The 57,671-nt window shown below is 61.3% G+C and carries 45 protein-coding genes (2 of these 45 running past the window's edge); 10 read left to right on the top strand and 35 right to left on the bottom strand.

All coding sequences use genetic code 11. From position 1 onward, the window contains the following. Positions 1 to 1,248, top strand: partial view of an IS3 family transposase gene (locus FJE54_RS15285; protein WP_139653644.1) — the 3' portion only. It extends 198 nt beyond the left edge of the window; 1,248 of the gene's 1,446 nt are visible here — the last part of the coding sequence; its start codon lies beyond the left edge, outside the window; its stop codon occupies positions 1,246 to 1,248. 208 nt (positions 1,249 to 1,456) lie between these two features. Here the strand turns inward: FJE54_RS15285 and FJE54_RS15290 are convergent, their stop codons facing one another. The 6 genes from FJE54_RS15290 to ligA form a co-directional block, all read right to left on the bottom strand. Then, entirely contained in the window at positions 1,457 to 2,053 is a 597-nt protein-coding gene (locus FJE54_RS15290) for an ABC transporter ATP-binding protein (RefSeq protein ID WP_255467460.1), read from the bottom strand. Then, entirely contained in the window at positions 2,050 to 3,126 is a 1,077-nt protein-coding gene (locus FJE54_RS15295; protein ID WP_139653645.1) for an ATP-binding cassette domain-containing protein, read from the bottom strand. Before FJE54_RS15295 ends, FJE54_RS15290 begins: the two co-directional genes overlap by 4 nt. A 26-nt stretch (positions 3,127 to 3,152) precedes the next feature. Further along, on the bottom strand, positions 3,153 to 4,070 hold the full coding sequence (locus FJE54_RS15300) for an ABC transporter permease (protein ID WP_180326771.1): 918 nt from the start codon (positions 4,068 to 4,070) through the stop codon (positions 3,153 to 3,155). After that, complete coding sequence (locus FJE54_RS15305; RefSeq protein WP_139653646.1) at positions 4,063 to 5,046, bottom strand: ABC transporter permease; 984 nt, start codon at positions 5,044 to 5,046, stop codon at positions 4,063 to 4,065. The genes FJE54_RS15300 and FJE54_RS15305 overlap by 8 nt, the downstream gene beginning before the upstream one ends. 25 nt (positions 5,047 to 5,071) lie before the next feature. Then, entirely contained in the window at positions 5,072 to 6,724 is a 1,653-nt protein-coding gene (locus tag FJE54_RS15310; protein ID WP_139653647.1) for an ABC transporter substrate-binding protein, read from the bottom strand. 661 nt (positions 6,725 to 7,385) lie between these two features. Next, positions 7,386 to 9,518, bottom strand: coding sequence for an NAD-dependent DNA ligase LigA (gene ligA, locus FJE54_RS15315; protein ID WP_139653648.1), 2,133 nt, complete (start codon positions 9,516 to 9,518; stop codon positions 7,386 to 7,388). A gap of 387 nt (positions 9,519 to 9,905) precedes the next feature. On the opposite strand from ligA, the gene FJE54_RS15320 reads away from it, so the two are divergent. From FJE54_RS15320 to FJE54_RS15330, 3 genes are read left to right on the top strand one after another with little or no spacing between them, the layout of a single operon-like run. After that, a complete protein-coding gene (locus FJE54_RS15320) occupies positions 9,906 to 12,662 on the top strand; it encodes a pectate lyase-like adhesive domain-containing protein (RefSeq protein WP_139653649.1) in 2,757 nt (918 codons plus the stop codon). Positions 12,663 to 12,672: 10 nt separating this feature from the next. Continuing rightward, positions 12,673 to 13,272, top strand: coding sequence for a hypothetical protein (locus tag FJE54_RS15325; RefSeq protein WP_139653650.1), 600 nt, complete (start codon positions 12,673 to 12,675; stop codon positions 13,270 to 13,272). A 39-nt stretch (positions 13,273 to 13,311) separates the two neighbouring features. Beyond that, complete coding sequence (locus tag FJE54_RS15330; RefSeq protein ID WP_139653651.1) at positions 13,312 to 13,974, top strand: hypothetical protein; 663 nt, start codon at positions 13,312 to 13,314, stop codon at positions 13,972 to 13,974. Positions 13,975 to 14,143: 169 nt separating this feature from the next. On the opposite strand, the gene FJE54_RS15335 is transcribed toward FJE54_RS15330, so the two are convergent. From FJE54_RS15335 to FJE54_RS15380, 10 genes are all read right to left on the bottom strand, one after another. After that, entirely contained in the window at positions 14,144 to 15,673 is a 1,530-nt protein-coding gene (locus FJE54_RS15335) for an FAD-dependent oxidoreductase (protein WP_139653652.1), read from the bottom strand. A gap of 127 nt (positions 15,674 to 15,800) precedes the next feature. Continuing rightward, positions 15,801 to 17,168 (bottom strand): response regulator transcription factor, encoded by a 1,368-nt coding sequence (locus FJE54_RS15340; RefSeq protein ID WP_139653653.1) that lies wholly within the window; start codon positions 17,166 to 17,168, stop codon positions 15,801 to 15,803. Between the two features lie 88 nt (positions 17,169 to 17,256). Continuing rightward, complete coding sequence (locus FJE54_RS15345; RefSeq protein WP_139653654.1) at positions 17,257 to 17,778, bottom strand: HdeD family acid-resistance protein; 522 nt, start codon at positions 17,776 to 17,778, stop codon at positions 17,257 to 17,259. 707 nt (positions 17,779 to 18,485) lie between these two features. Continuing rightward, positions 18,486 to 19,379 carry an NAD(P)H-hydrate dehydratase gene (locus FJE54_RS15350; RefSeq protein WP_139653655.1) on the bottom strand — a complete coding sequence of 298 codons (894 nt, stop codon included), beginning with the start codon at positions 19,377 to 19,379 and terminating at the stop codon, positions 18,486 to 18,488. Then, positions 19,360 to 19,974 carry a holo-ACP synthase gene (acpS, locus tag FJE54_RS15355; protein WP_255467462.1) on the bottom strand — a complete coding sequence of 205 codons (615 nt, stop codon included), beginning with the start codon at positions 19,972 to 19,974 and terminating at the stop codon, positions 19,360 to 19,362. The genes FJE54_RS15350 and acpS overlap by 20 nt, the downstream gene beginning before the upstream one ends. Positions 19,975 to 19,982: 8 nt before the next feature. Beyond that, a complete protein-coding gene (glmS, locus tag FJE54_RS15360; protein WP_139653656.1) occupies positions 19,983 to 21,806 on the bottom strand; it encodes a glutamine--fructose-6-phosphate transaminase (isomerizing) in 1,824 nt (607 codons plus the stop codon). 213 nt (positions 21,807 to 22,019) lie between these two features. Further along, a complete protein-coding gene (locus FJE54_RS15365; RefSeq protein WP_139653657.1) occupies positions 22,020 to 22,787 on the bottom strand; it encodes a transposase in 768 nt (255 codons plus the stop codon). 137 nt (positions 22,788 to 22,924) lie between these two features. Beyond that, a complete protein-coding gene (locus tag FJE54_RS15370) occupies positions 22,925 to 23,554 on the bottom strand; it encodes a TetR/AcrR family transcriptional regulator (RefSeq protein ID WP_139653658.1) in 630 nt (209 codons plus the stop codon). 26 nt (positions 23,555 to 23,580) lie between these two features. Then, positions 23,581 to 26,082, bottom strand: a complete 2,502-nt coding sequence (locus FJE54_RS15375) for a YhgE/Pip domain-containing protein (protein WP_139653659.1) — start codon at positions 26,080 to 26,082, stop codon at positions 23,581 to 23,583. 2 nt (positions 26,083 to 26,084) lie between these two features. After that, positions 26,085 to 26,732 carry an ATP-binding cassette domain-containing protein gene (locus tag FJE54_RS15380; protein WP_139653660.1) on the bottom strand — a complete coding sequence of 216 codons (648 nt, stop codon included), beginning with the start codon at positions 26,730 to 26,732 and terminating at the stop codon, positions 26,085 to 26,087. Between the two features lie 198 nt (positions 26,733 to 26,930). Here FJE54_RS15380 and FJE54_RS15385 point away from each other — a divergent pair, with 198 nt between their 5' ends. Continuing rightward, positions 26,931 to 28,727 (top strand): putative bifunctional diguanylate cyclase/phosphodiesterase, encoded by a 1,797-nt coding sequence (locus tag FJE54_RS15385; RefSeq protein WP_139653661.1) that lies wholly within the window; start codon positions 26,931 to 26,933, stop codon positions 28,725 to 28,727. Between the two features lie 115 nt (positions 28,728 to 28,842). Here the strand turns inward: FJE54_RS15385 and FJE54_RS15390 are convergent, their stop codons facing one another. From FJE54_RS15390 to FJE54_RS15430, 9 genes are all read right to left on the bottom strand, one after another. After that, positions 28,843 to 29,136, bottom strand: a complete 294-nt coding sequence (locus FJE54_RS15390; protein WP_139653662.1) for a ferredoxin family protein — start codon at positions 29,134 to 29,136, stop codon at positions 28,843 to 28,845. After that, entirely contained in the window at positions 29,133 to 30,419 is a 1,287-nt protein-coding gene (locus FJE54_RS15395; protein WP_139653663.1) for an FAD-dependent oxidoreductase, read from the bottom strand. The genes FJE54_RS15390 and FJE54_RS15395 overlap by 4 nt, the downstream gene beginning before the upstream one ends. Before the next feature lie 13 nt (positions 30,420 to 30,432). Further along, the gene (locus FJE54_RS15400; RefSeq protein ID WP_139653664.1) at positions 30,433 to 31,971 is read right to left on the bottom strand and encodes a class I adenylate-forming enzyme family protein; all 1,539 of its coding nucleotides are present in this window, start codon (positions 31,969 to 31,971) and stop codon (positions 30,433 to 30,435) included. Continuing rightward, entirely contained in the window at positions 31,971 to 33,212 is a 1,242-nt protein-coding gene (locus tag FJE54_RS15405) for a CoA transferase (protein WP_139653665.1), read from the bottom strand. The genes FJE54_RS15400 and FJE54_RS15405 overlap by 1 nt, the downstream gene beginning before the upstream one ends. A 33-nt stretch (positions 33,213 to 33,245) precedes the next feature. Next, positions 33,246 to 34,613, bottom strand: coding sequence for a phytoene desaturase family protein (locus FJE54_RS15410; protein ID WP_180326773.1), 1,368 nt, complete (start codon positions 34,611 to 34,613; stop codon positions 33,246 to 33,248). A gap of 54 nt (positions 34,614 to 34,667) precedes the next feature. Continuing rightward, positions 34,668 to 35,126 carry a PaaI family thioesterase gene (locus FJE54_RS15415; RefSeq protein WP_139653667.1) on the bottom strand — a complete coding sequence of 153 codons (459 nt, stop codon included), beginning with the start codon at positions 35,124 to 35,126 and terminating at the stop codon, positions 34,668 to 34,670. Positions 35,127 to 35,209: 83 nt separating this feature from the next. Continuing rightward, positions 35,210 to 36,157, bottom strand: a complete 948-nt coding sequence (locus FJE54_RS15420) for an FAD-binding protein (protein WP_139653668.1) — start codon at positions 36,155 to 36,157, stop codon at positions 35,210 to 35,212. A 17-nt stretch (positions 36,158 to 36,174) separates the two neighbouring features. Continuing rightward, positions 36,175 to 36,936, bottom strand: coding sequence for a putative electron transfer flavoprotein FixA (gene fixA / locus FJE54_RS15425; protein ID WP_139653669.1), 762 nt, complete (start codon positions 36,934 to 36,936; stop codon positions 36,175 to 36,177). Between the two features lie 70 nt (positions 36,937 to 37,006). Then, on the bottom strand, positions 37,007 to 38,152 hold the full coding sequence (locus FJE54_RS15430; protein WP_139653670.1) for an acyl-CoA dehydrogenase: 1,146 nt from the start codon (positions 38,150 to 38,152) through the stop codon (positions 37,007 to 37,009). 258 nt (positions 38,153 to 38,410) lie between these two features. Here FJE54_RS15430 and FJE54_RS15435 point away from each other — a divergent pair, with 258 nt between their 5' ends. Further along, positions 38,411 to 39,379 (top strand): LysR family transcriptional regulator, encoded by a 969-nt coding sequence (locus FJE54_RS15435; protein WP_139653671.1) that lies wholly within the window; start codon positions 38,411 to 38,413, stop codon positions 39,377 to 39,379. An 82-nt stretch (positions 39,380 to 39,461) separates the two neighbouring features. On the opposite strand, the gene FJE54_RS15440 is transcribed toward FJE54_RS15435, so the two are convergent. The 5 genes from FJE54_RS15440 to FJE54_RS16105 form a co-directional block, all read right to left on the bottom strand. Then, the gene (locus FJE54_RS15440) at positions 39,462 to 40,874 is read right to left on the bottom strand and encodes an SLC13 family permease (protein ID WP_255467463.1); all 1,413 of its coding nucleotides are present in this window, start codon (positions 40,872 to 40,874) and stop codon (positions 39,462 to 39,464) included. Positions 40,875 to 40,953: 79 nt separating this feature from the next. After that, positions 40,954 to 42,291: an MFS transporter gene (locus tag FJE54_RS15445; RefSeq protein WP_139653672.1), complete on the bottom strand. Its 1,338-nt coding sequence runs from the start codon at positions 42,289 to 42,291 to the stop codon at positions 40,954 to 40,956. Positions 42,292 to 42,406: 115 nt separating this feature from the next. Further along, positions 42,407 to 43,276 carry a 4Fe-4S dicluster domain-containing protein gene (locus FJE54_RS15450; RefSeq protein WP_255467464.1) on the bottom strand — a complete coding sequence of 290 codons (870 nt, stop codon included), beginning with the start codon at positions 43,274 to 43,276 and terminating at the stop codon, positions 42,407 to 42,409. Beyond that, positions 43,234 to 45,846 (bottom strand): molybdopterin-dependent oxidoreductase, encoded by a 2,613-nt coding sequence (locus tag FJE54_RS15455; RefSeq protein WP_139653673.1) that lies wholly within the window; start codon positions 45,844 to 45,846, stop codon positions 43,234 to 43,236. The genes FJE54_RS15450 and FJE54_RS15455 overlap by 43 nt, the downstream gene beginning before the upstream one ends. A 97-nt stretch (positions 45,847 to 45,943) precedes the next feature. After that, positions 45,944 to 46,186 (bottom strand): hypothetical protein, encoded by a 243-nt coding sequence (locus tag FJE54_RS16105; RefSeq protein WP_180326775.1) that lies wholly within the window; start codon positions 46,184 to 46,186, stop codon positions 45,944 to 45,946. Positions 46,187 to 46,413: 227 nt separating this feature from the next. Between FJE54_RS16105 and FJE54_RS15465 the strand changes: the two genes are divergently transcribed. From FJE54_RS15465 to FJE54_RS15480, 4 genes are all read left to right on the top strand, one after another. Next, on the top strand, positions 46,414 to 47,931 hold the full coding sequence (locus tag FJE54_RS15465; protein WP_180326777.1) for a helix-turn-helix transcriptional regulator: 1,518 nt from the start codon (positions 46,414 to 46,416) through the stop codon (positions 47,929 to 47,931). 738 nt (positions 47,932 to 48,669) lie between these two features. Beyond that, positions 48,670 to 50,082, top strand: coding sequence for an SLC13 family permease (locus FJE54_RS15470; RefSeq protein ID WP_255467463.1), 1,413 nt, complete (start codon positions 48,670 to 48,672; stop codon positions 50,080 to 50,082). A gap of 149 nt (positions 50,083 to 50,231) precedes the next feature. Beyond that, entirely contained in the window at positions 50,232 to 50,663 is a 432-nt protein-coding gene (locus FJE54_RS15475) for a PadR family transcriptional regulator (protein ID WP_139653675.1), read from the top strand. Positions 50,664 to 50,901: 238 nt separating this feature from the next. Then, entirely contained in the window at positions 50,902 to 52,218 is a 1,317-nt protein-coding gene (locus tag FJE54_RS15480) for a (Fe-S)-binding protein (protein ID WP_139653676.1), read from the top strand. Between the two features lie 61 nt (positions 52,219 to 52,279). On the opposite strand, the gene FJE54_RS15485 is transcribed toward FJE54_RS15480, so the two are convergent. The 5 genes from FJE54_RS15485 to FJE54_RS15505 all read right to left on the bottom strand — a co-directional run. Beyond that, complete coding sequence (locus FJE54_RS15485; protein ID WP_139653677.1) at positions 52,280 to 52,717, bottom strand: GNAT family N-acetyltransferase; 438 nt, start codon at positions 52,715 to 52,717, stop codon at positions 52,280 to 52,282. Positions 52,718 to 52,726: 9 nt separating this feature from the next. Then, entirely contained in the window at positions 52,727 to 53,710 is a 984-nt protein-coding gene (locus tag FJE54_RS15490) for a DUF169 domain-containing protein (RefSeq protein ID WP_139653678.1), read from the bottom strand. 164 nt (positions 53,711 to 53,874) lie between these two features. Then, positions 53,875 to 55,197: a radical SAM protein gene (locus FJE54_RS15495; RefSeq protein ID WP_139653679.1), complete on the bottom strand. Its 1,323-nt coding sequence runs from the start codon at positions 55,195 to 55,197 to the stop codon at positions 53,875 to 53,877. Between the two features lie 7 nt (positions 55,198 to 55,204). After that, a complete protein-coding gene (locus tag FJE54_RS15500; protein ID WP_139653680.1) occupies positions 55,205 to 56,062 on the bottom strand; it encodes a TIGR04282 family arsenosugar biosynthesis glycosyltransferase in 858 nt (285 codons plus the stop codon). A 163-nt stretch (positions 56,063 to 56,225) separates the two neighbouring features. Beyond that, a protein-coding gene (locus FJE54_RS15505; RefSeq protein ID WP_180326778.1) for a molybdopterin-containing oxidoreductase family protein crosses the window boundary here: on the bottom strand, positions 56,226 to 57,671 show its 3' portion. Its footprint extends 861 nt past the window's final position; only the last 1,446 of its 2,307 coding nucleotides appear in the window; its start codon lies off the right edge, out of view; the stop codon is at positions 56,226 to 56,228.

Here is a 57,671-nt window from a genome sequence, read left to right on the forward strand (position 1 = left end):
TACCCCGAGGCCACCAAGGCGGAGGCCGTCCGCCTCTACGGCCTCGGGGAGAAGCCCGCGCACATCGCCCGCCGCCTCGGCATCGCCGAAGCGAGCATAATATCGGTCTGGAGCAGGAAGGCCCGCAAAAGCGCTATCATGTCCGAGACCGGCGCGGAGGGCGCGCCGCGCGAGGACGAGGGGGCGAAGCCGGGCATGGGGCAGGCGGCGGGATCGGACGACAGGCGGATCGAGGCCCTCCGGGCCGAGCTCGAGGAGGCGCTCTTCGAGGTGAGCGTCTACAAGGAGCTGATGCGCGACCCAAAAGCCGCAAGCCCGGCGAGCCTGTCGAAGAGGCGGCTCGTCGGGTTAGGCGAGAGGCTGAGGCGGGACTGCGGGTGCTCCCTGGCCCGGATCTCGACGTTCTTGGGAATCTCGAAGAGCACCTACCTCTACCACCGGGCGAGGCTCGATAGCCCGTCCGGCATGACGGACGGGGGCTTCGACGGGGCCGTGGCCGCGGCCTTCGCGGAGAACGACGGGATCTACGGCTACCGCCGCCTCAAGGCGGCGCTGGAGGCCGGCGGCGTCCGCGCGCCCGAGCGCAGGGTGCGCGAGTCGATGGCGCGCCAGGGGCTCGTCGCCCGGTGCTCCAGGTCGGAGAAGAGATGGAGCTCGTACGCGGGCGAGGTGTCGGACGCGCCCGGGAACCTGCTGCTCGGCGAGCACGGGAGGCACGACTTCTCGGCGGACGCGCCCAACGAGCTGTGGCTCACCGACATCACCGAGATGCGGGGGCGCGACGGCAAGTGCTACCTGTCCGCCGTCGTCGACTGCTTCGACGGCAAGGTCGTCGCCTGGCGCGCCTCGGAGAGCCCCAACGCCGAGCTCGCGAACTCCACGCTCGCCGACGCGATAGCGACGCTTCGGGAGGGCCAGCGTCCCGTCATCCACTCCGACCGCGGCGGGCACTACCGCTGGAAGGGGTGGATCGCGCTGTGCGAGGGGGCCGGCCTCGTGCGCTCGATGTCGCGCAAGGGGCACAGCCCCGACAACGCGGCGTGCGAGGGCTTCTTCGGCCGGGCGAAGGTCGAGGCGTTCCATTCGCTCGTGCGCGCGGGGGCGCCCGTCGCCGAGATATTCGAGGCCGTCGCGCGCTACATCACGTGGTACAATGACGGCCGCCTCAAGACGTTCAGGGAGAACGGGAAGAAGGCCACCTGCGAGACCATCGAGGGCCGCCGCAGGAGGCTCGGGCTGGCGGCCTGAGCAGTCCAAGAATCCTGCCGCACCCCCAACCTCCAATTTTGTGCCAGGATTCGACTTTCCGGGAACATAAGAGGCCGTTTTCCTCGACGGGTTCCAAACACGATGCACTGGTTGGGAGCACGAATGAACGGATTCGCGCGAATCGCTGCCATAGGCACAGTAGCGGTTGCCGTCACGGGTGCGGCGGTCGCGCTTGCAGCGCGATCGCCTACAGTTCGATGATCCTCGTCGCGATGCGTTCGGAGAGGGCCGGGGAGTGCGACACGAACACGAGGCCGATACCGCGTCGCTCAACCTCCGCGACCAGAAAATGCCATATCTGGGCTTGCGTGAGTGCATCGAGCATCGTCGATATCTCATCCGCCACCAGAAATGACGGATCGGCGGCAAGCGCACGGGCGATGCAGAAACGCTGAAGCTCGCCGCCCGAAAGCTCATGGGGATAGCGGTTCATCCATTCATCGCGAATGCCGAGCCCCTGCACCAGCGCCGGATCGATCGGCCCCGCCTCTGAAAGCGTGCGCGAAAGACGCATGCGCGGATCGACCGCCGTTTCGGGGTGCTGGAGGATCAACTGCACCGGACACACTCCACGAGCGGGAAGCGACGCACTGTCAAGCGTCACCTCACCCGCATCGGGAGCAAGGTATCCCGAAAGGATGCGGGCAAGGGTGGTTTTGCCCGTACCTGACGGAGCCGACAGCGCAACCCGCTCGCCGCTTTCGACGCGAAGCGACACGCCGTCGAGAACCGGCTTTCCCTTCCCGTAGGCATAGGTTACGCCCCTCGCTTCGAGCACGCTCATGAGACCACCTCGAATCCATGTTCGGGAAGCGCGTGCCAGAGCTCTTTGCTGAAGGGGTGCATAAGCGTATTGTGCGAAGCGAAGTTCGCGACCGCCGTCTCTTCAACAACCGTTCCGTCCTTGAACACCGCCACGCGATCAGCCACGCGCAGCGCAAGCTCGATGTCGTGGGTGATAAGCAACACGCCTCCGCCCTGATCGGCGAACGCGCGAAAATCGTCGAGCGCGGCGACGGCCAGATCGAGGTCGAGACCCGGCGTCGGCTCATCGGCGACGATAAGCTTCGGGTTGTCGATGAGCGCGCAGGACAGAAGCACGCGGCGCGCCATGCCGCCTGAAAGCTCGAAGGGATAGAGGTCGGCAACCTCCTCGCCGAGGCCGTAGCGCGCGAACAGGCGCCTCTGCACGGCTTCGCGCTCTTTCGCGTCGCCCGAGAACCCGCGCACCTGGCGGCCCACCTTCATGAGCGGATCGAGGTGATTCACGCTTTGCGGCACGAGAGAAATGCCGTTTCCCCGCAAGGCTGCAAGCGATCGGGCATCCTGCAGCACGCCATCGAACCAAATGCGCCCGCTTACGGATGCGTTGGGTTCGTACAGGCCGAGAATCGCATCGGCCAAAAGCGTCTTACCCGATCCCGAAGCCCCCACGACCGCCACGATCTCCCCCACGTGGACCGAGATGCTCAACCGCTCGATCACATGCGATTCGACCTTCTTCGCCTTGAAGAACGAACGGGACCCGGCATCGTACATCGAAAAGGACACGGTGAGATCCTCCACCTGCAAAAGATGGTGCCCGCCCGCATGATGCGACGAGGAAGCATGGGAATGCCCGTGATGAACGTGCGCCGAACCATGTTTCGCCGCTTCGTGAGCTGCAACGTCGTCGGGTTCGCTCGGTACCACATGGGCTGCGACGTCGTCGGGTTCGCCCGGTACCCCGCGAGCCGCAACTCGAACAGGCTCGCGCACCGCGGCGCTGCGGGCAACCTCATGCGCACAGGCGGCGCCGGGCAGCCGCTCGGTTCCCGCCTCGCCCGCACGCCCGTCGCGTATCGACCTTGGTTCCATGCGGTTTTCCTTCGTCATCGCGTAACCTAATCCTGCGAACTGTGGGGATCGATGAGTCTGCGCAGGTTCGAGCCCGCCGCATCGAAGAGCAGCACGGTTGCGATGAGAGCAAGTCCTGGAAACACCGCGAGCCACCACATACCCGCCGAGAGATAGCCCATCGATTCGCTTAGAATCACGCCGATAGCGGGCTGCTCGGGCGGCAGGCCGAAACCGAGAAACGTGATGGCCGCCTCATGCAGGATGGCGTGAGGGAACAGAAGGATCAAGCCCACGAGGAACTGGGGCAGCACAAAAGGAAGCATATGGTGCACTGCGATATTCATGCGGCTCTTGCCCAGCTTGCGGGCCACGGCGATGAAGGTCGATTCCTTGCATTGGAGGATTTCAGCGCGCACCACCCGCGCGAGGCTCGGCCAATGCGTAAGCGCAACCCCGATGGTCACGCCCCAAAACCCCTTGCCGATTGCAAACGATATGAGAATGAGGAGCACGATGTGCGGCACGCCCATCATGAGATCGATGAGCCAGGTGATGGCCGCGTCGACCCTTTTTCCCCCAAGTGCGGCGGCCGTGCCGAGCGCAAGCGCGATGACCGACGAGGCTCCGGCGGCGAGCAATCCCACAAGCACGCTCGTCGAAAGACCCGCAAGCGTGCGGAGAAACATGTCGCGCCCCATCCAGTCGGTGCCGAACGGGTGCGCGAAACTGGGGCTGAGGTTTTTCGCCGTGAAGTCGGTGTGCATGGCCATATCGGTTGCAAGCACGCCCGCAACGACGATCCCCACCAAGAGCGCGACCGACGCGATGAGCACAATAAGCGTACGCATACGGTTGCGCGAGCGTTCGGCGTGCGGAGCGTGGAACAGCGTCACGGATTGCACGACGGGCGCATCGGCAGCACCTTGGAGGTGGCTTTTCGCAGAGCGCGTCTCGCTAGCCATGCACCTCACCTCGCTTGATGCGCGGATCGACAACGCCGTACAGCAGGTTTGCAATCAGGTTGCCCCCGAACACAAACGCCGCCGAAACGACTGCGATACCCGCCAGAAGCGCCACATCGCCGCCGAGCCCCGCCGTCACCGCCGCCTGACCGAGGCCCGGGTACGAAAACACCTGCTCGACGAGCACCGATCCCCCGAATATCTCGGAAATCGCCGCGAACTGCAGGGTGAGGGCCGGAAGCGCAAGGTTGCGCAGACCGTGAGTGCGCATGGCTGCCCACGTGCTCATGCCGCGAGCGCGCGCAAAGCGGAAATATTCGCTGCCCATTACGTCGATCGTCTTCTCCCGGGTATGGAGCGCGATGTTCGCCACCCCCACAACCGAGAGCGTGAGCGCCGGAAGCGCCAGATGGTGAAGCGCGTCGGCGAATGTCACATCGGCCGCCGATACGCCGATGGGCACGGAGAATCCGAACGGGAACCAGCCGAGCCACACCGAGAACACGATGAGCATGACGAGCCCGAGCCAAAACGTCGGCGTCGAGGCCAGCAGAAAGCAGTATCCCTTGACGATACGATCGACGAGCCTGCCCCGGTACACGCCCGCCACCACACCGAGCGCGAACCCGAGCACGCCCGAAACCACCCACGCGACGGCCATAAGCGCCGCCGAGTTGAGCGCACGCGCGGCGATCACCTCGGTCACCGGCGCGTTGTAGCGAAGCGACATGCCCCAATCGCCTTGGACGAAACTCCCGATCCAGTTCGCATACCGTTCCCACAAAGGCGTATTCACACCCCAGTATTCGGCAAGCTGGGCGCGCTTCGCCTCGCTCATGTTTATGTAGGCGGCCTGGCCCACGTTCGCCTGCACCGGATCGATGGGAGATACGCTCACCAGGATGAACGTGACCATGCTCACCGCGATGAGCAGGAAAACGAACTTCGCAATATGTTTGACGATGAACCGGCCCATTGCACAAAGCGGATCGCCCGAGGGGTTACGCCCAGCTCCACTGGTCGATGTTGTTCACGAGCGACCAGCCGTGCCCGTGCGGATGCGGCTTCTGATCGGCCACGTGCAACCCTTCGCGTTTGAAGTAGAGATGATCAACGTCGGCGAGCCACACCCACGTTGCCGCGCCTTGAGGGGCAATGCCCTCAGATCCGTCCCATTGGGCCTTCTTCCAGAACTCGTAGGATTCCGCCACCTCGGGCTGGGCGAGGGCCTCGTCGAGGTACCCGTCGACGGTTTCACTCTCGTAACAGGCGTAGTTACCCCATCCGCTCGAGTAGTTGAGCTCGTAGACCTCCGTCGGCGAATTGGAACCCCAGCCCCAAAGAATCGGGCTCGAGAACTGGTTCGGATACAGATCGTCCCAGCTACCGCCTTTTATGGATACGTCGATGCCGATCTCCTTCATCTGATTGGAAAACTCGGCCGCAAGCGCTTGGCGCACCGAGTCGTTGGAAGCGTACCACAACTCGAACGCCGCACGCGTGCCGTCTTTCTCGAGAATGCCGTCGGAGCCGGCGACCCATCCCGCTTCGGCAAGCAGGCTTTTGGCCTTCTCGCGATCGGTCGATACCTTCATATCGTCGGACGACCACGGCATGTTGTCCGACACGCTGAACGCGGGCGTGCCGTAGCCGTTCAATACGTTTTCGATCATCGCCGTGCGGTCGACAGCGCAGTTGATAGCCCGACGGATGGCGATATCGCTCGTCACCGCGTTGCCCGCGGGATACTCGGTGCCGCCGTCCTCTTTCGCGGCACCCGGCTCGATGGTCGGAAGCGAGATACCGCGGCTGTCCACCGTCTTGCAGGCGAGCAGCTCGTATCCCGCCACCGCCTGATTGCTGTAGATGGCAGAGGTGAACGCGATGTCGGCCTGCCCCGAATTGACGGCGGCGAGCGCTGCGTCCTCCTCCATGAACACGACGACCACGCGCTTCATCTTCGGTGCCTCGCCGTAGTAATCGGGATTAGCAACAAGGATGACCTGCTGTCCCTTATCCCACTGTTCGAGCAGGTAGCGACCGCTTCCGACGGGATTCGATCCGTAATCGCTCCCATGCGCATGGGCCGGCACGATGCCGACGACCGCAAGCGTGTACAGAAGCGCGTTGAACGGCTTGTTGAGGTGAAGCTCAACCGTTGTATCATCGAGCACGACCGCATCGTCCACCATGCTCAGGTCCGCCTCGGCCGCATCGGCGGTACGGATTCCATTGATGGTGAAGGCCACGTCTTCGGCGGTAAGCGCCTCGCCGTCGGTGAACTTCACATCGTCGCGAATCGTGAACGTCCAGGTAAGCCCATCCTCGCTGATCTCGTAGGAGGTTGCGAGATCGTTCACGAACTCCATGTTCGTGTTCGTCGTGATGAGCGTCGACTGGATGAGCGGCTCATGAACATGCTCGCCGCATCCCCAGGATACAAACGGATCGAAGCCCGCCGCAGGCTCGCTGCCCGTGTTCATGGCAACGATGACCTCGTTTTGCGCATTCGCGTTCCCGCCTTGGCTGCCTTGGCCTCCCGTCGCAGAAGTCTCCTCACCCGAAGCGCACGCCGAGAGCACTCCCCCGAACGTTGCACCCCCAGCTGCGATGCCCGCCAGCTTGACGAATGTACGACGCGTGTAAACAGCCATGGTTTCGCTCCCATCCTCACACCGACGCGATCGGCTCCGCATCGATATGGTGTTACGATTTAGATTTGCGTAACACAGGATAACAGACAACCGGCGCTCTGGTGTTACGATTTCAGTTTCTGTAACTTTTCTTTTCCGCGGACGGCGGGATACGTTACTCGCACGGCGTACGGCGCTCGCACAAGCGCCGCATGGCAACAGCGCCACCAGCTGCGCGAGGATCGCACAGGTAACCGCGCTGCCAGGCGCGCAAGGATCGCGGGGGCAACAAAGCCGGCGAGCATCGCGGAATCGAGCACCACTTTGCCTTGATCGATGTCCTTGCGCAGAAAAGAAGCCCGTGTATACCAGATTTTTTCGACTTGTGCACGGTTTCCGTGTCGGGAAAGGCGCAACTGCACCCCTTCTCAGCGGGTCGGAGAGTGTGCATCCTGAGCGCAATCTTCTGACCAGGCGTTATCGAAACATCACATCGAACTTTGCGCTGCCTGCGCGGCCCAGCTTAACACAAGTCGAAAAAATCTGTTACCGGAAGCGCTTTTTCACGCCCTGAGGATCCGAATAGGCTCAACCGCACAGACGCACCGGCCCCTCGCAGGGAAACGCCCCTCGCTTCAGCCCGGGGACCCGAGACCCGAACCCGTTTTGCCTTCGGGGCGTCCTATTCCGCGCCCGGCAGCTCGCCCGACTCGATGATCGCGAGTAGATCGTCCTCGGTAAGCACAGGTACACCGAGCGAAACGGCTTTGTCGTACTTCGAGCCAGCCGCTTCGCCTGCCACGACGAAGCTCGTCTTCTTCGACACGCTGCCCGACACCTTCGCACCGCGTGCCTTGAGGGCTTCGCCTGCCTCGTCGCGCGTCATCCCGCTCTTCACGAGACTGCCCGTCAGCACGAACGTAAGACCTGCAAGCGTCTGCGGCAGCTCCTCGCCCGCGCCGACCGCCTCTTCGAGCACCACGCCCGCTTTGCGCAGCCGCTCGATGACGGCGAGGTTATCGGGTGTGCGCAGAAACGTCCATAGGCTCTTTGCGATGATGGGGCCCACGCCGTCGATGGCCGCAAGGTCCTCCTCGCTCGCCTGTTCGAGCTCGTCGATCGTCGGATACGCGCCTACGACGAATTCGGCTATGGTTTTACCCACGTGGCGCACACCCAATCCGAATAGAGCCCGCGCGAAGCCGCGCGACTTGCTCGCCTCGATGGCCGCCACAAGTTTCGCGGCCACGGTCGATCCGAGCCTGATCGGTTCGCCATCTTTGTTGACCCTGCCCATATCAAGCAGCGAAAGCTCCACTTCGTCAAGGCTGTAGTAATCGGCGACATCGGTGATGCGCCCGCTTTCTATGAGGCGCGAGATGATCTCCTCGCCCATGCCCTCGATGTCCATAGCGCCGCGGCTCGCCCAATGGCGCAGACGCTCGAGCGCTTGCGCGGGGCAGTCGATCGAGATGCAGCGCCATGCAGCCTCGCCCTCTTCCCGCACCAAAGGCGATGAGCAGCTCGGACACACCGTGGGCATCTCCCACGGTTCGGCATCGTCGGGACGCAGGCTCAGCACGGGACCGAGCACTTCGGGAATCACATCGCCCGCCTTGCGCACGATCACGGTGTCGCCGACGCGCACGTCTTTGCGGTGCACCTCGTCGATGTTGTGCAGCGTTGCGCGCGCCACCGTGGAACCCGCGACCACCACCGGCTCGAGCTCGGCTACCGGCGTACACGCGCCCGTGCGGCCGACCTGCACGGTGATATCGCGCAAAAGCGTCGTCTTCTCCTCGGGCGGGAACTTGTAGGCGATGGCCCAACGCGGAGCTCGGGCGGTATAGCCCATCGATTCCTGCAGAGAAAACGAATCGACCTTCACCACTACGCCGTCGATTTCGTAGGGCAGCTCTTCGCGGCGTTTGAGCGCCGCTTCGCAGAACGCATGGACCTCTTCCGCCGTTTCGCAGCGCTTGACGTCCGGGTTGACGTGGAAACCCGCCTCGCGCAGCCATGCGAGCAGCTCCCATTGACCCTGTGCCGCAAGCTTCGCCTCATCAGCGATCGCGTACATGAAGGTGGACAAGTCGCGTCCCGCCGTGATCTTCGCATCCTTCTGACGAAGGCTTCCCGCAGCGGCGTTGCGCGGGTTCGCAAACGGATTCTTACCGTTTTCAACCGCTGCCGCGTTGAGCGCGTCGAAGCTCGCCTTCGGCATGTATACCTCGCCGCGCAGCTCGAGCGTTGCTTCGGGGTCGACGACGGATTCCAAAGCGGCGTCGCGCAAACGCAAGGGCACGTCGCGCACCGTGCGCATGTTCACCGTCACATCCTCGCCCGTCGTGCCGTCGCCGCGCGTAGCCGCGCGGATGAGCATGCCGTTTTCATAGGTGAGCGCGATCGAAGAGCCGTCGATCTTGAGCTCGCACACAACAGGTACCATGCGACCGAACGCCTCGACCACGCGCTCGAGCCACGCATCGAGCTCGCCGAGGTCCATCGCGTTGTCGAGCGAGTACATGCGCCGTTCATGGACGACGGGCGCGAACTGCTCGCCCACGTACCCCCCGACGCGCTGCGTCGGCGATGAGGAATCGATGAGTTCGGGGTGCGCCGCCTCGAGCTCGCGCAGCTCGCGCATGAGCGAGTCAAACGCGGCATCGGAGATTTCGGGGGCGTCTTTCGCATAGTATAAGTAGGTATGGTGCTCGATCTCACGCCTGAGTGCATCGATGCGCTCCTTGGCATCGGCTGCCGCCTGCGCGGGATCGTCGGATTCGAACAGTTTTTCGGTATTCGGGTCTGCCATAGCACCTTCGCCTTTTCTTTCATCTTTCGGTAAAACAACGGCCGGGCGTGCGGATACGCTGCAGCGAACGCTCAACCAGCCACCATTGTAAAATACCTTGACACCATTCCAGAGGAAAAAGCCCTCGTGAAAAGAATACGTCATAAACGTGGTTTTCCGTGACGCGAACGCTGCTAAATCCGCTCGTTCAACAACTCGTTGAACTGGTGATATGCAAGGCACCCTACGGCTTTCCGCCCTTGTATTATACTTTACTGTGAATAATTGATATCTGAAATGTAACAGATTAATGAAAATACTAGACGCGTACTTACCTTCCCTTTACTATGGGTCGTCCGATTATCCCCGAGCGGCGTAGAGCAAGACCGCCCGAGAAAGATAGATGCTATGAGCACCGTGAGAAACCACATGCAGCGTGCGCTCGGCTTGGCGCTCGCAGTCTTCCTGCTGGTGGGATTGTGCGCACCTTCGTTCGGTTTCGCCCTCCCAGCGCATGAGGCGGTGGACGGCAAAACCGAAGGGCCCTCGAGCACGCAATCTGACGAGCTTGGTCGATCGCCTGAAACCGACCGAGAAAACGAAAGCGAAAGCATTTCCGATAGCACCGAACCAGCTCCTTCGGATACAGCGGACGAAGGAGGGGCCGACAACGGGCCTTCCGTATCGGGCATACCGAACGAAACCGATATAACAGCCTCGAATGCAGCGGAAGCTGCGATACGGGAAGAGGCGAAAGAGGATCTCAAGGCCTCGCGCACAAGCTCGCTTGTTGCGTCGTTCGAAGATCTCGCCCAAGCGATTGCCGCCCCGGATATCGACACCATCACACTCGGCGGCGATATCGTGATGACGTCTGGCATCTCGATTCCCAGCACCAAACAATCCCTCACGATCGACGGACAGGGACGCTATTCGCTTGAACAGCAGCACAGCGGTGCCTGGATCACTTCATCTTCAACTGCGCAAGCGGTATACACGCTGAAAGACATGACGATCATCGGCCGTTCCTACTACGGCGTGATAGCGAGCAGTGCCACTTCGGGCGCTCCGACCATCGTATTCGATTCCGTTTCCTATAGCGGCCCCCAGCTCATCTACAACCGATACGGCAACGCGCTGTTCACAGGAGAGAGCACCGTCTCGATCCGCAAGAACGGCAGCACCTCGAACAATGCCGAAGAGGTCGGCGAGGTGCACGGCGTCACGATTGCCAGCACGGTGCAGGTCGAGTCGACCTCGGTTGGGAGCTCGTTTTTCTGGATGTTCGGAGCTGCATCGGAAAAACCGTATCTCACCGTCGAAAACGGGGCGCAGGCCACGTTCAGAACCTCGGTCAACATGAGTGCGCGCGGGTTCTTCTGGGTGGAAGGCACCACGTACAATGTCGTGCTTTCGGTTGGGGACGGCGCCTCGCTCCTCGTCGATATCACCGGGTACAACCCCTTGAGCACGGCCGAAGACCACCGCGTGGATTCGATCTACATCGGCAAAAGCGCTTCGGCCACCTTTAACTTTGCGGGCGGCATCGCCCTTTCGAACTCACTTGTCGTCGACGAGGGCGCCACGCTGCGCATGAACTACCTTTCCAAGCCGGGCACGAACGAATCCGCATACGCGTATCCCCTGTTCCGGTTTTTAAAAGCTTCGGGCGGGGCTCCGGTGGTACAGGTGAATAGGGCGAAGGCGGTCGTGTTTTCCGTACAGCCCGCCAACCGCCCGATCTTCGGTCTCGCAAACGCAAACACCCTGCAGTTCGCCACAACCGATTTCAATTATTGGACGACGTACACCTCGGCCGCCTCGCAGGAGAAACCCGCGCGCATGTGGTCTTCGGAAGCCGACAACGGTTTCACGGCGACCCTTAACCTGAACGCGGGGCAAGACGATATGGGCTCGATCGTATCGAACCAAAGCGGTTTCGCCGATGAATTCGAACTTAAAAAGGCACGCGTGATACAGGTGGGAACCGAGCCGATAGCGCTGATTCCCGATGAGTATTGGGCTTCGATGTCATCTGCCTCGGGAACCACCGCGCCCGAAGCGAACGTATACATCGATTACACGGGAACCGATGCTTCGGCGCAGAGCTTCTCGGGCGCAAGCGATCAGGACGGGAGGTATTCCGTGGCTATCGAGACCAGCGCCGTCGATGCTTCGACCGTGCTTTCGGTTACCGCGGTACGGGATTTCGTAGCCCTCAGACGGTACAGTGCGGTGCGCGAACCTGCTACTCCGGCAGCTGATGGCGTGCTGCAGGTGATCGAGCAAGGAAGCGTTTTTCCGACCGATGCCTTAAGCCTCATCACCAACGTCGAGATAGGCGACGAAGGCCCTTTAGAAGCCTCGATCGCCTCGATACCTGACACCGGCACGGTCGGCCCGACGCACGCGACGGTTCTCATCGCCAATGCTTCGGGAAAAAGCGCCCAGATCACGGTCCCCGTCTTCATTACCGATGCGAGCACAACCGTTGACACCGAGAGGCTCGTCGCCCTTCGGGCAGAGGATTTCTCGCTGTATGCAAACGAGTTTCCAAGCGAAAACGCACAGGAATTCGTCTTGGAGAGAAGCCGCGCCCGCGCATGGAACATGCTTTCAGGCGAGGATATATCCTCTCGCATAGCGATGCCCGACAATCCGCTTTCCGAAACGCAGCAGACCCAATCCGTCATGCTGGCCGTCGAGGGGGTCGAGCGCTCGATCATCGTCACAATCCTCGACGACTCCGCGTGGGTCAACGTACGCATACCGACGAAGATGCTGTTCGGCACCCTCGACGCATACGAAAACGGAACCGTAATCTCGCCTCGCTACGAGATCGAGAACGGCTCCGACCTTCCTCTTGCCGTATCGCTTGCAGAATTCACCGTCCTCGAAACCGATGGCATCACCCTGCTGAGCGGACCCGATGCACCCGCAGATGAAAGCGCCCTCAAACTCAGCCTCGACGTCGACGGGACAACGGCGGTTGAATACCTCCATCCCTTCAATGGCAACGACTCGCACGAAATCCCGCTGACGACGCTCGGATCCGCGCAGCGCAACTACCTCACCCTTTCCGGCACGTATTACGGAGCATTCCAGCCGGAAACGGTATACCGACCGACCTATTCTCTGGTGTGGTCTTTCGCACCTGTCACCTAAGGAGACATGCATGAATAACACTGAAACGAACGCCTCCGGTTCCCCATCGGGGACCGGACGGCCAAGCCCACCGGCGACTTCAAAGGATGCCAAAGAGCAGTCCCGTAAACGAAAGAGGATCGCTCTTGTACTGCTCCTGCTGCTTTTGCTTGCCCTCGGCAGCTGCACGACGTTGCACTTTTGCGGCAACCAACGCGCCGAAGAGGCAACCGTTGCCGTCATGCCCGACCTCGATGCGAACGCAGAAGATATCACCGACCGGGAAGGCCTCGAATCGGCCATGCAGCAAAAAGCCGACGCGAACTATTTTTCGCTGCAGGTGAACCCCGATGCCTTCTTCTCGTCGCAGTCGGGCGAAGGAGCGTTCGAGCTGATCAATCCCGAAACAAACGTCTACCCGATATCCTTTTCCATCGTTCTCGATGGAAGCGGTCAGCGCTTGTATCAGTCGGGAACGATCATGCCGAACAAGCAGATCAGAAGCATCACCCTCGACCAGCCCCTGGACCCGGGCGACCACCCGGCTACCGTCATCATATCGATCTACAACCAGGATACCCACGAGAAGGAAGGAGAAACGCGCGTGAAGACAACCCTTCATGCCAGCTAGACATTCATCGATTACCGTTTATCTACCGAGGAGACGACCATGACCACAGAAAGAAAACTCGTATCCGCGTTCTTGGTGCTCATCGTGGCTCTCGCGCTCGTAGCGGCACCTATGACCGCCCTTGCATGGGACAGCAGCACCGAAGGCAATAGCGATAGCACTAACAGCAGCGATGTACAAGGCGAAACATCCGGTGAAACCAGCGTCGAAGGCTGGATCGGAACCTTTGACGGCGGCGAGGACCCCAACCGCCCCGATCCTCCGGCTCAATCATGGATCAATGTGAAGATACCCGCCACAGCCCTGTTCGGTTCGCTGGCAAGCGATGAAGGCGCGGTGTATTCGCCGGTCTACCATATCTACAACTACTCCGCACGAGACGTAACGATAACTCCGACCAGCTTCACCAAGATCACGGAGCCCGCAGAGCTCTCGGGCATGACATTGAACCTTACCTTCACGTCGCCGAGTTCTCTGACCGTGCCGCTGAGGGCAAGCGACGACTCGTTTCTCGGCGTCGGGCTGACGAACTCCGAAGCCGTGAACTTGGCTGCTGGTTCAGCATCAGCACCGACAAGCGCCACGTTCTCGATGAGCGGACGTTTGGCGGAGGGCTTCGCCTATCCGAGCGATGCTCCCTATCAGCCGACCTACGGACTCGTACTCAGCTTCGAGGCTGCATCGTCCCCTGCCGCTTCGTAAAGCCGCGTGACAACCGTGGGGTTGCAAAGCGCCCTACCCCGAAGCAGAAAGCCGATCGGACCACATGGTTCGATCGGCTTTTCTGTCGGGGCGCTTTCGGCTCATCTCGCGCGGGCGGCGGCAAAGCTATGCGCGGAGCCGCGCGACGAGGCCGCCTGCGCATGTACGCCTATCCCTGTTCGCCTTCGCCGCCTTTCTGGGCAGCAGCCTTACCGGCGGCGTAGCCGAAGCAGCAGCCCGCGCCCGTAGCGGCTCCCTGGCAGTACACGTTGCCGAGCGAGGGGCGAAGCGCTATCTCGCCGACCGCGTATACGCCTTCGATCGGATCGCCGTACTGGTCGAGCAGCTGCGCATCCTCGTTGACGATGAACGTCGTCACCGGGTCGTAGGCGAGCCACGGTACGTTTGCGAATGCATAGAACGGCGGGGTATCGAGAGCGAACGGCTCTCCCGTTCCCTGCCCGTAGAGCACATCGCGTCCGAACGAAGAATCGATGCCGGTAGCGTTCATATCCTGGTTGTACCGCTCCATCGCCGCAGGAAGATCGGGGGCACCGATCAGTTCGGCAAGCTCTTCATAGCTGTTCGCCTCGACGAAGAGACCCTTGTTCTCCTCGAATACGCCGAGCGGCTTTCCCGCTGCCGCAGCCAGGTCGTAGGCTTTCTTGTCCATGATCTGGTAGTTGAAGTACTCGCCGTCCTTCATCGGTTGATCGAGCAGCGCGCGCGTCATGGCATTGCCGATGAACGTGCCTTCGTTCACATAGCGCTTGCCGTCGGCGTTCACTTTCACCGCACCGTACACGAATAGGTTTGCGTACCCGTTCATATCGGTCGCCGTCGGATGCATGCCTTCGTTTGCGTAGATCCAGGGGATACCGTCGAACTGCGCTCCCAGATTGAACGCGGCGTAGTGCATGAGGCCCGTATGGGCGGGGCATGCCATGCTCTTGATTGCCGAGAGGCCCTTCATGCATTTCTCAAGCAGATCGGGACAGCTTGTGAATCCGCCCGTTGCGAGAATCACACCGTTTTTGGCGTGAATCTTCGTCTCCTTGCCGTTCGCGCTGCCGACGACCCCAACGACGCGGCCGTTGTCCACGACGAGGCGGGTTCCTTCGGTGCCGAAGCGGTAGTCTGCGCCGGCAGCCTGTGCACCGTCGGTGAGCTTTTGCTGATGGTCTTTCGGATCGAGCGTGAGCGTGCGCGGGATGCTCGATCCCGGAGCTTTCGTGATGGCGTCGGTCAGCTTCGCCACACCGAGCTCCTGAAGCACCAGCGAATACTCGTGTCCCAGCTCGCCGTAGCGGCGCACAACCGCTTCGTCGATGTCGACACCCCACGTTTTCAGGTCTTCGACCAGCTTCTCGGGGGTATCCTCGATGCCCTCGGCTCGCTGCTCCTCGGAATCAACGAGGGTCATGTAGCCGCCGCAGAGGGCTGTCGACGAAAACGCGGTGTTCTTCTGACTTTCGAGCACGATGACGCTCGCGCCTTCTTTCGCAGCCGCATACGCCGCAGCACCGCCCGCCCCGCCTGCACCGACGACTACGACATCCGCCTCGTCGTCCCAGTTTATGTTTCCCGCACTCGATGCATCGGCCGGCTGTCCCGGTGCGCATCCGAACAGGGTCGCCCCCATGGCGGCAACGCCCAAAGCTGCCGCACCTGTGATGAAATTCCTCCGTGTCGTTTCCATGTGTTCCTCCCTTGCCAGCTGTACTGAGGCCGAGTCGATCGGCCGCTTCGAACCTACCGAAAGCGACGGGGGGCAACAAGGAGCAGACGGGGGTGATTAACGCCGAGCACCTCTACGCCAAAAAGGGTTACAAGTCTCTCAACAGGGATTCTATATCGCTTCGGGAGTGGACGCCGAGTTTGCGATAGATGTTTCGCGTGTGGGTTTTCACGGTATCCTCGCTGATGTAGAGCTCTTGGGCAATAGCTCTTCGCTGCTTACCGCTCGCGATGAGCACGAGTATTTCCCGCTCCCGTTCGGTAAGATCGAGTTTCGCTACCGCCTCTTCGAGCGCTATGCGAAAGGCCCGCTCGCCGCTCGGCACGTCAACGGACACAGGCGTTCTTCTCTGAAAGCCGCTCGACACGAGGAAGAACACGTATACCGCCACAAGCGCGATGGTGAAGAGCATGCTGCTTGGAATCTCGTCGATCGGAACCCGTCCGATGGCGAACGACGAGACGAACTCCGATGCGGCAAGCAGAAAGTAGAACAGCGAAAACGAGCGCAGGGTCGAATTTTCCCCTGCGCGTTTTGCTGCGAAATACGCGATCATGGCGTAATAGAAGTAGAAGAAGCCCGTGATGCTCAGCGCGTTTGTAACCGAAGCGGGCAAAGAGGCGAACGGAAGCAGCAGATACGCAGCCGCTACGATGGGCAGGGCGAAGCGCGTAAGCGCCGAACGAAAGCCTCTCCGTTCGACAAGCGGTGCCGAAACGGCGAGCGCGACGAACAGGATGAGCAATGTCGCAACGAGGAAGTAGTCGTTCGTGCGCGAGGGATGCTGGACGGAAAGCCCGCTCATGAGTCCGAACGCGCAGCCCATGACAACGGCAAGCAGCCGATACCCCGCAACGTCCATCGCAGGAGAGCCCGCTTCCTCGCGAGGCGTTTCCAGTCCGCGCCGCATTACCCACACGGTGAAGAGAGCGGGCGAAGCAAGCGGAACGAGCACCATGAGCGATGCGATAAGCCGATCCGGAAGCAGCAGGATGAGACCGTCGATGACCGAAAGAGCGAGCGCGGCAAGCGCGAGGCTAACCATAACCTGGGAAGCCCTCATGCCGAAAAAGGCCGAGAACCACAAAAGCAGAAATCCGGCGTTCGCGCAGCCGATGAGGAAATATCCCCCCAAAGCCGCCGCTCCCCCGTCGAAGCTTCCGATGAGCACAAAGCCTATCGAGGCACCGAGCCCGATGGCAAATGCGATGCCCGCGAGGGTCTTTCGCTTTCGCAAGCTCACGATCCTTCGATACAGAAGCAGCGCGGCTAGCAGCACCAGAGCCGATCCGAGCAGCTGGTAGACCCCGAATTGATGGTACAGTTCGAAAAACACGCTTGTACGCGGCATATAGCGAACGGGCCACATAAACGCGAACCCGAGCCATAAAGGCCAGCAGGTAAGGGCGACTTCGCGCATGTCGCCCACCGTCTGCCTGAGTACGTTTTCAGCCATGATCCTCCCGAAGATGCCGACAGCCCGATCGTGGGTTCAGCCCTTCGACGCCCCAAAGACGCTCCTGAAGCATCGCCGATTGCTTGTGCTACGCCATCGCGCGCGTCGAACCCCCGTAGATCGCCAGCGATACGCCGCGCATGATCACGAACACCGCCATATAGATGACGAAGCTCGCAGGGAACACGAAGAACAGCACGCCGCACAAAGCACCGACGATACCGGAGAACAGCATCCAACCCCAAAGACCCGAACCCGTTTTCTTAATTCTAAACGATCCCACAATCTCGAACACGCCGAATATGATGAAAAAGAGTCCGATGACCCAGGGGATGACGGCCGCAAGCGCAAGCGGATGAAGCAAGAACATGAGGCCCACGATGATATCGAGGATAGCATAGGCGAGCGCCCAACCCGACATGTTCGCAACCTTCCTGAACCTGATGTAGGAAATAATGTCGAATACACCCGATACGAGGAACGCAGCGCCCGCGAACGCCGTCATCGTGATGAGCGTCAATCCCGGCGCGAAGACGAAGAACACCCCGCACAGCACGAGCAATATGCCCGCAATAACCAATCCCCAATCGCGCTTTTTCGTCGTCTCCATAACCCAAGCTCCTTCGTTTCCTGTGTGGCCGCCCAAAGCAAGCGCCCGATCTGCCTTTGAATGGGACAATTGTACTGCGGCGGGACGCTCGTCTGCGGAAAAGCGGGTTTCGTGAAACAACGGTTACGTTTGCGCTACCACCGTGAAAACGATGACGAAATTGCTCGCGAACGATGCGGCTCCCAACAGGGGACACCCGTGCTCGAAGCACAGCATGACTCACCGTGGCGGCACCTGCGCTCGAATCACGGCACGACCCGCGGTAACGAAACCTGCGGTCAAACCACGGCACGACTCACGGTAACGGAACCTGCGCTCGAACCGAACCGAAGGTTTTGTCGGAAAACGGCCTCGAAATGGCTGCGAACCCTCGCTTTGCGACGTGCGAACACGCCCAAACGACCTTCTTAGGACACAAAAGTTACCTCAAGAAAACCTCCACCTGGCGCTTCGCTGGAAGGCAATGGATTGAATAACCTCAAGAACCTCGCAGCATTTCGCAAAGCGGGCCTTCGCAACCACTTCGAGGCCGTTTTCGCGCAGAAAAGCATTATCAATAAAGCGTTCGGCACCATGTCGGTTCACAGCAAACAGCGGACGCAACCCGCACAACCGTCGCGATTAACCCCGCGTCCGTTGCTGGCTCAACGAGAAACGTGGGCCCTTGCCTCCCCATCGAGCTGTCGTGGCGCCAACCGATTGCTGGCTCAGCGAGAAACGTGCGCCTTTGCCTCTGTTGCAACCATATCCTTGATCGCATGGGGCAGATAATCGATGACGTCTTCGGCAATAACGCAGATCGCCGTAAGCTCGTCGGCGGCGATGCGTGCGGCGCGAGCATGGAGCGTCGCGGCGAGCAGGCAAGCGTCTACCGGGTCGAGCCCCTGGGCCAGAAGCGATCCGATCATGCCCGCGAGCACATCGCCCGTTCCCGCCTTAGCGAGCGCCGATGTGCCCTCGTCCATGCACACCTCCTTCTCGCCGTCTGAAATCCAGGTGACCGGCCCCTTCAGCGCAACGGTTACGCCGTACGCGAGGGCAAGCGCATTGGCAAGCGCAGGCGCGTCATCGGTTGGAAGCCCGAGCGGCTTGGCCAGACGCGCCGCTTCGCCTCCGTGGGGCGTGATGACCGTCGGCCTTTTGGCGGCGAGCCGTTTTGCACATCGTTTGCGGCCCTCATCGGTCGCGAGCGCCGTAAGCGCTCCCCCGTCGACGAGCACGGGCGCATCGGCGGTTTCGAGCGTATGGAACAAGAGGCATTGCGATCGCTCGTCATCGGGATCGAAACCCGGACCCACCACGCATGCGCTCGGATGATGCGCCGATGATACGAGCGGTTCGCGCGAAAGCCATGCTTCGTCATCCGTGACTACGAGCGAGGGGCGCAACGCACGCGCGAGCGGAGCCGCCGAAGGATCGGTGGCAACCTCGGTGTAGCCTGCACCCATGCACTGCCCCGCCATACTCGCAAGGCACGCGGCTCCGGGATAGGTTGCACTGCCCGCCACGAGCACGAGATGCCCGCGCGAGTACTTGTTCGCATCGCGCTTCGGAAACGGCAAGAGCCCGCGAAGCGTTTCGTTATCGTATGCGGCAGTCATCGTCGGGAGCTTCCGTTTTGCCGGCTGGACCTTCCGCCGCTTGAGGCTTTACATCCATTTCGTCGAGCAGGGCGCGGGCTTCTTTGAACTGCTTTGCCAGCTCCTCCATCGGATCGATGCGCTTTTCGGCAGCCTTCACCGAATCAGCGGTGATCGCCATGGCGCAGGCCACGGCTTCGGTATGGGTGTAGGAGAGCGAAAGCGGCAGTTCGACCACGCCCATTTCGGCAGCGACCTCTTTGGCGCGCCTGTGCAGCACTACCGTCGGCTTGCCCTTCGCGTTGCGCACGACCTCGACGTCACGCACTCCGATACCTTCGGAAAATCCGGTGCCGAGCGCCTTGAGCACCGCCTCCTTGGCCGCAAAACGCGTTGCGTAATGAATTTCGGGCATGCCCTTGGAATCGCAGTAGGCCTGCTCGTCTTCAGAAAACACTTTCTTCCTGAAACTCGGGGTTCGGGCAATGATGGCCCGCATGCGCTCGATCTCAACGATATCGACGCCGAGACCCACCTCTTCAAGGGTGCGCATGCGGCGCTCCTCGGTGGCTTCGCCCTGCGAGCCCGGTGTCGTTTGCTCTTGGGTTTCGGTCATGCGCTTCCCTATTCGACCGTTACGGATTTTGCGAGGTTGCGCGGCTGATCGACGTCGCAGCCGCGGGCCACCGCAATGGAACGGGCGAACAGCTGCAACGGCACGCTCGCCGTGATCGGCGAGAAGCAATCGCGCACCTTGGGGATGTAGATGACGTAGTCGGCGTAGTTCTTGATATCGGCATCGCCCTCGGTTGCAACGGCTACGATCATCGCACCGCGCGCACGACTCTCCTGCAGGTTCGAGAGCGTCTTTTCATATGTGGGGCTCTGCGTAGCTACGGCAACCACCGGGAAACCGTCATCGATAAGCGCGATCGGGCCGTGCTTCATCTCGCCCGCAGGATACGATTCGGCATGCAGGTAGCTGATCTCCTTGAGCTTCAAGGCGCCCTCGGCGCAGATAGCAGCACCGAACCCGCGACCGATGAACAGCGACGAGCACGCATCCTTGCACGCAAGCGCCGCTTCATCGATGGCGGAGGTGTCCGACAAGATGATCTCGATCTGCTCAGCGGTGTCGGCGAGCTCCTTGAACAGAAGTTTCACCTGGCTCGTTGTGAGCTTGCCCTTGGCCTGCGCAAGCAGCATAGCCAGAAGCGTCAGGCTCACCACCTGGCCGAGGAACGACTTCGTGGAAGCCACGGCGATTTCCTTGTTCGCCTTCGTGTAGATTACGCCGTCGCTCTCGCGGGCGACGGGGCTTCCCACGACGTTCGTGATGCCGAACACCTTCGCACCCCGCACGCGCGCATCGCGAATGGCAGCGAGGGTATCGGCCGTCTCTCCCGATTGGGATACGGCGACTACGAGCGTGGTAGGCGTGATGATGGGGTTGCGGTAGCGGAATTCGCTTGCAACCTCGACCTCGGTGGGAATGCGCGCCCAGCCCTCGATGAGCTGTTTGGCAACGAGCCCCGCATGGTAGCTCGTCCCGCAGGCGATCACGTAGATGCGGTCGATCAGATTGAGCTCGTCGTGGCTCAAATCGAGCTCGTCGATCGTAAGCGCGCCGCCCGTCAGACGCCCGGCGAGCGTATCGCGCACAACGCGGGGCTGCTCGTGGATCTCCTTCATCATGAAATCGGGGTAGCCGCCCTTCTCGGCGAGATCGACGTCCCAATCGATATGGGTTATTTCCGGCTCGAAACGCTCGCCGGGCTCTTTAAAGTATTCGATGGAATCGGGCGTGAGCTTGGCGAACTGATGGTCGCCGAGGATGACGACGTCGCGCGTCGCATCGATGAGCGCGATGATGTCGGAGGCAACGTAGGAGCCGCTCTTCCCCCTGCCGATGACGATCGGCGAATCCTTGCGCGTGGCCACGATCGTGCCCGGCTCGTCTGCGGCGACGGCAGCAAGGCCGTACGCGCCGATCACCCGCTGAGCAGCGGCGTGGACGGCATGGAGCAGATCGCCTTCGTAGGAATCCTCGATCAGATGCGCAAGCACTTCGGTGTCGGTATCGCTCGTGAACACGTGGCCTTGGGCTATGAGCGATTCACGCAGTTCGGCGAAGTTCTCGATGATGCCGTTGTGAACGACCGCGATGCGCCCGTCGCAGGAGGTGTGCGGATGGGCGTTTTCCTCGCTCGGGCGGCCGTGCGTGGCCCAACGGGTGTGTCCGATGCCGCAGGTGCCCGGCATATCCCTTTCGGCAACCTTCTCGGCAAGCCCCTCGACCTTGCCCACGCAATGCACGACGTCGAGTCCGTTCTCGCTCTCGACCGCGATGCCGGCCGAATCGTAGCCGCGGTATTCGAGGCGCTTCAAGCCCTCGATGAGGATATCCTTGACGGGCTCGGTACCCGTATAGCCGACAATTCCGCACATAGGCTGACTCCTTCGTCCATTTCGCAGACGCTTGCTGCCTGAGCAGGGCTCGAAGCGCCCGATTCAATGCCGAGTATTGTAGCGCAGCGCCGCATGAAAAAAAGATGCCCCGCTCAATCAACAAAACCGCGTTAACGCCCCGTTGACGAGAGCACGGAACACAAAGGGACACAAAGGGACGGTCCTTTTGTGTCCTCCCTCCGCTTCGAAAGTCTATCGCGTTCTCACCACGCCAAAAGATACCCCCGTAAGCCGTACTATCTGACGAATTGACGCACCTTCCGCCTTGAGCAGGCGAATAGCATCGTCACGTTTCTCTTCCGGAAGCAATTGAATTTCTGTAGCGGTGTCGACTCCGCAAGAACGCTTAAGCATCTCCTTGCATGTTCGGTCGGAAGGGCGCTTTATCCCCTCGTCATCCAGGTGAGCCGTCTCATCGCTTACTTTTACGAATTCCTTAAGCAGCGCCGGCTGTTCCGCCTCGTTTGACGAGAGCATGGAAAGAATCCTCGCAGTATCGGTCAAATACGGACCATCGCCCGTCCGCATGTAGTCTCCGTAGCTGCTCCACCGATAGCACCCCAACTCCTTTTCCAATCCCGCCTTTTGAGGGTTTTGGAGGATGTAGCGCAAAACGCTCAGCAACTGGCGATCGTCGTTGACCGGTTCGCTTTTGTACCTGTCCTGAAACAGGTGCCCGCTCCGCTCGTATTTCTTGTTGAAATAGATGGCGTATCGGGTTGCTATCCGCCTCATGACGGTACTGAGCGGCTCTTGCTCGACTACGATAAGCAGGTGAACATGGTTGCCCAGAAGGGCGTACCCCAGCAGGTAAAATCCGCTGGTCGTTTTACAAGCACGCAAGATCTGAAGAAACTGCTCGTAATCGGCATCCTCTTCGAAGATCGTTTGCCGATTGACCCCACGCAGCATTACGTGGTAGCAGCCTGCACTGCTTTGTTGTCGAGCTGTTCTCGTCATGGGAAGAAGATAGCAGGCGCATTTCCGATTTGCAACACAAAAGAACCGCGCCTTTGTGCTGCCCCCTTCGCGCTGCCTTGATTTGCAACACAGAAGAACCGTCCCTCTGTGTTCCCTCTGTGTTCTCTGTGTTCCTCTCAGGCGTTTTGCACGTTGGCGTGGCGGACGAAGTCGATGATGTTGGCGATGAATGTCTCTTTGCTTACCGCCGCTTTCTCATCGATGTAGTAGAGCGAAGTCGTGAGCACCATCCCCACGAGCGCGACCGCCTCGAAATCGACATCTATCTTTGGCCGGATCAAACCCTCGTCCTTCGCCCGCTGCAGCTGAGCGCGGATGAGGCCGAGCAGCCGTTCCTCGTTCTCGCGCATGCCGCTCGACCAGACGCGGCCCTCGCGCCAGAGCTCGGACACGAAGAAGCGCCCGAATTCCTTGTTCTCGAATATCTTCACGGCGAAGCGCTCGATCATGCCGACGAGCGCCGCAGGACCGTTTTCCGCATGCGCCGCTATCTCGACGAATTCGTCGGCAAGTTCGCCGATACCGTCATCGAGTATGCTCTCGGCGATCTCGGCCTTGCTTTTGAAATGGTAGTACGCAAGCCCCTTCGACACACCTGCTTCCTCGACGATCTCGTCGACGGTAGCGCCGGTGTAGCCCTTGCGACCGATCACTTTCACCGCTGCGTCGAGCAGCAAGGCGCGCGTCGCCCGCGCCTTGCTGCCCTTTTCGCCCTGGGCTGAAGCGGATGCTTTTCTTAGAGCCATGATCCGTCCTAACTGATGGTGCGCACCTATCCGAGCTGGAGAACCGGATGTAGATCATCCATGCGTACGGTGCGCTTCCGATATGCTACCACGCTCGTGAGCGCAAAGCACACGGCGCCGATGGCGAAGAGCACGAAGCAGTCGAAGGCGACAACCGAATAGTCGAGTCCGGTCATGATCTGCCGCATGGCTTCGACCACGTAGGTCATGGGCATGAACGGGTTGATGGCCTGGAAGAACGGGGGCGTCGTCTGTATGGGGAACGTACCCGCGCACGCCGTCAGCTGCAGCATAAGCAGGATGATGGCGACGAACTTGCCGGGGAACCCGAACGCGGCCATGAGAAACTGCATGATCGCGGCGAACACGATCGCGGTCAAGTAGCCCATCGCATAGAACGCGGGAACGTTGTCGATCTGCAGCTGCAACCCGAACTGGAGCACGACCATAAGAAGCGTCGCCTGGATGAGAGCGAATATCGCCATCGGCATGAAGTTCGCGAATGCCACCATGACGGGGTTGCCACCCGAAAGGATGAGGCGCGAATTGAGCGGTTTGAACACGAACCCGGCAACCAGACCGCCGACCCAGAGGCCGAGCGCCATGAAGTACGGGGCGAACCCCGTGCCGTAGTTCTTCACGGTCGTGTAGTACTCGTTCGCCAACTCGACGGGATCCGCCATCGCATCGGCCTTAGCGCTGATGTTCGTCGCCTGCTCGGCTGCGGTCTTCGCGCCTTCGGCAAGCTTCTCGGAAAGCTCGCCTGAACCGTCTACCGCATCGGACAAACCGTCGGTCAGCGTAGAAGAGCCTTCTTCGAGCTGCGAGGCGCCGTCGGCTATCTGGGCCGATCCGTCCTTGGCAGTGCCCGCACCAGCCGAAAGCTGCGAGGCGCCCGCGTTGAGCTGGTTGGCCCCAGCAACCGCCAAAGAAGCCCCATCGTTCACCTGATCCGCACCTACGGCAACCTCCGATGCGCCGGATACGAGCGCGCCCATGTTGCGGTCGACCTCGCCTGCGCCCGCATCGAGCTTGCCGATGCCGTCTACGAGCGACGGAGCAGCGGCCGCAAGCGAAGCAGTGCCGTCGGTAAGCGCGGTGAGCTCGGGCTGGCTCGCCTCGATCTGGTTGCGCGCGGCAGACAACCCGCTCTTGATGCCGGCGAGTCCGCCTGCAAGCTGCGAGCCGCTGCCCGTCTGCTGAGCAATGGATTGCGCCGCGGCGATCGCTCCGGGGTTCGCGGGATCGGTGCTCGTCAGCTTCTGCTGCAGCTTGGCCGTGCCCACGGCTAGGTCGGACGAGGAATCCGTTGAACCCGCAATGCCGTTCAAATACTGCGTCGCTATCGCTGCCTTTTCGGCATCGGTGGAAGCGCTCGCCATCGCCGTAAGCCCGGCGTTCGCCGCTTCATTAACCTTCCTGATGCCGCCGCCCACCTGCGCGACCCCCGCCGAAGCTTCCTCCAGCCCCGACGCCAGCGCCGAAGCACCCGAGGACACCTGGGAAAGCCCGCCCGACACGAGGTTCACCCCGCCGATGAGCTCGCTTTGCGATTGCGAGTCGTCGGCGCCGATGGAGCCCGCAAGCGCATTCATGCTGCCGACGACCTGCTGCACCCCGTCGTTCAGTTGGGTTGTTTGCGCGGGAAGGCCTGCAGTCTGCTGCGCGAGTTCGCGTGCGCCCGCAGCTACGGCGCTCGTGCCGTCGCCCTTGAGTTTCGATGCCCCCGCAGAAACAGAATCGGCTCCGCTCGCAAGACGCGAGGTTCCCGACGAAAGTTCGCTTGCACCCGACACGAGCGACTGGGTTCCGTTCTCGAGGGCGCTCGCCCCGTTCGCGAGCGCAACAAGACCGCTGTCGAGCGCGAGCGCTCCGTCTTTGAGCGTGCCGAGGTTCACCGTAATAGTACGGCTGCCGTCCTGTGCGGTAACGAGGCCGTCTTCAAGCGTGCCGGCACCCTCGGCCGCCGTCTGGATATCCTTGCCCGAATCGGCCACACGGTCGAGCACCGTGGTCCAGTACTCGGTGGCGATAGTGTCGCTCACCCGCGTGCGCACTTCCTTCCATACCGTCTCGCCGATCTGCGATGCGAGCATGTTCTCGCTCTGATTGTACTGAACCTTGAGCTGCGCGCGACGCGGAGCATCACCGTCCACCGACGCAACGCTCGCAGAGAAATCAGATGGAATCGTGCACACCATGAAATACGTGCCGTCCTCGAGTCCGCGCTCGGCTTCTTCGGCCGAAACGAAATTCCATTGCAGGCCATCGTCGGTTTTCTTGAGCTCGTCGACCACGTCGTTTCCGAGCGTGCGGCTCTCCCCTGCGATCACTGCGCCCGCATCTTCGTTCACCACGGCAACGGGCACGGTGTTAAGACGCGCGTACGGATCCTGAAATGCCGCCAGATACAGGGCTCCGTACAGAAGCGGCATGATGGCGATAGCCGCGATCACCACCCACATCACTTTGGATGCCGTGACGTTCTTCCATTCGAGCCCCGCAAAGCGCAAGCCTTTGAATGCCATGATTACTCGCCTTCTTTCGCAAGGTAGATCGCTGTATCGGCCATGTCCGCAAGCTCCCGTTCGACAACGCCCACCACAACGGCCGCATCCTGTTCTTTCGCGGAACGGCGCAAAAGCTTCATGAGCCCCTCTGATTGGGACATCGTGAGCTGGTCTTCGACATCGTCAATCACGACCGCCTCCGGCTCGCCGACGAACGCGAGCGCTATTCCGAGCTGCGTGCTCTTTTCCGCCGTCAGATCCTTGATGCGCACGTCGGAAACGTCGCCGATGTCCCAAGCGCGCAGATACGCCGCGATTTCCTCTCGTCTAGGCTTGCGCCCGAACAGCTCGAATTCGGCCTCGACCGCATAGGCGGCCGTCAGGCTGTCCTGCAAATCGTTCAACCCTGCAAAGATTCCGAGGCCCACCTTTCGTGCAACCTTCGACCGGTGGCGCGGCAGCTCGATACCGCCGACCGTGAGCGCTCCGCCCGTCGGCTTCATGCGACCCGCGAGCGTTAGGAGAAGCGCCGTCTTGCCGCTTCCGTTGCGACCGCGCACGCACGCGAGCTCGCCGCGTCGCACTTCGAGGTCGACGCCTTGGTATGCGTAGCCTGCAAGCGTTTTGAGTTCGAGGCCGTGTGCCTCAATGTACGGTTGCGTCAGCATGCTTTGCTCCTTTTTGACTGACTAGTCAGTTTTAATTCTCAGGAATTATACCACCGAGAAGATCCCGCGCAAGCCCTGTTCCCCTTCTGTTGAAAAAGCTTCAACCAATACCTTCATTTGGAAACTCTGTGGGTCATATATGCGGATCGGTACTTTATACTGAGCAAGGGGTATAAGTTCATTCGTCGGAGGAAGCACGTGAAACGGAGAAACCTGTTCGTCATCGCCGCCTGGTTTCTGGGAGCCATGCTTCTTCTGCTTCTCTTCTTCCAAATGCAAAGCTACGCGGGCATCATCAACGATTCGGGCGTAGTAAGGGGCGGCACGCAGCGCGTGGCTAAAATGGAACTCGCAGGTGAGCGGGCCGATGAGACAATCGAGCGCGTCGAGTCGCTGCTTGAAAAGATCGAGGCGAACGAAGAAGGCCGCTTCATCAAAAGCCCCGCAACGCTCGACTTTCTCAATAAAGTGCATGCCACGCGAAACCAGTGGCACCTTATGCTCGACGAGATCGCAGCCCTCCGCGAAAGCACAGGTTCACCCGAGCGCCTGCTCGAGCTGAGCGAGCGGCATTTCGAGCTCGCCGATGATATGGTGTTCGCCGCTCAAGTGCGCGCCGAGCAGGAATTCGCGGCATCGTTCTTCATCGGTCTCGTGCTCATCCTCGCCGTCACCACGCTCGTCTTGTTTCTCGAACGCAACGGCATGCGCCAAGAAAAGCGGGCCTATCACACCGATCTGCTCACGCACGGCAAAAATCTGACGGCGTTCGAGGAGGAAGCACGCGCCGTTTTGGACAACGCCAAAGACGAACGCTACCTCATCGCCTACAGCAATATCTTCAACTTCCGACTCGTGAACGAATCATACGGCCACGAAACCGGCAATCGGTTCATCGTTTCAACGGGAAAGATCCTCGAAGACCATTGCGAACCGGGAGAAATCTGCGCCCACGCGAACGCCGACCACTTCGTTTTGCTCCTCAAGAACCGAAAGAACCGCATGCGCGATCTCATCGACGAACTTCGCAAGCACCTCGACGAGCAGATCGGCTCCGCATTTCCCAACGTGCTTCGTCACGGCTTCGGGGTTTGCGAAGCAACAAAGGGCGCTTCGGTAGCCGAGGCCATCAGCAATGCGACGGCCGCGCTCAAGGAGGGGACGCTCGTCAAAGGCGTCGCTTGGTACGACAACGCCTTCAAAATCGAGGTCAACCGTCGCAACACCATCGTCAAGCATATGGCGCAGAGTCTATCGGACGGCGAGTTCAAGGTGTACTTCCAACCGCAGATCGATCTCGAGACCAACAGGATCGTCGGTGCCGAAGCGCTCTGCCGCTGGAACTCCGAAGCGCTCGGATTTTTGTCTCCCGACAGCTTCATTCCCCTGTTCGAGAAGAACGGGCGGATTGTCGATCTCGACTATTACATGCTCGAACGAGCATGCGAAGCGTATGCCTCCTACGAGAAGGCGGGGTGCGCGCCGAACACGTTTGCCGTGAACTTCTCGCGCAGCACGATCATCCAACGCGATTTTTCCGACCGCATCGCCCGCACGGTCGCCCGGTTCGGCATCGACCGCGGACGTCTCGAGATCGAAGTGACCGAGACGATTTTCTCGGTCGATGAGAACGCCGTCGTGCGCATCGTCGATTCGCTCGTGAACGCTGGCTTCCGCATTGCCATGGACGATTTCGGCACCGGATATTCATCGCTGAGCCTATTGTACAAACTGCCGATCGACGTGCTTAAACTCGATCGCAGCTTCATTTCGCAGGAGCAGGCGACCGAGCGTGAGATCAGAATCCTCCAAGGCGTGATCGATCTGGCGAACGACCTCGGCATGGCGACGGTATGCGAAGGCGTCGAAACCGCCGAGCAGGCGAAAGCGCTCAAAGGGCTCGGCTGCGCGATCGGCCAAGGCTACCTCTATGCACGTCCGATGCCCGCTGAGAAGTTCGAGGAGTTTCTCCGCTCGTGGAACTCCGGGGTATAGCACCCCGAGCACTCGTCGAGCCGAATGTCGATACCGCGCGAGTTCCCACAAACGAGACGGCACCTGGGTTTGGCTGCCCCGGGTGCCGTCTTGCATGCAGACATTCGGAAAAAGCTTAGCCGAAGCGGTACGATACCCCCATGCCTGCCTGCGGATATTCCCATTTCTCAAGGATGGTCGAGCCGCAGAGCATCCTGCACGTGCCGCATTCGAGACACCCCGCGTAGTCGAAGCTCGTCTGCCCGTCGGCCTCGCGCTTGTAGAGCCCCGCAGGGCAGCACAGAATGAGCTTATCGAATTCGGCAGGGTCGGGATCGTCCTTCAAAACGATATGGGGCGTTGTCTCATCGACGTTGAATTTGTCGACGGCAAGCAATTCGTCAACGTTGACGGTAATCTCATCGATCATAGGGCACCCATCCCCTTCCGCACGTCCTTGAACATGTTCATCAAGCCGATGTTCTTAACCGGATCCATCACCTTGCGCTTCATAGGCTCAACGGGCCTTCCGTCCACGGTAAACATCGAACGCAGAATATCGGCGGCCATCTGAGGATACCCGTTGAAAATGCGCGTTGTCTGCTCCATGAACGATGGGAAATTCCGATAGGCCTTGAGGTCTTTCAGGATGAAGCTCTGCTCGAGCTTCGTGCGATACGCTGCAAGCTTGGCCGCCGACGTGTCGCCCGCATCGAGCGCCTCGATGGCCGTTTTCGCCGCAAGCTCGCCCGCTGCAACCGCATAGTCCATGCCGCGCACCTGATATCCTAAGTTGATGCACAGCATGGCGGCATCGCCCGTAAGCAGGCAGCCGTCGCGATACAGCTCGGGTATCATGTCATAGCCGCCCTCGGGAATGAGGTGCCCGGAATACTCAACCGTCTTGCCGCCGCGCAGCACCGGAGCCACCATCGGATGCTTTTTAAAATCGTCAAGCATCTGGTACACCGGAGTCGATGAAGTGCACAGATCCGAAAGCGTCGCTACGAGCCCGATCGAGATTGACGTGCGGTTCGTATAGAGAAACCCGCCGCCCACGTGCCCGTGCGTAGCCGCACCCGCGAAAAGCCACGCGGCCCCTTCGCCCGGCATCGTCTGGAAGCGGTCGCTGATCGTCTCTTCGGGAAGCTCGATGACCTCTTTCGCGCTCACGGCGAGCTGATGGGCGGAAGGTCGCTTCGCGAGCTTCGCCTTCTCGGACAGAAGCGAGTTCACGCCGTCGGCCAGGATGGTCACTTCGGCGGTTATCTCGTCTTCGCCCGCCCGCACGCCGACGATGCGCTCGCCCTCCCACACAAGGTCTTCGACCGTGATGCCGAAGATGCACTCGGCACCGGCCTCTTCCGCCTTCGCAGCGAGCCAGCGGTCGAACGGCCCGCGCAGCACGGTATACGAACTCACCTCGGGTGCACCCAAGCGCTCAGAGCCGAATTCCACGGTCGTATTCTCGTCTTCGGTGAGAAGCGAGATCCGCTCGCGGATGACTTTGCGCTCAAGCGGGGCATCCTCTTCGAAATCGGGGAATATCGGCCTGAGCGAGTGGGTGTATATACGCCCCCCTGTCATGTTCTTCGAGCCGGCGTCGCCGCCCCGCTCTATCATGAGCACGCTTTTTCCTTCGCGCGCCAAGACGCAAGCCGCCACCGAGCCGGCACATCCGGCTCCCACGACTATCGCATCGAAATCCGCCATGGTTCATCCTTTCCTATACGAGGTTCTTAAGCTTCTCGAGCTGCTCTTTCGGGATCTTTCCCGAGGCGTTGCGCGCAAGTCCGTCCACAAATCGGACGATGCGCGGTTTCTTGTAGCCGCCGAGTTCGCACGCGCACCGCTGAGCGATGTCGGCCTCCGTCACATCAGAGCCCGGTGCGCGAACCGCAAACGCCGCAAGCGTCTCGCCCCAGTGCGCATCGGGAACCCCCATCACCACCGCATCCTCGATGCCGTCCATGCGCACGATGCACCGCGCGACTTCGAGCGGATAGACGTTCTCGCCGCCGGTGATGACCATGTTGTCTTTGCGGTCGACAAGCGTGAGGAACCCGTCCTCGTCGAAGTGCCCGATGTCCCCCGTTCGGTACCATCCGTCGACGAAGACCTCGGCTGTGCGCTCCGGATCCCGAAAATACCCGCTCATGAGCGTATCCGATTTCACGAACACCTCGCCGCACTGTCCAACGGGAAGCGCCCGTCCGTCCTCGTCGACGATTTTGAGCTCCATACCCCGAACCGGCGTACCCGCTGTAGCGAGAAGCGCCGGATCAAGATGATGCTCGGGCAAGAGCATCGTAATCGCCGCCGTAGTCTCGGTCATCCCGTAGCCCTGCAGGTATCCGCAGGGAAGAGCTCGCTGGCACCGCATGAGCAGCTCCGGTGCCACCGGTTCCCCCCCGTAGATGATGAGCTTGAGATCGTTGAACGACATGCCGTTCTGCTCAACGAGTTCGGCGAGACCCCGCATGAGATACGGCACGAGCGCCGTGCGCGTCGCGCGGTATCGTACGAGATCAGACGCGATATCGGCAGGTTTGTGGGATTCCGCTATCACAAGCTCGCCGCCGACCGCAAGCGTCGCGAGCGTCGAGACGAACGTAACGTGAAACAGCGGAAGCTCGCACAGAAGGATGTCGTCGTGCGCAAAGCGCATCTCTGCGATATCGGTCTCAATACGGTGCATAAGCGCCCCATGGGACAAAAGTACCCCCTTGGGCATGCCCGTCGTGCCGCTCGTATAGAGCAGCAGCGCCGGATCGTCCGGTTCGGTATCGCACGTCTCGAGATAAGGTTTCGCCGAGTCAAGCACCCCTTCGTAAGCAAGGGCGCCGAAGCGCTCCTTCGCTTCTCCCCCGTCTACGTCCACGAGTACCTTGACCGCAGATCGGCCACCGTCTCTCCCCCACGGCCCGAGCGCATCGAGCTGGTCGGCTGAAGCGAAAACCACCGTAGCCTCAGAGCGTTCGAGCAGCGTCGAGATCACCTGCGGCGAAAACCGCACGTTCAGCCGTGCGCACACTGCACCGATGCGCGCGCAGGCGAACAGCACTTCGATCGACGCGTTCGTGTTCGGACTCACGACCGACACGCAATCACCCTTCGACACGCCGAAGGAGGCCAAAGCGCCGGCGAGCGCATCAACCCGGCGCTTCAGCTCTGCATACGAATACGACCTGCCCGCAAAGCGCAGGGCGACCTTATCGGGGTACGCCCGCGCCGACTCGTCAAGTATGCTGACGAGAGAGACCATCACAGCCCGCCGATGTAATCGCTCTTGCGGATGACCTTCTTCTCGTACAGCGCTTCGATATCCTCCGCGTCAAACCCGATCTCCTCGAGCACGTCGTCGTTGTCCATGCCCTGCGACGGGCAGCCGCGCCAGATTTGGGAGGGGTTGTTCTTAAACTGCGGCACCGAGGTGACACCCTTGACCGTTTTGCCGTCGACGGTATCCCATTCGACCCAGGTGTTGCGGGCGAGGTAGTGCGGATGGGCTTCCATCATCTCGTAGTTCATGACGACCGAGCACGGGATGCCGATCTTCGCCATGGCGTCGGCGAACTCGGCTGCGGTATGCTCGGCGCAGTACGCCTCGATCGCCCCGTCGAACACCGGAGCTCCCGCGGTGTTGATGCCGACCGACGGAATGCCCTCCGGGAAAAGATCGCTTCCGTATTCGAGCCCGAAGAACTGAAGCGCCTTCTTCGTCGGACCCTGCCCTGCGGTGAAGAGGTACACGCCTTCGCCATCCTTGCATTCGTAATAGCCCGCGCCAGCCGAGATGTTATCGCGAGGCGCGCCGGCTCCGCGCTCTTCCTGTATGCCTTTCTCGAACCACTTGCCGAAGAGGCCGCCTTGGCAACGCACGGCCGCTTCGAACTGAGCGAGGTCGAAGCTGTCTCCCTTGCCCGTGCGCAGGGCGCCCACGTAGGCGGCGAGCGCCGATCCGTAGGCGAACAGACCCGCGTAATAGTCGGTCACAAACTTCTGGATCATGTAGGGCGGACCGTCTTTGTATCCGTTCAGGTACATGAGCCCCGAAAACGCGTTCACCGTGAAATCATAGCCGGGAAGGCTCACGTAGGCGGGATCACCCGTCGAGCCGTAGCCCGACATGTGGCCGATGACGAGCTTCGGGTTGTGTTCCCACAAAAGCTCGTCGGAGTAACCCCATTTCTCCCATTGGCCGCCGCGCGATGCCTCGATGAAAATGTCAGTGCTCTCGATGAGCTTCAAGAACACCTCGTGGCCCTCTTCAGATACGACGTCGAGCATGAGCGTACGCATGTTACGCCGCTCGTTCTGCACGCCCCATCCGTCCTGGGTCCACCGCAAAGGGTCGATGCCCTTAGGCGACTCGAGCCAGATCACATCGGCGCCTTGCTCGGCGAAGAGTTCGCCCGCGAACGGACCCGCTGTCGATACGGCAGATACGACAACCTTGACTCCCTGAAGGTTGCCGAACGCCGGAATATCTGCATGTTTTGCCATTGCCACCCATCCCTTACGTGTAAGAGTACTCGTTTACGCTCCGTACGTGTCGAAGAATTCAATAGCGCTGTTCGCTGCGAGCTCGGTTCCCACACCCGCTCCGCCCGCTTCCGCACCGACGATGTAGAGGCCCTCGATCGGCGTCTTGATGGACGGACGGTCTTTGCCCGCCTGCCCTGCCTGCTGGGCGATGCCGATGCCCGCACCGTCTTCGCCCATGATGCGCGCAGCATCGGCCGGGAACACCTTCTCGACGAACAGGGCATGCTCGCGCAAACCCGGGAAGCTTTCCTCGGCTATGTCGATGAGCGCTTCGAGGATCGCCGGGCAGTACTCGTCGGGAATGCCGGCGGGAACGGCCGTGGTCATCATGACGAGCTGCTTGCCCTCAGGCGCCACCGACGGATCGAACGCCGAAGGCACGACGATGAAGGAGTTGAGCTCCTCGGGAACCTCGCCTGCCATGAGCTTGTCGTTGTACTCCTTCACGGGAACCGACGAGAATCCCGAAAGCATCTTGATCTCGGGACTCAACACCGTATCGAGCGCGAAGCGTGCGATGATAGAAACGAACGAGATCTCGAGATCGGACACGTAATCGACGTAATCCCGTTCGAAATGCTCGGGTCCCACAAGATCGATGACGGTTTCCTTGATGCCCGCGTTCGACACGATCATATCGGCGCAAAACGATTCGCCGTCAGCCTCGACACCCACAGCCCGGCCGCCTTCGACGATGACCTTGTCGACCGGTTTGCCGAAGTAGGTCTCGACGCCGTACTGCTCGAGACCTCCCATGTAGGCAGCGAGTATGGCTACGCAGCCGCCCGAAGGATACCCCGATGCATGCGCTTCGGCCTCCCACTTGAGACAGCGGGCGAATTCGCCTGCGGACAGGCGGTACTCAGGAATGCAGCAGTAGATGAAGCCGATCTGGCTTACGCAGGCATGCACGAACGGATCGGTCGTGTAGGCGTTGAGGAATTCTTCGAGCGTTTGACCGTCGAAGGCGCTTGTCTCCTCATCGCTCATATTTTTCACGTCGGTGACCATCTTGATGACGGCCTCGAAATCCTCGTCGGCAACGCGGCCTTTGAGGTCTTGCGGAAACTTGAACTTCTCGCCTCCCGTAGACTGGATGGGACGCACTTTGGTGAACTCGATGTTCTGCTCGACGCCGCAGCGATCCAAGAGCTGGATGAGCGGTCCCTTCTCGCCGCGCGAGATGAGGTGCACGCCGAAATCGACGGTGAAATCATCGCGCTTCGACGAACCGATGCGGCCGCCGGGCTGCACACGTTTTTCGAAAAGGGCGACACGCTTGCCGCTTTCGGCCAACAAGAGCGCCGAAGCGAGGCCGCCGACGCCCGCTCCGATTACGATCGCGTCATACTGTTTCATGAGCGTTCTCCTTTTACTCGGTGCGCACTGCGCACGCATGAGAATAGCGAGCGGTTATTTCTGTGCAGGAAGAGCGTAGTAGTTGAAGTCGAACTGCGCAACCTGTTCTCCGTCCACATCGCAGACGGGTACCGTAAGGAAGTAGTTGCCGCGCCCGCGCTCTTCGACTTCCTTGATCTTATCGGCCGCCTCTTCCTCGGTAAGCGCGATGTCGACCACGAGGTCCTTCGTGCCCGGCTTGAGGAACTTGATGTCAACGCCCTTGAGGATGGGAACGTAGGTATCGGTGCCGTACGTAGCCATGAACAGCGTGCCGCCTGATATTTCGGCGAGCACGAACTCGCTGCCGGCGTACGCGATGCCCACGTGGTTCAAGTGACGCTCGGCCACGGGAAGCACGAGGCGCACGTGGCGCTCCTCGACAACCTCAGCTTGCAGATCCGCCATGTTCACATACGGCGTCGGCCCGTCGTTCACGCTTTTCGCCAATCCCTCGAAAAACTCCTGATCCATTGAGAATCCTCCTCGATTCGCATTCGCTTGCTCGAAAGCCGGCGGCTTCCCGCCGCCGGCCCATGCATCCTCTATCCGTGCGGCTATGCGGTAAGCGCCGCTGTCAGTTTCGGCACGACCTCGTACAGATCGCCCACAATGCCGTAGTCCGCCTGCTTGAACACCGGCGCGTTCTTATCCTTGTTGATCGCAATGATGGTCTTCGCGCTGTTGGCGCCGACCATATGCTGGATCTGCCCCGAAAGCCCCACGGCCACGAACAGGTCGGGCTTGAGCATTGCGCCCGACACGCCGATGTAGCGCTCGCGCGACATCCAGTTCGCGCCTTCGGCGATGGGACGTGTGCAACCCACTTCGGCTTCGAGAGCACAGGCGAGCTCGTCTGCAAGCGCGAGGTCCTCTTCCTTTTCGATTCCGCGCCCCACGCTCACCACGTGACGCGCTGCTGCCAAATTGACCGATTCGACGGTGCGGGGCTTACGCTCGATGAGCTTGATTGCCGAAGGAGCGCCGCTTGCGGGGATTTCGACAACGGACGCCTCGGCAGTATCAGCCTCGGAAACCGGCTCGTTTAAAAGCAGGCCATCGGACAGGAGGGCTACAGCGGTTTCGCCCGTCACCCGCTCGACCGCAAGGGCCTTGCCGCCGTACACCATATGCTCGGCCGCCAAGTGGCCGTCGTCTTCGACCCAGATGCGTCCGACGTCGTTCAAAACGCGCGTACCGAGCGCGGCAGCGATGCGGGCAGCTAAAAGCCGCATGCGTTTGGACGTCGCAAACAGCACGGCATCCGGAGCACTTTCTTTGATTGCCTCGATCACCGCGTCGGCGCAGTCTTCAACCAACCCCCCTTGGGATACTGCCGCAAACTTCACGCCTTCGACGCCCGATGCGGCCGCAGAGCGAACATGATCCTTGTCGCCGACGACGATCGCGTGCACCTGCGCGCCGAGCCTTTTCGCCGCAGCGGCCAAAGGACGGTAGCTTTCAGGGGATTCGCCGATCACCCATACGTTGTTCAGTGTGCTCATATCGTGTTCCCCCTGCCTTACCACGAAGCCCGGATGTTGGAGACAAGCTCGGCGATGTTCTCGTCGGTTGCCCCTTCGTATATGACCGTCTTGCGCTCGATGCTTTCCGGGGCCTTCACCGAAACCGTCTCGACCGGGCTTGCGGACAGCGGGGCGACTTCGTCCAAAGACCAGGTGACGACTGGCTTCTTACCTGCAGCAAGAATATCTTTGAGCTGCGGTATGCGCGGCAGTACCGCATCGCTCGTCACCGATACGACGGCGGGCAGCGCCACTTCGAGCACCTCGATTTCGTTTTCGAGCGTGCGCTCGACCACGATGGTATCTCCCTGTACCTCGATACCGCTCACCGCGTTCACCACAGGCAGATCCAGAAGCGATCCGGTGAGCAGACCCACTTGCTGCGCATACAGATCGGCTGAGCCCTCACCGCAGATCGCGAGGTCGAAACCGATCTTCTCGAGCGCGGCCGCAAGCGTGCGGGCGGTTTGGAACGCATCCGCCTCATCGAGGACGGGGTCCACCACACGGTAGAGCTCCGCAGCACCGCGCGAGAGCGCCGCTTTCACAAGCTTGGTATCGTTGAGCTTCTCGCCGCCGGCCGAGAGCAAGACCGCCGTGCCGTCCGTTGCTTCGGCGAGCTGAGCCGCTTGCTCGATGGCGACGAGATCGTACTCGCCGAGCACCGTTTCCGCCCGATCGAGATTCAAAGACCCATCGGCGTTGGCTTCGATGTCCTGTGCGTCGGGAACCGCTTTGTAGCAGGCAACTATCTTCATCGTACATGCACCTCCTTACCTTCGCGGACGCCTGCGGGTCTTACCCCGAGCGTCCGCCTGATCTGATCGGTTACTGGGCTTCTTTGATGAGCGCGCGTCCGGCCGTGTGCACCATGATCTCCTCGGTGCCGGCCATGATGCGATACACGCGCTGATCGCGCCACAAACGCGCGATGCGGCAGTCGTTCGTATAGCCGATGCCGCCCATGATCTGCATCGCGTCGTCGATGACCTCGAACGCAGCTTGGCCGGTGTAGCGTTTCACGAGCGACGAATCGATCTGGATCGACTGGCCGCTTTGCTTCTTCCACGCAGCCTTGTACAGCATGTTCTGCATGTTCTCGATCTTGATCTTCATATCGACGATCTTTTCCTGGATGAGCTGGAAGCTGCCGATGGTCTTGCCGAACTGCTCGCGCTGCCCCGCGTACTTCACCGCTTCGTCGTACGCGCAGCGTGCCATGCCCACGTTCGCGGCGCAGATGGTAAGGCGCTCAACCTCGAAATTCTTCATGAGCTGGTAAAATCCTTTGCACTCCTCGCCTACGAGGTCGGTTTCCTCGCACTCGACGTCGTTTAAGTGCACCTCGTAGGTGCCGCACATGTTGTTGCCGATCTTGTCAAGCTTCTCGATCGTGATGCCCGGGCGGTCCATCGGGAACAGGTACATGCTGAAGTCTTTATAGGGGCTCTCGTTGATGCCGCTGCGGCACACGCACAGCATGAACGGGGCGCGATCGGCGCTCGTGTTGAACGTCTTGTTACCGTTGATGTACACCTTGCCGTCGCGCTTGGTGGCGGTGGTGGCCATGGCGGCCGAATCGGAGCCGGCCTGGGGCTCGGTGAAGCCGAGTGTGAACGGCTTGATGCCCTGGAGCGCGTAGCCGAGCACGGCCTCCTGCTGCTCCTTGTTGCCGAATGTAAGGATATCGTCGACTTCGGTGGCGAAGTTGATCCAGCACAGCGACGGGTAGCCGAGCGCATGAGCTTCTTCGGCGAGCATGATCTGCGTCGTGATGTCGGTGGGCGTTCCGCCGAACTCTTCGGGTATGCCGAGCGTGGAAAAGCCCGCCTCGACGAGCGCATCGACGGCCTTCTGAGGGTACTCGTGGTTTTTGTCGCACTCTTTGAAGTACGTGTCGAAATCACCGCGTTCCATCACGGTATGCAAGCTCTCAAGCAGAAGTTCCTGTTCCTCGGTCTTACTGAAATCCATTGCGTGCTCCTTGTCGTTCGGCTGACGGCAGATTTGCGTGTGGCGGATACTGTGCGGATGACGGCGAGTTTCGGATGCGTCTGCTCGAAGACCTGCCGCGACCACCTTTCGCCATTATAGAAAGGCGCATCGACATGATCCAAATACGTATGTTGTACAAGGTATTCCCAGCGATGAATGCATACCCATGCATCTTCTGGTATCCTATTTTTCATATTCCGAATAAACCAAGATAAGCGCATGTAAGGAAGGCCGTCGATGGACATCGAGATCTACCGGGAATTCATGGCGCTCGCCGCCCATAAGAGTTTTGTGTCCGCTGCGCGCGATCTCAACATGTCGCAACCCTCGTTAAGCCGCCACATGAACGCACTCGCAAACGATCTTGGCTGCCAGCTGTTCTACGATACGCGGCCTTTGAGCCTAACGGCAGCAGGGGAAGTGGTCTTAAAGCACGCAGGCAAGATCATCGGCGACCAGGCGAACATGCTCGCCGAGCTGCAAGCGTTGCCCGCAAGCAGCAACAACCGCATCCTCATCCTCGACCTTCTGCACACCAACGCCCTGTACGTCGGCATCAACGAGGCCGCCGCACAGGCGAAGGAGCGCTTCCCGGGCCTTCGCATCGAGTTCGTCAACATGGACAATTCCGGCATGGGCGGCCAGCAGATGATCGATGCGAAAAAGGTCGACATCTCGTTCGAAACCATCATCTCGGAAGCCCCCACGACCGAACTCGAGCTGTCCGATTCAGTTGAGGCCATCTGGGTACCCGAGTTTCACGGCGAACTCGTGGCAGGGGTCTCCCGCACCTCCCCGCTCGCTGGGCGCGAAAGCCTCACACTCAAAGAGCTTTCACAATCGCGCTTCATCCTCCAGGCGAACCGCTACTCGGAACGCTTCCGCGAAGATTTCATCGCCATGTGCCGCGAAGTGGGCTTTTACCCCAACATCACGCTCGTGCCCGCCGACAACCCCCTCGAGTTCTACGCAACCGATCCAGGCGACGGCATCCATCTTCTCACCAAGGTTGACCGCAAGTACAAGCCACTGATATCCGATCTGCTCAAGCAGCACGTCGAGATCGTTCCCTTCGCGGATAAGAAGCGCTACGTCGACGCGTTCGCGCTCATGAAGAGCTTCCCCGACAGGCCGGATCTCGAGTTCTTCTCCGAGCTTTTGGTCGAGCACGCCAAGCGCCTGCAAGCGGAGATGTTCAAAGGCTAGCCCGAAACGGAAAGGGCCGCCCGTGGGCGGCCCTTTCGCATGTATCCGTATCGCAGGGCTTCGAGCTTTGCGCCCACGCGCCCTATATCCCCATGACCCCCACGATGAAGGGCATCCAGGCGGCCATGATCAGCACGAGCGCGACCGCGGGCACGAGGCCGGTCTTGAACATGTCGCCGAAGGTGTAGTAGCCCTCGCCGTAGGTGAGCATGACGGTGGGGTTCACCGGCATGAGGTAGTTGCCGGCGACGACCACGGCGAGCGCGATCGTGGGCACGGCCGGGCTCACGCCGAAGCCGGCGCACAGCGTGATCATGATCGGCAGGAAGATGCCGAGGATGGCCACGCCGATGGGGCACACGGTGTGGAGCAGGTAGATGAGCGCGAGCATGAGCGCGAAGGCCGCGAAGAAGCCGAGGTCCATGACGCCGGAGCCGGCGATGGCGCCCGCGAGGAAGGCCGCGCCGCCCGTGGCCTCGACGACCCCGCCCATCGACATGATGGTGCCGCACATGAGCACGATGCCCCAGGGCACGGAGGTCTGGAACTCCTTCCAGGAAAGCAGGTTCATGCCGGGCAGGAACATGACCGTGAGCCCGATGAGGGCGACGACGGTGGCGTTGAGGACCGGCACCCAGTTGCCGAGGATCCACAGGGCCAGGAGGCCGAGGATGACGACGAGCGCCTTGACCTCGTGGGGCTCGACCTTCTTGGCGCCGGCGGCCTGGTCGCGGATGCCCTGCAGCGCCGAGTCGGCGATGGGCTCGGGCTTGATGAGCTGCGTGATGAAGAACCACGTGATCGGCGTCATGACGATCACGACCGGCAGCGCGACGACCACCCAGTCCAGAAACGAGATCGAGGTGCCCGTGGCCTGCTGCAGGATGTTCATGGCCACGACGTTGAACGACGAGCCCGCGGGCGTCGCCATGCCGCCCGTGACCGCCGCGATCGGGATGCCGATCATGAGGCAGCGCCCGAGGTTGGACTGCAGGGGCTTGGCGCCCGTGGCGTTGAGGATCGTGAGCGCGAAGCCGAGGAACAGCACCGTGCAGGGCACGTCGGACATGACCGTGGACACGAGGGTCGTGGCGACCATGAAGCCGAGCACGAGCATGCGCGAGTTCGCGCCGGTCCGCTTGACGATCATGTTGATGAGGCGCACGCCCCAGTTGGTCTTGAGCATGATGACGGGCAGCGAGAACACCGCGATGATGAAGAAGAGCGCGGGGCTCGCGAAGCCCTTGATGGCGTCGCCGAGGCTCGGCACGATGCCGAGGACCGGGCACATGACCACGACGAAGAGCGCCGTCACGCCGAGCGGCATGGCGGACGTGACCCACAAAGACACGAGCGCGAGCATGAGACCTAAGGTCTTCACGCCCTCGGCGGGCAGCTGCTCGGAGCCCGGGATGAGCATCGAGGCGACGATGCAGAGCGCCGCGAGCCCGATGCCGACGAGGCGCTTGGACAGCGGGACGTTGGTGTTTTCCATTACCTTGTACCTCCTTGAAACGATGAGACAATACTTCGATCAGAAAAAGCCGTCGAATACCCCCTTATCTCTTTTCCCCTTATCGTTGAGAGTTTTTGGGAATCTTCACCAACAAGCCGCACACGGCGCATACTGCGACGATGGCAGCGGTGATGTAGAACGCAAGTGAGCAGGTGCCGGTAGCGTCGAAGATCGCACCGCTCATGATGGGCAGCGTCGAGGCGACCACGGTGGTGATCATGATGCCGGTGCCGAGGTTCTTCGAGAACGACGATGCTCCGAAATAATTGGCCATGGCCGTGGGAAACACGGCGTTCACGCCCCCTAATCCGAAGCCGACGCAAAGGAAGAACGCATAGACCATGGCGTCGTTTTGGGCAGCTGCGCCGGCGAGGATGCCAACGAACAGGATGACGGTCGATACGACGATGAGTCTGACAGGTTCGATGCGATCCGACACCATGCCCAAAAGCAGCTTGCCCAAGAGGCTGATGCCCCCCATGATGGCCACCCCGGCAACAATGAGCCCATGATCGAATCCGAGCGACGAAAAATGGATGACACCTTGCGACGTGGCGAGCGTGTACGAGGCGAACCCGCCCGTTGCGGCAAGCGAGATCAGCCAGAAGTACTTCGACTTCACGACCTCTTTGAATGCGACCTGCGCTGTATTCTTGTATACCTTGAAGTTCTTGCTCTCCCCCGCAAGCGCACCCGCATCGGCAGCTCCGTCGGGAAACTGTCCGATGTCAGCCGGCTTATTCTTGATGAACAGCAACGCAACCGGGATGAGGACGATGCTCAGGGCAACGAGCAGATACCAGCCGCTGCGCCAGCCACCGCCCGTTGCGCCGATGATGGCGTTCACGACAGGCGGGCCGACAAACGACGCGCTCGCGCCGATGACCATCATCGCGGTCATAGCCATGCCGCGCCGCGCGATGAACCAATCGCCTATCGTGCTCTGCACGGCAAGTTGGCCAACCATCATGGTTGCCGCGCTTGTCACGATACCGAACACGATGAAGTACGCGATCGGCGATGACACGAAGAAGATCAGCGTAAGCATCGCGGCAAGCATGACGACCGCACCGAGAGTCATGCTGAACCGAGCTCCTTTACGGGAGATGAGCGCACCCACGAGCGGTGCCGAAATCCCCTGCACGAGCACGAACAGCGAGAATCCCGTACCGAGGATCGTCGCATTCATGCCGAGAGACTGGTCTTCGAGCATGAGCGGATTGACAATCGTCGCTGTCGGCAGCACGATCCCCGAAGAACAGAAGTACATGAAACCCAACACGACGATCAGCACGTACCCGTAGAACAGCTTCTTCGGCTTCGCAGATGCGGCGGATACACTCGCCTCCGCATCCGAGCCGAGGCCCGCTTCTTCTTGTAAAACCCTTTCGCTCATGCGTTTACTCCATACGTATCGTGCGGTCCCGCCCTGCCGGGTGCGACCGGGCGGGACCTTCTCATTACAAACTTCCGAGCTTGCGCGAACCGTTTTGCGTACAAGCTCGCTCGAATCACCCGATCTGGTTCGCGAACAGCTCGACGGGCCCGACGTTCACGTCCCTTTCGGTCGCGTCGGCCTCGACGGCGCGGGTGAGGTAGCCGTCGGCCTCGACGTACACGCGGTAGGGCTCGGCGGCCACCTGGTCGAACCAGAAGTCGCCGAACTCGTCGGTCTCGAGGGAGGCGACGCTGCCGCTCGAGAGGCCCTCGAGCGTGACCCTCGCGCCGGAGACGACCTCGTCGGCCTCGAGGTCCACGGCGATCCCCGCCACGAAGCGCCTGGGCTTGTTGAGGTAGTAGACGCGGGGTCCGTCGGATGCGCGGCCGGGGTCGATGCACTCGGCGGCCGCGATCTCGGCGGCGAAGTCCCCCTCGTCGCCGAAGCGGATCGCGCCGTGGGGGCAGACGTCCACGCAGTGCGGCAGCTCGCCCGCGTCCACGAGGTGCGCGCACCCCGTGCACTTCTGCGGCAGGCCGAGCTCCTCGTTGTAGAAGATCGCCCCGTAGGGGCAGGCCTCCACGAGCCCGCGCATGCCCCTGGCCTTCTCGGGATCGATTATGACGAGGCCGTCTTCCCGGCGGCACACCGCTTCGGGCGCCGCCTCCATGCAGGGCGCGCTCGCGCAGTGGTTGCACATGCGCAGGGTGTAGGACACCTTGACCTTCGGCACGCTGCCGCGCACCTCCTCGTCGATGCGGCACCAGAAATGGCCGGTGTCGGGCTGGGGCGCGGCGTACGGCGCCCAGTCGTTGTCGACGTGCTCGTCCTTGCAGGCGATCTGGCAGTTGCGGCAGCCGTTGCACTTCGCGTGGTCGTATACGAATACCTTGCCCATGTTTACGCTCCTTCCACGATGCGGGCTGCAGCCACGAGGCCGCATCCCTCGTCGTACGCGCGGCCGAAGGCTTCGGGGTGCTCTTTGGCGAGCGCAAAGACATCGACCTTCTCGACGTTGACGAGGAATCCGCTCGTTACCTCGCCGACGGTGTTTTTCGATGTGGTGGGAATCGGCGCGATGAGGTTGTTTGCACCACCGCGGTCGAGCCCGCCCTTGCCCATGACGATCGAATCGACGCGCGATCCGTGATCCTGATAGACTGCACCGGGCATGATGCGCTCGGTTACGATGACGCCGCCGAGCACGCCGCCGCGCTCGTTGTAGATATTGGCAACATCGCCGGTCTTGAGGCCGAGCTTGCCCGCATCGATCGGGTTGATCCACAGAGGCTCGTACTTGTAGCCGTCGGGGCCGACCACCTTGCAGGTCTCGATCTCACGCAACCACGTCACGTCGTCATGCTGGGCGTGCACGCGGAAGTGCGGATGGTTCGACACGAGCAGGAACGGATAGGCGCGTCCGCGCTCCAGGTACTGGCGCTCCTGATGCGCCGGGCTCTCGTCGATCCAGTGCGGAACCATGGGACGCTCTTCGTCGTCGGGGAACGTCGCTGAAAGGCCCGTCGAGTAGTACTCGAGCTTGCCGGTAGGCGTGCGCAGAGGATGACCCTCGGGATCCTCGTAGAACTCGCGCAGGCCTGCGGGGATGTCCTTCCAATCCTCGCGCGTCGGGAACGGGTAGTACTTCTTCTCCTTGAATTCCTCGAAGCTCATGTCTTCGGGTGCACCGCTCGTCTTGAACCCGATCTCGATCCACTCTTCGTCGGTCTTGCCGCCGAGGTAGCGGTCGTAGAGGTTCTCGTAGATGCCGCCGAACTTCTCGAGGGCGCGAGCCACTTCGGCCACGGCCTCCTTATCGGACTTCGACTCGCCGACGGGTTGGATCGCCCGATCCTCGTAGAAGATGACGTTCCACTGACCCGAATCGTTGTCGGTTCCGATGTCGGCGGTTTCGAACTTCGTGTTCGTGGGTAGGATCACGTCGGCGAAGTAGCAATCGTTCTCCATCCACGGATGCTGCACGACCACGCACTCGATCGACTCGTGGCGCAGCGCGTCCTGCATGGCGTTGCCGCCGTTCCAGCACGTTTCCCAGCACGGCGAGTCCGACCAGATCATATGCAAGCGTTCCTGACCTTCGATCGGGAAGGTGAAGGGCCCGGTGAACTGGTCTTCGCGCGGAAGGCCCGCCGATACGTGGCCGTACCACTGCACGGGCGGATCGGTAATGGCTTCGGGGATCATGGTTTTGGGGATGAAGCTCTCCACCGTACCCGTTACCCAGCCGCGGTACGCTTCGCTGATGGACGGGATGCAGGTTGAAGGCGGCAGCGGATCGAGTGTCGGGATGCCGAACAGCGTCCACTCCATGAACTTGAACTGGTTCGCACCCGGCTTGCCGACTCCCTGCATGCCCAAAAGCGCCACTTCGAGGCGGGCGGGCTCATGAGCGAAGCAGGAGCGGATGAAGCTGCCGCCGTTGCAATGCGCGATCGACACGGCGTGCTTGGCCCAGTAGCGGGCGAACGCCTTGATGGTGTAGGAGGGCACGCCGCAGATCTTCTCGGCCCACTTCGGGGTCTTCGGCACGCCGTCTTCGCCGCCGAGCACGTAGTAGCGGAAATGGTCGAAGCCGACGGCGTGGGTGTCGAGGTACTCTTTGTCGTACGTTTCTTCGGTGATCCACGTGTAGGCGATCGCGAGCTGCAGCGCCGCATCGGTGTTGGGGAGCACGGGGATCCACTTATCGGCGTGCACGGCGTTGGTGTAGTTCACGTCGGGCGAGATGTGGATCTGCTTCACGCCGAGTTCGGTGAACCAGAAGCACAGGCGGCTCGCCATGTAACCGCCCCAACCGAGCGGGGTGGTCTCAGGATCGCAGCCCCAGAACAGCACCGCATCGCCGTTCTCGGAGATGTCCTTGATCACGTTGTTCTGCAGGTTCTGCTGGCCGAGCGGGTCCATGCCCCAGATGTGCTTGGCCCCCCAGTACCAGCCCTCCCAGCTGTCGGGCTGACGGGACTGCAGCGTGAAGCCTCCGCACTGCTCGAGCATCTTGGTCACGCAGCCGTGCGCGGCATGCACGACCTTCGTCTCACCGTGGCCGTCGACCTCGCACAGTATCGAGTACGGACCGTACTCGTCGTGGATGCGCTTGATCTCCTTGGCGATGATCTCGGAGGCTTCATCCCACGAGATGCGCACATAGCCGCTCGTGCCGCGGGTCTCGGGATGGCGCTCGCCTTCCGGATCCCAGTCGACGCGCTTCAGCGGATAGGGGATGCGGTTCTTGGAGTACACGCGCTTCTTGTAGCACAAAGACAGCGGAGACATGAGCGTCTTGAATCCCGGCTCGAAGGTCTTGCCGCGCGCCTCGATCTTCCAAGCGTTGAGATCTTCCGGCGTGTAGTGCTCGTCGAAATGGAAGGGCCTGATGCGGAGAATCTTGTCGTTCTCCTCGTCGATGTCGACGGTGCAGGCGTTGCTTCCCAGGCCGAAGCTATCGAAGCCGAGGCCCTTGATTATAGGTTTACCGGTAACGTCTTTTCCCATCTTCCAATCTCCTCTCGAATGGTGTGCGACTCGTCTTGCCCGATGTCGCCCTTGAAGCCGCAGCCGCTCTTGGACGCTGCGGCTTCATGCCGGGGGCTTACGCCCCGGGTGTCGGAGGCTTCGGGGAACCGGGGGCTTTCGGCGCGCCGGGCACGCCAGGGGCCTTCGGAACGCCGGGGGCTCCGGGAGCCTTGGGTGCGCCGGGTGCTCCGGGGATGCCGGGCATCGGAGCGGCCTTCGCGCCGCAGCTCGGGCACTGATCAAGCGTCGGGTCGACCTCGGCGCCGCATTGGGGGCACTTCACCGGTCCTGCTTCTACGGTAGGTGGTCTGAAGCACATGATTGAAATCCTTTCTCTTATGCATATGCGTGTTCGTCTGCTCGGGGAAAAAGCGTTGCCTGAGCGCACTCGCCGCGCAACCGAGACCTTGCAGCCGGACTTCGGCCGTCCCCTTGTCTCATGGAACTCAGTATTTTTCGATTGACCCCGATAATCTACAACTGCTAATGTTGAATTCGGTTTTTTTGGAAATCCCGTATCATACTCAGATGTTGAGAGGCCGTGTAATGGGCGAAGAACACGACGCGAGCGTTCCGGAACAGTCGAGGACTCCCGGGAACCTCTTGAATACCTACATTCTTGCGGGCATCGGATTCGCCTGCCTCATCGGATGGGAGCTGTCGGCTGTGTTCGGCCCGGCGCTGCCCCTGCTCGCTTTCTGCGGCATCCAGGAGGCGACGTTTCTGCGCATCGTATCGGTATTCACCACCGCAGGAGCGCTCGTGTTCTTCGTCGTCAAGCAGGATTGGGTGTTTGTGCACCGCAACCGCCTGTTGACGCTCGGATCGCTGCTCGCCCTGTTCGCGGTCGCTAACACGATGGCGAATCTGCCCGGGCAGTGGATTCCCTTGTGGGTGTCGGTCGTTGCGTGGGGCCTGTTCGGCATAGCGCAGGCAAGCGTCATGCTGTACTGGTGCATCTTCTTCAGCCTCATCCCCACGCGTCGCACCGCCATGACCATCAGCATCGGCGCGATTGGGGGTACCGCGCTCTACATCTTCGCGAATTCGAGCGGAACGGTGTGGCTCAGCCTCGTCGAAATCGCGGTGCTGATCGTCGGTTCGGTAGGTATCGCCGCATTCCTCTCGACCCACGCCCCCATCGAACGCGTTTTACCGGTCGAGGAATACCACAAAAGCGCCCCGCTTACCGTTCCTGCCACGTTCTCCGTTGCGTGCCACGGCGCGGTATACGGGTTCATGTCGATCCTGATCTGCACCATGGGGCTCGTGCCCGCCATCATTGTGGGGGCAAGCGGGTTTTTTGGAGCGCTCCTTGCCGTGGTATGGGCTTATCTCGGCTCGAAAGTGGAAATCGATACCGGCATCGTCCAGCGTATCTCCCTGCCCATCATCGTGGCGGGGCTTCTGCTCTTCCCCTTCTTCGACGAAACGGGCAAGATCGTCTGCGGGTGCCTTGTCAACATCGCACTCGCTCATTCGTCGATCGTCACTTGGTGCTCGACAAGCGTGGATAACGCCGAATTCCAGCTCCACCCCGTTCGCTTCGCCGCCCAGCAGGCGCCGAACTGGGTGGGCTTTCTCGTCGGGGCCGTCTTCGCCTTTGCGCTCACCTTTGCACTCGCCCCGTCGGGCAGGCTGTTCGAGCTGATCATGGTGCTGTTCGCCGTACTGGTCATCGTCGTGTTCTCCATTTACGGCGGTAACGAGTCCAGCACAAAAAAGCGTCTGAACGAGCTTCTGACCTCATCTGTCGCACCGGCAATCGACAAAGCTCTGCTGCCTGACGATCAGCATGCCGAAACCGCACGGGCGAACAACTTCAGGCAGCGGTGCGACCGCGTTGTGGAGAAATACAAACTGACGCCGCGCGAGACCGAGGTGTTCTACCTTCTGGCCAAAGGCCGCAATGCCGAATACATCAGCCAGCAGCTCGTCGTCAGCAGCGCTACGGTCAAATCGCACATCTACCACATTTACCGCAAGCTCGGAATCAATTCCCAGCAACGGCTCATGACCATCGTCGACGACGAGACGAGCGCCCCGATCGATGAGGGGCGCTAGCCGAAGAAGCCCACAGTGCTCACGCGAAGCGCTTTCGGCGGCCGCGTGCAACCGCAAGAACGGCTTTACGCGCGACGCCGCGGCCGCATCGCGAACGTGCATCCTGCGCCTGCAGAAGCGTCGGTCAATCCCACCTTGCTTTATTTGCTTTTCGTATACAGGGGCACCGATTCGCGTATCGGAGGCAGACACGGCCCCGCATCGAGGCTTGCAACATACGTATTTGCTACCCTTCAATGCAGGTATCTATAATGCGGGGCAAGCAGCGTGAGCGCGATTCGAGTCGGAAGCCTCGTCTGCGATCCTTACGGATCTTCAAGCGAAAGGGGGTACACGGTCAGACGGGTTGAGCTTCCGTGTGACGCACGCACGATCGGTCCGTACACCGGGAACCCATCGGCGGACATCACGCGGATTCGCTCTTCGACCATCGCCGCCCATGCTCTCTCAAGCGTCGTCCCTGCGCAATCATCGACGATAGAGGGCGTCAACCATCGGCGGAGTCGTTACTGGGGGTAAGGCTTACGTTTGAGAACGAAGATTTGGCAAGCGGTTTTCATCGATCACGGAACCACCGGGCGCATGGCCGATGCGGTACGCAACGATCCGAACGGCACACGAACTTCCCGATTTACGTGATCCGCGTGCAAAGTCTTCAAACTCCAAAGAGGTGCCTCGCACGTTCATGCTTCTGAAGCGCGCAGGCACACGGATTTCGTTTCAAGGAGGTACAAGGTAATGGAAAACACCAACGTCCCGCTGTCCAAGCGCCTCGTCGGCATCGGGCTCGCGGCGCTCTGCATCGTCGCCTCGATGCTCATCCCGGGCTCCGAGCAGCTGCCCGCCGAGGGCGTGAAGACCTTAGGTCTCATGCTCGCGCTCGTGTCTTTGTGGGTCACGTCCGCCATGCCGCTCGGCGTGACGGCGCTCTTCGTCGTGGTCATGTGCCCGGTCCTCGGCATCGTGCCGAGCCTCGGCGACGCCATCAAGGGCTTCGCGAGCCCCGCGCTCTTCTTCATCATCGCGGTGTTCTCGCTGCCCGTCATCATGCTCAAGACCAACTGGGGCGTGCGCCTCATCAACATGATCGTCAAGCGGACCGGCGCGAACTCGCGCATGCTCGTGCTCGGCTTCATGGTCGCCACGACCCTCGTGTCCACGGTCATGTCCGACGTGCCCTGCACGGTGCTGTTCCTCGGCTTCGCGCTCACGATCCTCAACGCCACGGGCGCCAAGCCCCTGCAGTCCAACCTCGGGCGCTGCCTCATGATCGGCATCCCGATCGCGGCGGTCACGGGCGGCATGGCGACGCCCGCGGGCTCGTCGTTCAACGTCGTGGCCATGAACATCCTGCAGCAGGCCACGGGCACCTCGATCTCGTTTCTGGACTGGGTGGTCGTCGCGCTGCCGGTCGTGATCGTCATGACGCCGATCACGTGGTTCTTCATCACGCAGCTCATCAAGCCCGAGCCCATCGCCGACTCGGCGCTGCAGGGCATCCGCGACCAGGCCGCCGGCGCCAAGAAGGTCGAGCCCCACGAGGTCAAGGCGCTCGTCGTCATCCTCGGCCTCCTGGCCCTGTGGATCCTCGGCAACTGGGTGCCGGTCCTCAACGCCACCGTCGTCGCCCTCATCGGGCTCACGGTCATGTTCCTGCCCGGCATGAACCTGCTTTCCTGGAAGGAGTTCCAGACCTCCGTGCCCTGGGGCATCGTGCTCATGTGCGGCACCATCATGTCGATGGGCGGGGTCGTCGAGGCCACGGGCGGCGCGGCCTTCCTCGCGGGCGCCATCGCCGGCTCCGGCGTCATGGACCTCGGCTTCTTCGCGGCCTTCGCGCTCATGCTCGCGCTCATCTACCTGCTCCACACCGTGTGCCCCATCGGCGTGGCCATCCTCGGCATCTTCCTGCCGATCATGATCACGCTGTGCGCCGGCTTCGGCGTGAGCCCGGCCGTGCCCACGATCGCGCTCGCCGTGGTCGTCGCCGGCAACTACCTCATGCCGGTGAACCCCACCGTCATGCTCACCTACGGCGAGGGCTACTACACCTTCGGCGACATGTTCAAGACCGGCCTCGTGCCCGCGGTCGCGCTCGTGCTGATCATGGCCGCCTGGATGCCCTTCATCGTGGGGGTCATGGGGATATAGGGCGCGCAAACCGTACGCAAACCGCACGCTCCGTATGTTCGGAAGGCCGCTGCAAGCGGCCTTCCTCATATTATTCCGCTGAAAATACTGGCAGTTTGCAACTATTTATGGGATGATAATCTTATCGAATTCAACCGGAAGGAAAACCTATGTGGCATAGCTGCAACCCAAAGTCGGACGATGATCTGAAAGAGTGCGCGGAGCTCGGCAAATCGCTCAACCGCCTTTCCCAGCCCACCATCCTTACGCTGCTCGCGCAATCCGACGAGCCCTTGCATGGCTACATCATCGTGCAGCTCGCTGCGCAGTCGCCCATGTTCGGCGGGAAGAAGCCCGATGCGACGGGCATATACCGCGCCCTCAAGCGCATGGAGGAAAACGAACTCGTCACCTCGAAATGGGATACGCCCGAAGAAGGCTCTGCAAAGCGCATGTTCTCGCTGACCGACAAGGGCCGCGGATGCCTGCGGCGCTGGATCGATGCGCTCGCCTGCTACGAACTCACGCTCGAAGAGCTCAGGGCCGATGCCGCAAGCGCCTTAGGGATCGATCTTCCAGAAACGCCAAGGTGCGCAGGATAGCTTTCGCGCTGCCGTATAGCAGCCGTTCGGGTGTCGCGTGCACGCTGCGGGCACACCCTTGCCGGACGACCAACCGATTGGGCGGATACGGTCTGCCAAAGCAGATCCCCTTACCGCAATCGATCGCCCGCACCCCTGCGCAGCCATGCATCGATGCTTCTGCTCGCCTACCCGTTTTCTGCTCCGAACGCGGGCACCTGCGCTACACTGAAACCCTGAGAGATGGGAGTTTTCGAAGATGAAGCCGCAAAAACTCAACGACGAGGAACTCGCTTCCGTAGCAGAGCTCGATTCGCCTATCCTCACCGCTTTGGCCGAATGGGCGAACAAGCGTCTCACCTGTTCGCACTGCAAGCGCTGCACGATCAGGTGCGAGGTGCTGGACCAACCCGGTCTCGATGTAGGCCTTGTCGAAGAAAGCTACCGCGAAATCACCGCCGTGCCCTTCGACGACCAGCCGGCAGCGGTCATCGAGCTCGTGCAGGAGCGCCCCGAGCTGTTCATTGCGCTTCGGCGCTGCTGCTTCTGCGGCTATTGCACGGCCACCTGCCAAACCCATGTGCTCGCAGCCGACCGGATGCGCGATTGGCGCGAGCTGTTCATGAGGGCGAACTACATGCCCCCCGACGATTCGCGCCTTGTCATGGTCGATAACGAGTGGCATATCTTCAGTGCGTACCGTGCCGTTTACGGCATCGGCTATCCCGAGTTCACCTCCTTGCCGCAAGCGGCCGAAGCGGGACCCGGCACCGTCGACACGCTGTTCTTCCCCGGCTGCTCGCTCGTCAGCTACACGCCTCATCTTGTACGCGCAGCGGGCCAATGGCTCACTGACGCCGGCATTTCCTGGGCGCTTTCCGACGAGTGCTGCGGAAGCCCCCTTATGAGCGCCGGGCTGTTCGACCGAGCGGCAGCGCTTCGCCAGCGCGTCATCGACCAGATGCACGAGGCGGGCATCACCCGTATGATCACGGTGTGCCCCGGCTGCGGCGACGAGTTTTCTGAATACCTCGAAGGCAGCGGCATCGAGATCGTCCCGCTGCCCGAAGTGCTCTACATTGAGGCGCGGCGGCGCGAAGCTGCAGGTAAACCGAGCGGGTTTTCACCGCTTGGCGAGACCAGCCTCACGTTTTTCGATTCCTGCCACGACCGCGCAGACAACCGCCACGGTAAGGCTATCCGCGCGCTCGCGAAACGCTATCTGCCCGATGCGACGCGCGTCGAGCTCGAGCATCACGGACGCGGTACGCTTTGCTGCGGAGCAGGCGGAGCCGTGGCCTCCTACGACGAGGACATCACGAACCGCCGCGTGTGGCGCGTGATCGAAGAAGCCCGGGCGACCGGCGCCGAAACGCTCGTTACCGCATGCCCCACCTGTACCTACACCGTTGCCCAAGCGTGTTTGGGCGTTTCGCCCGAATACGGCATCGGCAACCGCCACTACCTCGAGCTTCTGTTTGGCGAACCCATCGACTGGCCGCTCATATTCGACCAGCTCGGCTCTATGTGGACCGGCGAATACGGCCCGTGGCTCAACCAGACGTTCTTCGGGTAGGCGCACGGCGCGTTTCGAAACCGCAATCTGCCAACCGATGCGGCGATTCGGAGTCTGGCCGTCAGATACAGGGCGCTTTCTTCCTCATCGGAAGCGGGCTGCATTCGTCGAAGAGTTCGCACTCGTCGCATTCCTCGACGATGGGGGGATGGATGTCATCCCACGGGATCGCCTCGAATCCGAGCGCTTCGTAAAACGCACGGCTCGTTCCCCGCGATACGAGCCGAAGCTCCCCGAACTCTCCGAGGGCGCCTTCGACAAGCGCACGTCCCACACCGAATCCGCGCCACGTCGAGTACACGACAACGGGATTGATGTGGCACACGCCTGCGCTATCGAACACAAGGCGGATGAAGCCGACGATATCGCCGTCATCGCTCACGGCAACGCGCACGGTATCGCCCGGCTCGATCGGCCCCATGCCCTCAAGCGACGAATAAGCGGTAAGCGTTGCGCAATCGCCCGGCTCGGCATGTCTGATGGTGAACAGTTCGCTCATGACGCAATCCTAAAACGGGGGCAGGTATATTTTGTCGCGCGACTGCGGGATGGCCTTCTTGCCGAGCTCGGTAAGCCCTTTGACGACCTGCGGCATGAGCGAGACGGGAATGCCCATCATCATGCAATCGTCGCCCACATCGGAGCTTGCGCGGCACCCGTAGCATCCGAACGAGATGTTGATCTCGCCCGAGGTCATCGGCAAAAGCGTGGTCTCGACGCACTGGGCGTTGTATCCGCTTGCATGGAAGTCATGGCGATGGCCCGTGTAGTACGAAGTGGCCATCGAAAGCCACATGATCTGTTCAGGCTGAGCCACGATGGCGACGACCTCGGCTTCGCACGCCGCATCGGAAAGCGGCGTGACCACCGTCGCGTCTACGGTACGCGGCTCCAGGCACGGGCGCTCAAGCACCATCCGCTTGGCAGCCTCCACCGAATCGAGCTTATGGAACAGGATGTACAGCTCGCCCGACGCAAGCTTCTCCGGCATCTCCGTAAGACCCAGGATCGACGTTCCGTCAGGGCATGCGTGGCGGTTCGCCGGCATCATGAGCGAGCGCCCCCGCCGAGCTGCCATAAGCGACTGGCAGTACCGCAGCCTCTCTTCGGGAATCGGCACATCGGGAACCGGATCGCCCGCCTTGACGAGCGATATCGCCACCGGATGCCACCGAAGCCCCAGCACCTCGGTCAAAACGCGCGACCACTCGGCGTAGAGCGCCTTGGTCTTGGGATCGAGCGGAGCCGCCTTCTCGCGATCGGCGAACACCGATGCCGCCGCAGCCGACGCCTCGATGCGGATCGCATGTTCCGGGCACTGCCCCGCGCATGTCTCGCATCCCCAGCAATCCTCGGCTCGAACTGCTTGAGGGCAGTCATCCATCACGAATACATTGACCGGGCAGAACGCCTCGCAGAGCCCGCAGGACGTGCAGGCCCCCCTATCGATATGCACCGTATAAGCGACTTCTGCCGCTTTGCCGTTTTCCATTAAAAAGCCCTTTCTATCACTCAAAAAGCCAGGAAGTCAGGTGATCGCGCAGGACGGTGCCCACAAAACGAGTGCAGGATCGCAACCAGCCCACAGGGTTGATTCGCGCGACCCAGGGATCGTCTGAGCGACCAGACGCCGCCTGCGTGCCCGCCGCCGCAGGTTTACCGCAGCTCTTCTTTCCCCCAAGGAGGATACACCCTTCTCCCCGAATCGTCCGTCAAATGATACGAACAGAACGGGATGGCGCGCCCATCGGGCACCGTCACCATCATAGAGCATTCGCGCAGCCGCTGCACGTCCATCGACGTGGCATCCATATAGTTCATGATGACGATCGAAAGCCCGCTCGATACGTCGTGACCGCGCGCCGCGAGTATGTCCAGAAACACCGAGCCTTGCGGGCTGTCCGGACTGTATCCCGCTCGATATTCCTCATCGGTCAGAAGCTTCGTAGCCGGCACGAACCCGCTCGGGTGTTCGGCCTGATCGCTCTTTAGCAGAAAGACGCCGGTGTCGCACAGCGGGTTCGAGCAGCCGAGCGGCCAGATGTCGTAGGGATCGAGCAGACCGTCCGACTGCTCGGCGAGCCCGAACGCCACGTCGCCCGCCGACATGGGCATGGCCCGCGTCGCATCGAAACGTCCCGAGGTAAACGCAGGCTGCAGCGCTAGACCCGCCACCACATCGGCGTTATCCAGGCAGAAACGCAGCAGATCGCCGAGCTGCTTGTCATTGGATCCCGCGACCACGGCCACCGACAGCACCACCTGGATGCCAACCTCGCGACACCGTTCGATCACCTTCATCTTGATATCGAGGATATCGCGCCCGCACGTTGCTTCGTACACATCGCCTGTCAGGCCGTCGAACGAAAGGTACACGCCCGTGAGCCCCGCGAATACGAGCTCTTCCAGATACCCGTCACGCGCCGCGATCACGAGGCCGTTCGTATTGACCTCGATACCCCAGAAGCCTTTGTCCCTGCCCATGCGGATGATTTCGGGCAAGTCTTTGCGACACGTCGGCTCGCCGCCCGTGATCTGCACGGCGCCGTCTGTTCCCACGGCGTTCGCGATCACCTCGTACATGGCGTCGATCTCCGCAAGCGTTGGATCGCCCTCGCCGGTCTCGGCGCTCATAAAGCATACCGGGCAGTGCAGGTTGCAGTTGCGGGTGACCTCGATCTCAAGCAGGGTACCTCGGCGCTCATGGCGCGAGCAGGTGCCGCACCCGTAAGGGCACGCGGCCCCGGCCGGTATCGTGTTTTCTGGCTTGGTCTTAGGAAACGCATGGTTCCTCAACCAAAGGTAATGGTCGGCGTCGGGCCACATGCGCGTGGCGAGCGGCCCGTGCTCTGAGCAGGTGCGCTCCATCCACACCACGCCTTCACCGTCGGCGTACACTTCGGCGGGAAGCTCTTTCAGGCACGTCGGGCAAAGCGCGATCGTCTTGTGGAGCGGGGTTTTCGCAACAGATGTGCTCATGGGATTCCTATTCGTCGATGTACTGACGGGGATCGTGATTGTCGTTGGGAGGCGTAGTGATGCGCAAGCCGATGAAGTCGACCCAGTCGAGCACACGCTGCGGCACGTAGATGCCAGGCTGCGCCTTGGCCGCTTCGGCAATCGCGCGGATGCACGATACCGTATGGGCCAGATCCGTCATCTCGTCGACATCGGACACCGGCGACAAGAACGCCGAGGGGATGTTCTTGTCCTGCAGCTTCTCTACGTACCCGTCAAGAGCGGGACGGCCGCCCGTGTTGTAGTACACGCCTTGATGGTCGATCGGCGTGTTGTAGCTGAAGCCGACGAGCGAGGTTCCGCATTCCTGACACGGCGCCTGTACGAAACCGGGAGTACCGAGCGCCTGATAGTAATCGAGCCAGCCGAACGCTTGCGATACATGCGAGCGCGGCATGGTGGGAATATCGCCGCCGACCGAAACGATGCTCTCGTAACCGAGCGCGAAAATCTGGGCGAACGCATCGTCGAAATGGTCGTCGAACGTGGCACCCTTGTCGGTGATGTAGTGGATCTCCATGGGCCACGGGCCTATTTCGTCGTAGGTTGCCTTCATGACCTCGACGTTTTCGGCCGGCGTAGTCGATACGAAGAAGTCGTAGGTGATCTTGGTCGCTTTGGGGTCGCTTTCCACAAGCGCATCGTTTTCCGCCTGAAGCTCAAGCAGCACCTGCATGCACAGCTCCGATACGTCGAACAGGCTCCGCTTGAAGAACTCGGCAGCCTGTTCGTCGGAGAACGGACCGCTCGCCACAAGACGCGTCTTCACCATCCCGGGAACCGGGGGCTTGCTGAACAAGAGCAGGGCGTGTTTCTTTTCCGCCATTCGATATCTCCTCGTCTATCGTGTCGTACCGAGCAGCGCTGCGCTCTCGGCCTTTTTCGTTGTTCTGTTCGGCGCTTTCGCCGATGTGCCTCGTACGGCTTTTACCGAGGCAATCGGCTTTCCGCCGCCGTACCCGGCAGCCGACCGCGCCTTTGGCCTTCGCCTACGTCGCCCGATCATCCGCCTTTTGAATCGTGCACTGAATCGCGTTGTACGCCCAGGTTCCGATCATCGCTTCGCCGTCTGCAACCGAGCAGTCGGTCAGCAGATTGATGTTCGACTCGAACATCCCGCCGAACCCGGGAGCTCCCGGCACGCGCTCGGGAAACCACCATCCGTAATCGGCGCTCACGATGTCGTCGCGCATGGGCGCGGTTTTCAGTATAAAGCTCGCCGCGCCCTTGCCGTTCGAAAGCACGACCGGATCGCCGTCGGAAAGCCCGAGCCGCTCGGCCGTTTGCGGGCTCACCTCAGCCAAGGGATGAGGATAGCTCGCACGGAAATCCGGGTTGGAAAGGAACATCGAGGCGTTGTAGGGCTGCTTGCGCGCTCCGGTTATGAGCATGAGGCACTCGCCCGCCTGGCCGCGTACTCCAACGTCCGAAAGCGCTTTGCCGCTCGCCGCGACCTCGTCCGGAATCGCACCGCCCGGTACAGCTACAGTCTGCGCCGCACCGCTCGCCGCATCGCCGATCGCCGCGCGCGACGAAGGTGTCGGCAACCGATCGCCACCGTGCTCGCCTAAGATCTCGCAGGCAAGCTCGATTTTACCTGTGGTCGTCGCGAATCCCACAGGCTCGCCGTCCGCACCTGCCGCCTCGTGCTTTTCGAAAGCGGGCGGGCGCCAGTACAGACCCGTCTGGCAGTACTCATCCCAACTCATAGCGGCATCGGCAAGCGTGCGGGCGTAGGCCCCCTCGAGCGTCTCGTCGGGCCAATCCTCACCTTGCCCGAGGCGAAGGCCCAGTTCGCGGAACACGTCGTAATCGACCTTGCGCTCGTAGTAAGGTGCGACCGCGGCAGGTCCGCCGTAGGCGATGTTCGCCACACCGCCGTGAGCCTGAAACGTCGGACGCTCGATGGCGCCTGCGGCGGGCAGCACGTAATCGGCGATGCTCGCCGTGGGGGTCAAGTAGTATTCGAGCACCACAAGCAGGTCGAGCGAGGTGAGCGCCTCGAACACGCGGTTGGTGTCGGCGTAGGTCACAAGCGGGTTCGTAGCTTCAACGATGAGCGCCCGCACCGGATACGGATCGGATTCGAGCATGGCTTTGAGCACGAGATCGGGATGGGCGGATGTCAGATAGCGAACCGGAAGCCTGCGCCCGAGCCGCTCGGTCAACGCGCGCACTTTCTCGTATCCCTCGTAGCACTGCAACGGGGTATAGGGCGTATTGAGGCACGACGCCTTCTGCGCGTCGGTCATGCGGGCGGAGAGTTCGAGATCGACCTCGGGCGTGAAATCGCTCATCTCGGCGAGTACGCAGGCGCCGGGCTTGTCGACGTTGCCTGTGATGGCGCGCAGACAGCAGATGGCGCGATGCGTCGGGGCTACGTCAGGGCCGATCTGATCGACGCCGCGGCCCGACACGAGCGCCGCCGCGCGTGC

This window comes from Raoultibacter phocaeensis, assembly GCF_901411515.1.
GTDB classification, from domain to species: Bacteria; Actinomycetota; Coriobacteriia; order Coriobacteriales; family Eggerthellaceae; genus Raoultibacter; species Raoultibacter phocaeensis.

What these genes read in the sequence shown, in the direction of transcription:
- FJE54_RS15430 (WP_139653670.1), bottom strand. Translation starts at nt 38,152, where the DNA reads ATGGATTTCAGTAAGACCGAGGAACAGGAACTTCTGCTTGAGAGCTTG.
- FJE54_RS15420 (WP_139653668.1), bottom strand. Translation starts at nt 36,157, where the DNA reads ATGAGCACACTGAACAACGTATGGGTGATCGGCGAATCCCCTGAAAGC.
- FJE54_RS15500 (WP_139653680.1), bottom strand. Translation starts at nt 56,062, where the DNA reads ATGGCGGAAAAGAAACACGCCCTGCTCTTGTTCAGCAAGCCCCCGGTT.
- FJE54_RS15295 (WP_139653645.1), bottom strand. Translation starts at nt 3,126, where the DNA reads ATGGAACCAAGGTCGATACGCGACGGGCGTGCGGGCGAGGCGGGAACC.
- FJE54_RS15305 (WP_139653646.1), bottom strand. Translation starts at nt 5,046, where the DNA reads ATGGGCCGGTTCATCGTCAAACATATTGCGAAGTTCGTTTTCCTGCTC.
- FJE54_RS15365 (WP_139653657.1), bottom strand. Translation starts at nt 22,787, where the DNA reads ATGACGAGAACAGCTCGACAACAAAGCAGTGCAGGCTGCTACCACGTA.
- FJE54_RS15300 (WP_180326771.1), bottom strand. Translation starts at nt 4,070, where the DNA reads ATGGCTAGCGAGACGCGCTCTGCGAAAAGCCACCTCCAAGGTGCTGCC.
- FJE54_RS15370 (WP_139653658.1), bottom strand. Translation starts at nt 23,554, where the DNA reads ATGGCTCTAAGAAAAGCATCCGCTTCAGCCCAGGGCGAAAAGGGCAGC.
- FJE54_RS15330 (WP_139653651.1), top strand. Translation starts at nt 13,312, where the DNA reads ATGACCACAGAAAGAAAACTCGTATCCGCGTTCTTGGTGCTCATCGTG.
- FJE54_RS15445 (WP_139653672.1), bottom strand. Translation starts at nt 42,291, where the DNA reads ATGAGCGAAAGGGTTTTACAAGAAGAAGCGGGCCTCGGCTCGGATGCG.
- FJE54_RS15495 (WP_139653679.1), bottom strand. Translation starts at nt 55,197, where the DNA reads ATGAGCACATCTGTTGCGAAAACCCCGCTCCACAAGACGATCGCGCTT.
- FJE54_RS15490 (WP_139653678.1), bottom strand. Translation starts at nt 53,710, where the DNA reads ATGGAAAACGGCAAAGCGGCAGAAGTCGCTTATACGGTGCATATCGAT.
- FJE54_RS15340 (WP_139653653.1), bottom strand. Translation starts at nt 17,168, where the DNA reads ATGGCTGAAAACGTACTCAGGCAGACGGTGGGCGACATGCGCGAAGTC.
- FJE54_RS15380 (WP_139653660.1), bottom strand. Translation starts at nt 26,732, where the DNA reads ATGCTGACGCAACCGTACATTGAGGCACACGGCCTCGAACTCAAAACG.
- acpS (WP_255467462.1), bottom strand. Translation starts at nt 19,974, where the DNA reads ATGACCGAAACCCAAGAGCAAACGACACCGGGCTCGCAGGGCGAAGCC.
- FJE54_RS15320 (WP_139653649.1), top strand. Translation starts at nt 9,906, where the DNA reads ATGAGCACCGTGAGAAACCACATGCAGCGTGCGCTCGGCTTGGCGCTC.
- FJE54_RS15405 (WP_139653665.1), bottom strand. Translation starts at nt 33,212, where the DNA reads ATGGCAAAACATGCAGATATTCCGGCGTTCGGCAACCTTCAGGGAGTC.
- FJE54_RS15465 (WP_180326777.1), top strand. Translation starts at nt 46,414, where the DNA reads ATGGGCGAAGAACACGACGCGAGCGTTCCGGAACAGTCGAGGACTCCC.
- glmS (WP_139653656.1), bottom strand. Translation starts at nt 21,806, where the DNA reads ATGTGCGGAATTGTCGGCTATACGGGTACCGAGCCCGTCAAGGATATC.
- ligA (WP_139653648.1), bottom strand. Translation starts at nt 9,518, where the DNA reads ATGGCAGACCCGAATACCGAAAAACTGTTCGAATCCGACGATCCCGCG.
- FJE54_RS15400 (WP_139653664.1), bottom strand. Translation starts at nt 31,971, where the DNA reads ATGGTCTCTCTCGTCAGCATACTTGACGAGTCGGCGCGGGCGTACCCC.
- FJE54_RS15395 (WP_139653663.1), bottom strand. Translation starts at nt 30,419, where the DNA reads ATGGCGGATTTCGATGCGATAGTCGTGGGAGCCGGATGTGCCGGCTCG.
- FJE54_RS15470 (WP_255467463.1), top strand. Translation starts at nt 48,670, where the DNA reads ATGGAAAACACCAACGTCCCGCTGTCCAAGCGCCTCGTCGGCATCGGG.
- FJE54_RS15410 (WP_180326773.1), bottom strand. Translation starts at nt 34,613, where the DNA reads ATGAAACAGTATGACGCGATCGTAATCGGAGCGGGCGTCGGCGGCCTC.
- FJE54_RS15475 (WP_139653675.1), top strand. Translation starts at nt 50,232, where the DNA reads ATGTGGCATAGCTGCAACCCAAAGTCGGACGATGATCTGAAAGAGTGC.
- FJE54_RS15480 (WP_139653676.1), top strand. Translation starts at nt 50,902, where the DNA reads ATGAAGCCGCAAAAACTCAACGACGAGGAACTCGCTTCCGTAGCAGAG.
- FJE54_RS15375 (WP_139653659.1), bottom strand. Translation starts at nt 26,082, where the DNA reads ATGGCATTCAAAGGCTTGCGCTTTGCGGGGCTCGAATGGAAGAACGTC.
- FJE54_RS15390 (WP_139653662.1), bottom strand. Translation starts at nt 29,136, where the DNA reads ATGATCGATGAGATTACCGTCAACGTTGACGAATTGCTTGCCGTCGAC.
- FJE54_RS15455 (WP_139653673.1), bottom strand. Translation starts at nt 45,846, where the DNA reads ATGGGAAAAGACGTTACCGGTAAACCTATAATCAAGGGCCTCGGCTTC.
- FJE54_RS15485 (WP_139653677.1), bottom strand. Translation starts at nt 52,717, where the DNA reads ATGAGCGAACTGTTCACCATCAGACATGCCGAGCCGGGCGATTGCGCA.
- FJE54_RS15310 (WP_139653647.1), bottom strand. Translation starts at nt 6,724, where the DNA reads ATGGCTGTTTACACGCGTCGTACATTCGTCAAGCTGGCGGGCATCGCA.
- FJE54_RS15325 (WP_139653650.1), top strand. Translation starts at nt 12,673, where the DNA reads ATGAATAACACTGAAACGAACGCCTCCGGTTCCCCATCGGGGACCGGA.
- FJE54_RS15350 (WP_139653655.1), bottom strand. Translation starts at nt 19,379, where the DNA reads ATGACTGCCGCATACGATAACGAAACGCTTCGCGGGCTCTTGCCGTTT.
- fixA (WP_139653669.1), bottom strand. Translation starts at nt 36,936, where the DNA reads ATGAAGATAGTTGCCTGCTACAAAGCGGTTCCCGACGCACAGGACATC.
- FJE54_RS15345 (WP_139653654.1), bottom strand. Translation starts at nt 17,778, where the DNA reads ATGGAGACGACGAAAAAGCGCGATTGGGGATTGGTTATTGCGGGCATA.
- FJE54_RS15450 (WP_255467464.1), bottom strand. Translation starts at nt 43,276, where the DNA reads ATGCGGCCTCGTGGCTGCAGCCCGCATCGTGGAAGGAGCGTAAACATG.
- FJE54_RS15335 (WP_139653652.1), bottom strand. Translation starts at nt 15,673, where the DNA reads ATGGAAACGACACGGAGGAATTTCATCACAGGTGCGGCAGCTTTGGGC.
- FJE54_RS15415 (WP_139653667.1), bottom strand. Translation starts at nt 35,126, where the DNA reads ATGGATCAGGAGTTTTTCGAGGGATTGGCGAAAAGCGTGAACGACGGG.
- FJE54_RS15435 (WP_139653671.1), top strand. Translation starts at nt 38,411, where the DNA reads ATGGACATCGAGATCTACCGGGAATTCATGGCGCTCGCCGCCCATAAG.
- FJE54_RS16105 (WP_180326775.1), bottom strand. Translation starts at nt 46,186, where the DNA reads ATGTGCTTCAGACCACCTACCGTAGAAGCAGGACCGGTGAAGTGCCCC.
- FJE54_RS15440 (WP_255467463.1), bottom strand. Translation starts at nt 40,874, where the DNA reads ATGGAAAACACCAACGTCCCGCTGTCCAAGCGCCTCGTCGGCATCGGG.
- FJE54_RS15290 (WP_255467460.1), bottom strand. Translation starts at nt 2,053, where the DNA reads ATGAGCGTGCTCGAAGCGAGGGGCGTAACCTATGCCTACGGGAAGGGA.